Source organism: Cupriavidus sp. YR651 (genome assembly GCF_900101625.1).
Taxonomy (GTDB): domain Bacteria; phylum Pseudomonadota; class Gammaproteobacteria; order Burkholderiales; family Burkholderiaceae; genus Cupriavidus.
Genome location: NZ_FMYZ01000001.1, coordinates 1 through 57671 on the forward strand (window position 1 = coordinate 1; position 57671 = coordinate 57671).

50 protein-coding genes and 1 pseudogene are annotated in these 57671 nt (G+C 64.5%); 24 read left to right on the plus strand and 27 right to left on the minus strand.

The window, feature by feature from the left end:
• On the minus strand, positions 1-806 hold an 806-nt coding region (locus BLR29_RS00005; protein ID WP_092133568.1), incomplete at its 3' end, for a ferritin family protein.
• 292 nt (positions 807-1098) lie between these two features.
• On the opposite strand from BLR29_RS00005, the gene BLR29_RS00010 reads away from it, so the two are divergent.
• On the plus strand, positions 1099-2310 hold the full coding sequence (locus tag BLR29_RS00010) for an NAD(P)/FAD-dependent oxidoreductase (protein WP_092133570.1): 1212 nt from the start codon (positions 1099-1101) through the stop codon (positions 2308-2310).
• 97 nt (positions 2311-2407) lie between these two features.
• Here BLR29_RS00010 and BLR29_RS00015 read toward each other — a convergent pair whose 3' ends face one another.
• The 4 genes and pseudogenes from BLR29_RS00015 to BLR29_RS00030 form a co-directional block, all read right to left on the minus strand.
• Positions 2408-2965 carry an RrF2 family transcriptional regulator gene (locus BLR29_RS00015; RefSeq protein ID WP_092133572.1) on the minus strand — a complete coding sequence of 186 codons (558 nt, stop codon included), beginning with the start codon at positions 2963-2965 and terminating at the stop codon, positions 2408-2410.
• A gap of 65 nt (positions 2966-3030) precedes the next feature.
• Positions 3031-3378: pseudogene (locus BLR29_RS33180) on the minus strand (ISNCY family transposase); the annotation flags it as partial.
• 150 nt (positions 3379-3528) lie between these two features.
• Positions 3529-4521 carry a 2-hydroxyacid dehydrogenase gene (locus BLR29_RS00025; RefSeq protein ID WP_092133574.1) on the minus strand — a complete coding sequence of 331 codons (993 nt, stop codon included), beginning with the start codon at positions 4519-4521 and terminating at the stop codon, positions 3529-3531.
• A 60-nt stretch (positions 4522-4581) separates the two neighbouring features.
• Positions 4582-6174: an aspartate:alanine exchanger family transporter gene (locus BLR29_RS00030; protein ID WP_092135334.1), complete on the minus strand. Its 1593-nt coding sequence runs from the start codon at positions 6172-6174 to the stop codon at positions 4582-4584.
• A 514-nt stretch (positions 6175-6688) separates the two neighbouring features.
• Here BLR29_RS00030 and BLR29_RS00035 point away from each other — a divergent pair.
• Positions 6689-8452 carry a SulP family inorganic anion transporter gene (locus BLR29_RS00035; protein WP_092133576.1) on the plus strand — a complete coding sequence of 588 codons (1764 nt, stop codon included), beginning with the start codon at positions 6689-6691 and terminating at the stop codon, positions 8450-8452.
• A 32-nt stretch (positions 8453-8484) separates the two neighbouring features.
• Here BLR29_RS00035 and BLR29_RS00040 read toward each other — a convergent pair whose 3' ends face one another.
• Entirely contained in the window at positions 8485-9054 is a 570-nt protein-coding gene (locus BLR29_RS00040) for a GNAT family N-acetyltransferase (RefSeq protein ID WP_092133578.1), read from the minus strand.
• A 188-nt stretch (positions 9055-9242) separates the two neighbouring features.
• On the minus strand, positions 9243-10601 hold the full coding sequence (locus BLR29_RS00045) for an MFS transporter (protein WP_092133580.1): 1359 nt from the start codon (positions 10599-10601) through the stop codon (positions 9243-9245).
• 282 nt (positions 10602-10883) lie between these two features.
• Between BLR29_RS00045 and BLR29_RS32735 the strand changes: the two genes are divergently transcribed.
• A complete protein-coding gene (locus BLR29_RS32735) occupies positions 10884-11012 on the plus strand; it encodes a hypothetical protein (protein WP_255371051.1) in 129 nt (42 codons plus the stop codon).
• A gap of 49 nt (positions 11013-11061) precedes the next feature.
• Here BLR29_RS32735 and ppk2 read toward each other — a convergent pair whose 3' ends face one another.
• From ppk2 to BLR29_RS00065, 4 genes are all read right to left on the minus strand, one after another.
• Positions 11062-11907: a polyphosphate kinase 2 gene (gene ppk2, locus BLR29_RS00050; protein WP_092133582.1), complete on the minus strand. Its 846-nt coding sequence runs from the start codon at positions 11905-11907 to the stop codon at positions 11062-11064.
• A 66-nt stretch (positions 11908-11973) separates the two neighbouring features.
• Positions 11974-12360 (minus strand): hypothetical protein, encoded by a 387-nt coding sequence (locus tag BLR29_RS00055; RefSeq protein ID WP_092133584.1) that lies wholly within the window; start codon positions 12358-12360, stop codon positions 11974-11976.
• Positions 12361-12401: 41 nt separating this feature from the next.
• Positions 12402-12656, minus strand: a complete 255-nt coding sequence (locus BLR29_RS00060) for an RNA-binding protein (RefSeq protein WP_092133586.1) — start codon at positions 12654-12656, stop codon at positions 12402-12404.
• 282 nt (positions 12657-12938) lie between these two features.
• A complete protein-coding gene (locus BLR29_RS00065) occupies positions 12939-13934 on the minus strand; it encodes a LacI family DNA-binding transcriptional regulator (protein WP_092133588.1) in 996 nt (331 codons plus the stop codon).
• Between the two features lie 270 nt (positions 13935-14204).
• Between BLR29_RS00065 and BLR29_RS00070 the strand changes: the two genes are divergently transcribed.
• Both BLR29_RS00070 and BLR29_RS00075 read left to right on the plus strand, forming a co-directional pair.
• Complete coding sequence (locus BLR29_RS00070; RefSeq protein ID WP_092133590.1) at positions 14205-15356, plus strand: L-talarate/galactarate dehydratase; 1152 nt, start codon at positions 14205-14207, stop codon at positions 15354-15356.
• 71 nt (positions 15357-15427) lie between these two features.
• Positions 15428-16384 (plus strand): Bug family tripartite tricarboxylate transporter substrate binding protein, encoded by a 957-nt coding sequence (locus BLR29_RS00075; protein ID WP_092133592.1) that lies wholly within the window; start codon positions 15428-15430, stop codon positions 16382-16384.
• 153 nt (positions 16385-16537) lie between these two features.
• Here the strand turns inward: BLR29_RS00075 and BLR29_RS00080 are convergent, their stop codons facing one another.
• From BLR29_RS00080 to BLR29_RS00090, 3 genes are all read right to left on the minus strand, one after another.
• Positions 16538-16915 (minus strand): hypothetical protein, encoded by a 378-nt coding sequence (locus BLR29_RS00080; protein WP_143018401.1) that lies wholly within the window; start codon positions 16913-16915, stop codon positions 16538-16540.
• Positions 16916-17068: 153 nt separating this feature from the next.
• Positions 17069-18187 carry a succinylglutamate desuccinylase/aspartoacylase family protein gene (locus tag BLR29_RS00085; RefSeq protein ID WP_092133596.1) on the minus strand — a complete coding sequence of 373 codons (1119 nt, stop codon included), beginning with the start codon at positions 18185-18187 and terminating at the stop codon, positions 17069-17071.
• A gap of 39 nt (positions 18188-18226) precedes the next feature.
• Positions 18227-19294, minus strand: a complete 1068-nt coding sequence (locus BLR29_RS00090) for an ornithine cyclodeaminase (RefSeq protein ID WP_092133598.1) — start codon at positions 19292-19294, stop codon at positions 18227-18229.
• 135 nt (positions 19295-19429) lie between these two features.
• Here BLR29_RS00090 and BLR29_RS00095 point away from each other — a divergent pair, with 135 nt between their 5' ends.
• Complete coding sequence (locus BLR29_RS00095) at positions 19430-19855, plus strand: Lrp/AsnC family transcriptional regulator (protein ID WP_092133600.1); 426 nt, start codon at positions 19430-19432, stop codon at positions 19853-19855.
• A gap of 42 nt (positions 19856-19897) precedes the next feature.
• Here BLR29_RS00095 and BLR29_RS00100 read toward each other — a convergent pair whose 3' ends face one another.
• Positions 19898-20830: a GntR family transcriptional regulator gene (locus BLR29_RS00100; protein WP_092133602.1), complete on the minus strand. Its 933-nt coding sequence runs from the start codon at positions 20828-20830 to the stop codon at positions 19898-19900.
• A gap of 85 nt (positions 20831-20915) precedes the next feature.
• On the opposite strand from BLR29_RS00100, the gene BLR29_RS00105 reads away from it, so the two are divergent.
• From BLR29_RS00105 to BLR29_RS00130, 6 genes are all read left to right on the plus strand, one after another.
• Positions 20916-22103: a C45 family autoproteolytic acyltransferase/hydolase gene (locus tag BLR29_RS00105; protein WP_092133604.1), complete on the plus strand. Its 1188-nt coding sequence runs from the start codon at positions 20916-20918 to the stop codon at positions 22101-22103.
• 44 nt (positions 22104-22147) lie between these two features.
• Positions 22148-23773 carry an ABC transporter substrate-binding protein gene (locus tag BLR29_RS00110; protein ID WP_092133606.1) on the plus strand — a complete coding sequence of 542 codons (1626 nt, stop codon included), beginning with the start codon at positions 22148-22150 and terminating at the stop codon, positions 23771-23773.
• A gap of 20 nt (positions 23774-23793) precedes the next feature.
• Entirely contained in the window at positions 23794-24750 is a 957-nt protein-coding gene (locus BLR29_RS00115) for an ABC transporter permease (RefSeq protein ID WP_092133608.1), read from the plus strand.
• The gene (locus BLR29_RS00120) at positions 24747-25559 is read left to right on the plus strand and encodes an ABC transporter permease (protein WP_092133609.1); all 813 of its coding nucleotides are present in this window, start codon (positions 24747-24749) and stop codon (positions 25557-25559) included. The genes BLR29_RS00115 and BLR29_RS00120 overlap by 4 nt, the downstream gene beginning before the upstream one ends.
• Positions 25556-27220, plus strand: a complete 1665-nt coding sequence (locus BLR29_RS00125; protein ID WP_092133611.1) for a dipeptide ABC transporter ATP-binding protein — start codon at positions 25556-25558, stop codon at positions 27218-27220. The genes BLR29_RS00120 and BLR29_RS00125 overlap by 4 nt, the downstream gene beginning before the upstream one ends.
• Before the next feature lie 257 nt (positions 27221-27477).
• The gene (locus BLR29_RS00130; RefSeq protein ID WP_092133613.1) at positions 27478-31950 is read left to right on the plus strand and encodes a TIR domain-containing protein; all 4473 of its coding nucleotides are present in this window, start codon (positions 27478-27480) and stop codon (positions 31948-31950) included.
• Between the two features lie 136 nt (positions 31951-32086).
• On the opposite strand, the gene BLR29_RS00135 is transcribed toward BLR29_RS00130, so the two are convergent.
• Entirely contained in the window at positions 32087-33103 is a 1017-nt protein-coding gene (locus BLR29_RS00135) for a 1-aminocyclopropane-1-carboxylate deaminase (protein WP_092133615.1), read from the minus strand.
• Positions 33104-33317: 214 nt separating this feature from the next.
• Between BLR29_RS00135 and BLR29_RS00140 the strand changes: the two genes are divergently transcribed.
• The 3 genes from BLR29_RS00140 (at position 33318) to BLR29_RS00150 (ending at position 36357) form a co-directional block, all read left to right on the plus strand.
• Positions 33318-33827 carry an Lrp/AsnC family transcriptional regulator gene (locus BLR29_RS00140; RefSeq protein ID WP_092133617.1) on the plus strand — a complete coding sequence of 170 codons (510 nt, stop codon included), beginning with the start codon at positions 33318-33320 and terminating at the stop codon, positions 33825-33827.
• A gap of 173 nt (positions 33828-34000) precedes the next feature.
• Entirely contained in the window at positions 34001-34999 is a 999-nt protein-coding gene (locus BLR29_RS00145) for a Bug family tripartite tricarboxylate transporter substrate binding protein (RefSeq protein ID WP_092133619.1), read from the plus strand.
• Positions 34996-36357 (plus strand): MmgE/PrpD family protein, encoded by a 1362-nt coding sequence (locus tag BLR29_RS00150; protein WP_092133621.1) that lies wholly within the window; start codon positions 34996-34998, stop codon positions 36355-36357. Before BLR29_RS00145 ends, BLR29_RS00150 begins: the two co-directional genes overlap by 4 nt.
• A gap of 75 nt (positions 36358-36432) precedes the next feature.
• On the opposite strand, the gene purB is transcribed toward BLR29_RS00150, so the two are convergent.
• Genes purB through BLR29_RS00180 form a run of 6 tightly spaced genes read right to left on the minus strand, consistent with a single transcriptional unit; the run spans position 36433 to position 41791 of the window.
• Positions 36433-37782, minus strand: coding sequence for an adenylosuccinate lyase (purB, locus tag BLR29_RS00155; RefSeq protein ID WP_092133623.1), 1350 nt, complete (start codon positions 37780-37782; stop codon positions 36433-36435).
• A 38-nt stretch (positions 37783-37820) separates the two neighbouring features.
• Positions 37821-38177: a carboxymuconolactone decarboxylase family protein gene (locus BLR29_RS00160; RefSeq protein ID WP_092135336.1), complete on the minus strand. Its 357-nt coding sequence runs from the start codon at positions 38175-38177 to the stop codon at positions 37821-37823.
• Between the two features lie 50 nt (positions 38178-38227).
• Positions 38228-39214 (minus strand): tripartite tricarboxylate transporter substrate binding protein, encoded by a 987-nt coding sequence (locus BLR29_RS00165; RefSeq protein WP_092133625.1) that lies wholly within the window; start codon positions 39212-39214, stop codon positions 38228-38230.
• A 43-nt stretch (positions 39215-39257) separates the two neighbouring features.
• Positions 39258-40025, minus strand: coding sequence for an enoyl-CoA hydratase/isomerase family protein (locus BLR29_RS00170; protein ID WP_092133627.1), 768 nt, complete (start codon positions 40023-40025; stop codon positions 39258-39260).
• Positions 40022-40609, minus strand: coding sequence for a cysteine dioxygenase family protein (locus tag BLR29_RS00175; RefSeq protein ID WP_092133628.1), 588 nt, complete (start codon positions 40607-40609; stop codon positions 40022-40024). Before BLR29_RS00175 ends, BLR29_RS00170 begins: the two co-directional genes overlap by 4 nt.
• 3 nt (positions 40610-40612) lie before the next feature.
• On the minus strand, positions 40613-41791 hold the full coding sequence (locus tag BLR29_RS00180) for a CaiB/BaiF CoA transferase family protein (protein ID WP_092133630.1): 1179 nt from the start codon (positions 41789-41791) through the stop codon (positions 40613-40615).
• A 144-nt stretch (positions 41792-41935) separates the two neighbouring features.
• Between BLR29_RS00180 and BLR29_RS00185 the strand changes: the two genes are divergently transcribed.
• Positions 41936-42727 carry an IclR family transcriptional regulator gene (locus BLR29_RS00185; RefSeq protein ID WP_176860836.1) on the plus strand — a complete coding sequence of 264 codons (792 nt, stop codon included), beginning with the start codon at positions 41936-41938 and terminating at the stop codon, positions 42725-42727.
• Positions 42728-42884: 157 nt separating this feature from the next.
• On the opposite strand, the gene BLR29_RS00190 is transcribed toward BLR29_RS00185, so the two are convergent.
• Both BLR29_RS00190 and fusA read right to left on the minus strand, forming a co-directional pair.
• Complete coding sequence (locus BLR29_RS00190) at positions 42885-43316, minus strand: hypothetical protein (RefSeq protein WP_092133634.1); 432 nt, start codon at positions 43314-43316, stop codon at positions 42885-42887.
• 159 nt (positions 43317-43475) lie between these two features.
• A complete protein-coding gene (fusA, locus tag BLR29_RS00195) occupies positions 43476-45515 on the minus strand; it encodes an elongation factor G (protein ID WP_092133636.1) in 2040 nt (679 codons plus the stop codon).
• A 374-nt stretch (positions 45516-45889) separates the two neighbouring features.
• On the opposite strand from fusA, the gene BLR29_RS00200 reads away from it, so the two are divergent.
• The 7 genes from BLR29_RS00200 to BLR29_RS00230 all read left to right on the plus strand — a co-directional run bounded on the left by BLR29_RS00200 (position 45890) and on the right by BLR29_RS00230 (position 52714).
• Positions 45890-46369 carry a VOC family protein gene (locus BLR29_RS00200; RefSeq protein WP_092133637.1) on the plus strand — a complete coding sequence of 160 codons (480 nt, stop codon included), beginning with the start codon at positions 45890-45892 and terminating at the stop codon, positions 46367-46369.
• Positions 46366-47586 carry an FAD binding domain-containing protein gene (locus BLR29_RS00205; protein ID WP_092133639.1) on the plus strand — a complete coding sequence of 407 codons (1221 nt, stop codon included), beginning with the start codon at positions 46366-46368 and terminating at the stop codon, positions 47584-47586. The genes BLR29_RS00200 and BLR29_RS00205 overlap by 4 nt, the downstream gene beginning before the upstream one ends.
• Positions 47587-47618: 32 nt before the next feature.
• Positions 47619-48002 (plus strand): DUF485 domain-containing protein, encoded by a 384-nt coding sequence (locus tag BLR29_RS00210; protein ID WP_092133641.1) that lies wholly within the window; start codon positions 47619-47621, stop codon positions 48000-48002.
• Complete coding sequence (gene actP, locus BLR29_RS00215) at positions 47999-49636, plus strand: cation/acetate symporter ActP (RefSeq protein WP_092133643.1); 1638 nt, start codon at positions 47999-48001, stop codon at positions 49634-49636. Before BLR29_RS00210 ends, actP begins: the two co-directional genes overlap by 4 nt.
• Before the next feature lie 120 nt (positions 49637-49756).
• A complete protein-coding gene (locus BLR29_RS00220; RefSeq protein WP_255371052.1) occupies positions 49757-50485 on the plus strand; it encodes a TetR/AcrR family transcriptional regulator in 729 nt (242 codons plus the stop codon).
• A 228-nt stretch (positions 50486-50713) separates the two neighbouring features.
• Entirely contained in the window at positions 50714-51829 is a 1116-nt protein-coding gene (locus BLR29_RS00225; protein WP_092133645.1) for an alkene reductase, read from the plus strand.
• Between the two features lie 186 nt (positions 51830-52015).
• Positions 52016-52714 (plus strand): hydrolase, encoded by a 699-nt coding sequence (locus BLR29_RS00230; RefSeq protein WP_092133646.1) that lies wholly within the window; start codon positions 52016-52018, stop codon positions 52712-52714.
• Positions 52715-52875: 161 nt separating this feature from the next.
• Here the strand turns inward: BLR29_RS00230 and BLR29_RS00235 are convergent, their stop codons facing one another.
• The 3 genes from BLR29_RS00235 to BLR29_RS00245 form a co-directional block, all read right to left on the minus strand.
• Positions 52876-53496: a dienelactone hydrolase family protein gene (locus tag BLR29_RS00235; protein WP_255371053.1), complete on the minus strand. Its 621-nt coding sequence runs from the start codon at positions 53494-53496 to the stop codon at positions 52876-52878.
• Positions 53497-53654: 158 nt separating this feature from the next.
• A complete protein-coding gene (locus BLR29_RS00240) occupies positions 53655-54167 on the minus strand; it encodes a SixA phosphatase family protein (RefSeq protein ID WP_369804540.1) in 513 nt (170 codons plus the stop codon).
• Positions 54168-54319: 152 nt separating this feature from the next.
• On the minus strand, positions 54320-55492 hold the full coding sequence (locus BLR29_RS00245) for a S1 family peptidase (protein WP_176860837.1): 1173 nt from the start codon (positions 55490-55492) through the stop codon (positions 54320-54322).
• Positions 55493-56106: 614 nt separating this feature from the next.
• On the opposite strand from BLR29_RS00245, the gene BLR29_RS32335 reads away from it, so the two are divergent.
• Positions 56107-57573: a dipeptidase gene (locus BLR29_RS32335; RefSeq protein WP_176860838.1), complete on the plus strand. Its 1467-nt coding sequence runs from the start codon at positions 56107-56109 to the stop codon at positions 57571-57573.
• Positions 57574-57671: the final 98 nt, after the last annotated feature.

The following is a 57671-nucleotide window of genomic DNA, read 5'->3' on the forward strand; positions in this document are numbered from 1 at the left end:
CGGTAGCGGTTCAGGTCCTGGACCGTATCAAACGTGCGCTCGAACAGCAGCGACATGTTGTGCAGGATCCGTTCGATCACCTTCTTTTCCCAGCCTTCGTCAAAGCGGATCTGCTCGTCGAGCCAGTGCTCGAGCCAGTCCGGGTCCGGCAGGCGCGACTGCACCGTGTCGCGGGGGAACAACGCCTTGTTCACGTGCAGGTTGGTCGGGTGCAGCGGCTTTTCCGTGCGGCGGGCCGATGCCATCAGCACGCCGATTTTGGCAAACGCCGCGCGTGCCGAGTCGCCAAACTGGGCCAGGTACTTCTTCATGTAGCGCAGGTACGCGCCGCCGTGGCGGGCTTCGTCCTGGGACAGCGTGCGGTAGATGTGCTTGATCACCGGTTCCGAGTGCCATTCGGCGGCGCGGCGATACCAGTGGTTCAGGCGGATCTCGCCGCAGAAATGCAGCATCAGCGTTTCCAGCGGCGGGGCCGGGTCGAACTCGAAGCGCACGGCGTGCAGCTCCTCCTCGGTCGGCACCAGGTCGGGGCGGAAGCGGCGCAGGTACTCCATCAGCACCAGCGAGTGCTTCTGTTCCTCGAAGAACCAGATGCTCATGAACGCCGAAAAGTCGGAATCGTGGCGGTTGTCGCGCAGGAACATCTCCGTGGCCGGCAGGGCGGACCATTCGGTGATGGCATTCATGCGGATGGTTTTCGCCTGGTCATCGGTCAGCAGACTGGCGTCGAAGGAATCCCATGGGATGTCCTTGTCCATGTGCCAGCGGACCGATTCCAACGATTTGAACAGTTCGGGGTAGAGCATGTCAGTCACTCGAAATGATGGATGGGGCGCATAACTACGATTATGAAAGTCGCAGTAAAGATAATCGATCCGGGATCGAAGCGCAATCCGCATGACGGAGCGACCAATGGGGCGCATGAGAGCGCCACCACGAAGCCGTCTCGACAAAAAAACTTGCGCACCTTAACTACGACTCATACAATCGTAGTTAAGACGTGCGACCACAGGCTGCCGTCGAGCTGATCAGGTCGCGACGCAACGATGGAGTTCGGCCTGCCACATGAGACCGAGAATAGATTCAGGAGCACGAAACATGTCGAAACGCATTCTTGTTATTGGCGCCGGCTTTGCCGGCATGTGGAGCGCGCTGGCTTCGGCCCGCCTGCTGGACGAAGTAGGGCGCACGGATGTGGAGATCGCGCTCGTCGCGCCGGCGCCAGAGCTGCACATCCGTCCCCGCCTGTACGAAAAGAACCCCGGCGGGATGAGGGCGCCGTTGCAAGAAATTTTTGAGGCAGTGGGTGTCAAGTTCATCCAGGGCGTCGTGGAGCGCATCGATGTGGAGCGCCACGAGGTGGAACTTGTGGGCGTGGGTGCCGATACGTCGCGCCGCAAGCTCGGCTATGACCGCCTGGTCCTTGCCAGCGGCAGCCGCCTGTTCCGGCCACAAATCCCGGGCCTCGAGCAACACGCATTCAATGTGGACCAGGTGGCAGATGCCGCGCGGCTCGAATCCCATATCTTCAGCCTGGCCAGCCGTCCCGAAAGCACGGCGCGCAACACGGTGGTGGTCGCCGGTGCCGGCTTCACTGGTATCGAGACCGCCGCGGAAATGCCTGCGCGTCTGCGCGAGGTATTCGGCAAGGACGCAGCCGTGAACGTGATCATGGTCGAGCGCAACGCCGACATTGGTCCCGATCTGGGTGCCGGCCCGCGACCGGTGATCACGCAGGCGCTGACGGAACTCGGTGTGACATGGAAGGTCGGCTCCGGCGTCGCGGCTGTCGATGCGACGGGCGTTACGCTCGAGAACGGGGAACGGATTGAGGCAAGCACCGTCATTTGGACCGCGGGCGCTCGCGCCAGCGCCCTGACGTCGCAGATTCCGGCGAAGCGCGATAACTTCGGGCGACTTCATGTCGATCGCCACCTGAAGGTGGAGGGCATCGATACGATCTACGCGACCGGCGACGTTGCCTATGCGGCCACCGACGACGAAGGGAATTACGCCGCGATGTCCTGCCAGCACGCCATGAACCTGGGGCGGTCAGCCGGGCACAATGTCGCAGCGGACCTTCTGGGGGAGGTGCTGATTCCCTACAGCCAGCCGAAATATGTGACCTGCCTGGATCTGGGCCCGTGGGGCGCCGTCTACACGGAAGGTTGGGATCGCCAGGTGAAACTCGCGGGTGCGGAAGCCAAGGCGCTGAAGACCCAGATCAATACCGAGTGGATCTATCCGCCAAGCGCAGATCGTGCTGAAGTGCTGGCGTCCGCCGATCCCCGACGCATCGTCGTGGCCTGACCGCGCAAGCCATAGTGAAAGAGGGCGATCCTGGTGGATCGCCCTCTTGCTTTGGGTTACCTACGCGAAGGACTCGCGTCGATGGAACGAATGAGGTTCAGGCACGCTTGCGGGTTTTTGCGGGCGCGGATTCCGTCTTGTCGCCGCGTCGGTTGGCTGCGCGATCGGTCAACCACTGAATCACATGCGGACCGTAGCTGGCAGGTGCCTTGTCGATGGTGCGCTGGGCCAGGTCAGCCAGCGTATGCTGCTTGAGTTCTGCACGCATGGCCTTTTCCGCGATCTGCATCACAGAGTGGATCGAGCACACACCGCGCGTCGCCCACGTCGGCGTACCGTGATCGAACACAGCGCAGCGGCCGCGGATCTCGCGGCAGTCGAACAAGGGCTTGTCGCCGTCGATGGCGACGACCACGTCGTGCACCGTGATGCGGTCGGCAGGGCGAGCCAGCTTGAACCCGCCCTTGATGCCTTCCGTCGCCACCACGAGTTCCGCCTTGGCCAACTTGGTGAACAGCTTGGCCAGGAAGTCGGTGGGAATACCCTGCAGTTCAGCTAGGTCACGAACACTGGCTTCTTCCACTGCGGCCTGTGAACGCGTCAGGTACAGCAGACAATGCAGCCCGTACTCAACTCCGGTGCTGATGTGTGACATGTTTAACTCAGACTATTGATATCGTAGTTGTAAGCCTATACAAGTCTGACGGGGACCGCAAGGTTTCAGGCGGCCAGGGCGCTTCGACAAGGCAAGAGCGCCACTTTCAATCGGCGAGCGCGTTGCGCGAGGTGCCGCAAGCAGGGTTGCGATCGACGGTGACGGACGTGGGTCTTCGTCAGTTCGATTCGTACCAACGCTGCGAGTGGTTGACCATGGCAACGGCGAGCAGCGAAGTCAGCGTAGCGGTCGCGGATGAGGCCGCGGACACGGGATTCGATGCCGGGAGGAAGTTGCCGATTGTCGCTGCGACCGCGTTTGCGGGAACCGAGCCCAGAGGGACCATCCTCGCGATAACGGAGCGCAAATCGCTCGACCCGGCGCCTCGACAGGCCAAGCCCCTCAGCCGCGCGCCGAACTCGGACATTTGAGCTTAGCCGCTACAAGCAGTGCCCGCATAATGATTATTATGTTAAACGAACGATAACAGTAGAACCACCACACGCCGTCACCACTCGTTTGCAATCGCTCCTCCCACCCCTTCGTCCAAACCAGCCCCGACTTCAGGCCTTGATCTCATTGGTAAGCGGCTCGCCGGATGCGAATTCGCTGGCGTTGCGCAACGTCGTCTGGCAGATCGTCGTCATGGCTTCCCGCGTGAAAAAGGCCTGGTGCCCGGTCACGATGACGTTGGGGAAAGACACCAGACGCTGCAGTACCTCGTCGGTAATGATGGTGCCGGATAGATCGCGGAAAAACAGGTCTGCCTCCTGCTCGTACACGTCGAGGGCCAGCCCGCCCAGTTGGCCGCTCTTCAGTGCCTCGATCGCGGCCTCTGTGTCGACCAGGCCGCCTCGGCTGGTGTTGACCAGCAATGCGCCGCGCTTTGCGCGCGCCAGCGAATCGGCATTGATGATGTGATACGTCTGCGGCGTTAGCGGACAGTGAAGGGAGATAATATCGGCGCTGGTGCCGATTTCGCCGGGAACCGCATAGCGAGCCCCCAGGGCCTCGAATTCTGGCGACGGAAATGCGTCGTAGCCGATGACTTCGCATCCGAAGCCGACCATGATCCTGGCAAATACACGGCCGATCTTGCCGGTGCCGACCACGGCGACGGTCTTCCCGCAGAAATCGAATCCCATCAGCCCGTCGAGAGAGAAATTGAAGTCGCGGGTACGGTTATAGGCCCGATGAATCTTGCGATTGACCGCCAGCAGCAGCGCGACCGCATGCTCGGCAACCGCGTTGGGCGAGTAATTGACAACGCGTACTACCTTCGTGCCAAGGCGCTCCGCGGCTTTCAGGTCGACGTTGTTGAATCCGGTGCAGCGCAGCGCCACCAGGTTCGTGCCGCCACGTTTGAGCGCTTCGAGCACCGCGGCGTCTGCCTTGTCGTTGACGAAGATACAGACTGCGTCATGGCCTGCGGCAAGGCCGACGGTTTCTGCATCCAGCAGGTCATCGAAGTACCTGAGCTGATGCCCTTCTGCGACGTTGGCGGCATCGAGATACTCGCGGTCGTAGGGCTTGGCGCTGAATACGGCAATTTTCATGGCATGTCTCCCGGAAAGATGGAGGATGGCTCTTCCGAATATCCTGGCCGTCCGGCGCGGCTATCCGCCAGCCAATGCCACGGCGATCTGCGCAAACAGGATTTTTGCAATCGTCATCGAAGGAAAAATCATTGCATAGCCGAGATCCGGCTGGTCCGTCGGGGCAACACGATTGCCGAATGCCAGGATCGCCGGATTTCCCGTCGCGCCGGAGATAACGCCGACGGTGGTGTCGAACGGCAACTTAAAGACCCACAGGCAACACAACGCAGTTATCAGCACCAGCGCCAGCAGGATGACAACGCCATAAAGCAGGAACGAGGCGCCAGTCACGCTGATGGTGGCAAAGAACTTCGGCCCGGAGGCGATTCCGACTTGCGCAAGGAAAATGGTCAGGCCGAAATTGCGCAGGACCAGGTTGGCCGACAGGGGCATGGTCCAGACGAACGGCCCGGATCGGCGGATCTTGCCGAGATAGAGCGCCACCAGCAGTAGCGCGGCCAGCCCAAGGGTCAGCTTGCCGGTTCCCGGAATTGGCAACGGGATCATGCCGGCCAATAGCCCCAAGGCCGCGCCGATGCCGATCGAGATAAAACTCAGCTCGGCAGTCCCCTTGATGGAATCGCCGAAAAGTTTGCGCATCGCCTTTACGTGGGCGCGATTCACCAGCAGACCCACGCGGTCACCAAACTCCAGGATTTGCCCCGGGCCGGGCAGCATGTCCGCATCGCCCCTGCGTAATTGGACAATCGAGCATTCAACGCCCTCGGGAAATCGGACATCTCCCAGCGCCAGCCCGACCACCGCACGGCTCGACGCGAATACGCGGATATAGTCGAGATCTTCCCGGTGGCTGCTGATTCGTCCCGGTTGCAACTCTCCGATCAGCGTCTCCGCTTCCCGGAGCAATGCGGGGTCCGTCGCGGTAGCCAGCAGCACATCGTCTGCCTGCAGGATAAGGTCATCGGCGGGCAACTGGTTATGGTGTTCGCGGCGCAGCGCGGCAATGGCCACGCCTGCCGGCAGGCGCGTCTTCAGTTCGGACATCCGCTGCCCAATGACGTCACGGTTCCTCAGGCAGATTTCAGCCATCTCGATGGCCCTCTCCTGCGGGGCCTCGATTTTTGCGTTGAGCACTGCGCCGAGGATATAGAGGAATAGAATCGGACCGGCAACCCCGAAGGGATAGGCCACGCTGTAGCCAACCGCGGCGCCGTCGCCATGCATGGCCGCGATGATCGCCTGCAAGGTCGCAGTGCTGGTTCCCGAACCGGCAAACATCCCTAGCGATTCATCGAGCTTGACGCCGAATAGCGGGATTAGCGCCAGGGAAACGAAGCCGGCACCCACGACACCCAGCGCTGCGGCGGCGTTGGCCTTGAGCCCTTTGGCACTGGTCAGGCCTGCAAAAAACTGGCCGCCGTACTGGATACCAATGCCATAGAGAAACAGCAGCAGGCCGAGCGTGCCGACCAGTGCTGGTGGCCCCGCCTTGGGTGCGAATCCCCCGATCGCCAATCCGACAAACAATACGGCTCCCGATCCGAGCGAGACCCCTTTTATGCTGAGTTCGCCGACGATATAGCCGAGGGAAACGGTAAGGAACAGCGTGAACAACGGCTGGGCTTCGAGCAACGCCTTGACTGCATCCATACCCGGCTCCTTCTGATCGGAAAGGAGGATGCGCGCATCGACGCGCATCCGGCTCAACCCAGGTTATTGCGCCCGCCCGGCCTGCTCAATCGGATGAGCCTTGCTCGAAAGGCTTCCATCTTCCGGAGCCACCTGCATCCATCACGCCTCTCCTGATCAACTACGGGATTATCTGGAGTTCCGCTTTTCCCGAACGATTAACAAGTCGGGCATCGTTGGCCGATCTGGCGCGGGGGTGATCCGAGAGCCCTACCCTTGGCTCCTACTGCTAGGAGAGTAGACGAAATACCCGGAGCGTCAAATGACGCGCGAGTATCGTGAAAGCCCGGATATACCCCGCCCGCCCGCAACGACGACGCGCCAGCCCGCGGTCAGGACCAAAGTCCAATATCCCCGCCCTGCCAGCCGCCCTACCCTGAGGCAATACGAACGAACATCAACGTGAACGCGTCTCCCTGATTGTTACGTCCGGACCCGATCCCTGGTTGGATCGGCACTCACGGAGGATGCGACCATGACCGAGGAACACGGCAGCGCCGATCAGGCCCCCAGCCAGGGGGAACCGTCGCGCTGGCGTACGATCTTCCCTCCCGCGCAATGGCTGGCCACTTATCAGCCACAGTGGCTGGCGCATGACGTCGTGGCCGGTGTGACACTGGCCGCCTACGGCATTCCCGTGTCGCTCGCCTACGCGTTGCTCGCCGGCCTGCCACCACAAAGCGGCATCTACTGCTATCTGGCTGGTGGCATTTTCTACGCCCTGTTCGGGTCGTCACGCCAGCTTGCGATCGGCCCCACCTCGGCGATATCGATGCTTGTCGGCGCCACGGTGGCGGGCATGGCGGACGGCGATCCCGCGCGATGGGCATCCATCGCGGCGCTGACGGCGATGCTCGTTGCCGGTATGTGCCTGCTGGCGTGGCTGCTGCGATTGAGCTCGCTCGTCAACTTCATCAGCGAAACCATATTGCTCGGCTTCAAGGCTGGCGCGGCGCTGACCATCGCCCTGACGCAGTTGCCCAAGCTGTTCGGGGTCAAGGGGGGCGGCGAATTCTTCTTTGAGCGTGTCGGCATACTGATCGGCCAGATACCGCATACCAACCTCGCCGTATTCACGTTTGGCGTTGCCGCGCTCGTGGTGCTTCTGCTGGGGGAAAAATTCCTGCCAGGGCGTCCGGTTGCGCTGTTCGTGGTGGTGATCTCCATCGTCGTGATGTCCGTCACGCCGCTGGGTCAATCCGGCTTCAGCGTCGTCGGCGCATTGCCACAAGGCTTGCCCGAGTACCACATTCCCGGGCTGCGCGCGCGCGACGTGGATGGCGTTGTTGCCCTGGCGTTCGCGTGCCTGCTGCTGTCTTATGTCGAGAGTGTCTCCGCGGCGCGCGCGCTGGCGCAGGCGAACGGCTACGAGGTCGATCCGCGTCAGGAATTCCTCGGACTGGGGGCGGCAAACCTGGCCGCAGGTCTTTTTCAGGGCTACCCCGTCGCCGGCGGACTGTCCCAGTCCTCTGTGAATGACAAGGCCGGCGCCAGGACGCCGCTTGCGCTGGTGTTCGCTTCGATCACAATCGGTCTCTGCCTGATGTTCCTGACTGGCTTGCTGGCCAATCTGCCGAACGTGGTTCTCGCGGCCATCGTGCTGGTTGCGGTCAAGGGATTGATCAACATCCCGGAACTGCGCCACGTTTGGCGCGTAAGCCGTTTCGAGTTCGTCGTATCGATGGCGGCGTTCGTTGCCGTGCTGCTGCTCGGCATTCTCAAGGGCGTGATCGTGGCGGTGCTGGTCTCGATGCTGTTGCTCATTCGCCGCGCCGCGCACCCGCACGTGGCCTTTCTCGGCCGGGTCCCCGGCACCCGCCTCTACTCCGACATCGAGCGCAGCCCCGACAATGAGTCCGTTCCCGGCGTACTGATATTCCGTGTCGAGGCGTCGCTGCTTTACTTCAATACCGAGCACGTGCGCGCCGCGGTCAGGCAGCGAACCCGCGAAATCACCAGGCCGATCGCGCTGGTGATTTGCGATCTGTCCAACTCGCCTATTGTCGATCTAGCGGGCGCTCGCATGCTGGCGACGCTGCACGCAGATCTGAAGATCCATCAGATCGATCTGCGCGTGGTGGCCGCGCACGCGACCGTACGGGACATGCTGCGCGCCAATCAGTTGGAAAAGCTCGTTGGCGACTTCGAACACCGCGCTTCCGTGGCCGATATGATCGACGAGTATCTGGGCAGCCCTGACAAGGGCGTCCCGAAGGAAAGCGGGCCGCAGTCGGTCTGAAAGACCCGGCTCGGCCGCGTGGATTGCACAGGCTACGGAAGGCTGCTTGTCGAGCCCTCCTCCATCAGATGCAACGTGACCACCCGCAAGGTGGCGTCGTCGGGGCATTGCGTGTCGGCGAAACCGAGCCTGTGAGCCAGACCCCGCATCGAGCTGTTCGAGGCAAGCACGTAACCCTCCATGGTCCGATACCCCCGCGCCCGGGCAGCACCGATCAGCACCTGCAACAGGCTTCGCGCGAGCCCGATTCCGTGCCAGTCATCGCCGACCGTCACGCCAAACTCGCAGATATCGCTACCAGCCGCCGCTGCGTAGCGAGCGCTGCCGACAATGCGCTCTGCCTCGGCGTCCCCAGTGACCGCAACCAGCGCGAACGCACGATCCGGCGCCGGATGCGTCGCCGACTCAAGCATCGCCTCCGGAAGATCGCGCATGGACGCCATGAAACGCGTATATCGGGAATCCGCGGAAAGCCGATGGAAGGCCGCCTGCAGCGCGGCCTTGTCCTCCGCCTGGATATTGCGCAGCACGACCTGCCTTCCATCGCGCAAAGTCACGCGGGCCGGCAAGTCGTCGGCGTCGGCAAATGGGTCGTTCGGCATGGTGGCCTCCCTTGTGCAGCGACGGGGCATCGGGCGATCAGGGCAGCCCGGATGCGATCCTGGGATCGGAGGACGACAGTCCGTCAGCACCGTTCCTGGATGTATCGGTAAGGATAGACCGGCTGCCGGTAACCACCCGCCTTCGGCTGCTCCGGCAGCTTCACCTTCTTGCCAGGCATCCGAACCTGTCACACGGGCTGATCTCCCAATTCAAGGCCTGTTTTTCTCCGACCCTTTTCCCGCATCACCACATATACGCTGGCCAACGCACCGAAAATGCTGGTTGCAATGCCCAGATACCAGATCCCCAGGAATTCCGTCTCATAACTTCCGCCAGAAACAGAAAATTTCACCGCCATAAAACCGCTGACGGACAAGGCCATGGCCCCGGCGAACTGCCCCACTGTGTTGATAATACCCATCGTAAAGCCCGCCGAGCGAACCGACCAGATTTCCGCTGCCGATGCGCTGATCAATGGGAAGATATTGATTGCAACGCCGCTGACAAAGGACAACACCATCAACAGGAACGGCGTCGGGATGCGGAGAGTAAACAGGAAGAACAGCGCTGCAATCATCAGCAAACCTATGCCGATGACGACTGAGCGCGGGATATTGCGCTTGAGCAGCCGATCCGAGATTTTTCCGACGACCGGCGTACCGAATACACGACCCAGGACATAAAGCGTTGCCATGAAGCCGCCGGCAATGATGGCCGACTCTTTCGACATCCCCTCTTGCTGGATATAGAAATCGGTCGCATAGAGCGGTAGCCATCCGGGGACCAGACGCGTCGCCACCATATAACATGACCAGACGATGGACATGATCCACAAAGCGGGGTCTTTCGCGATTTTGCGAACGCCTGCTTTATAGTCTTCCGAATCGTCTGATTTGGTTTTATCTTCTTCCGCTTGTATGGAGGGTAGGTCGATATCGGTGGGAGAAGATTTCAGCATCAAGGCGCTGGATATGGCGATGATAAGAATCACGATTCCCATTGCAGCCGTGGAGCCTCTCCAGCCATCCAGTCCGAAGATCCCTCCTTGCGCCATGACCACGGCCAGGATCGGTATCAACAGGAAGGTCAACGCCTCACCCAGACCTCCGCCGACTCCCGAGTACATTTCCATGGCGAAGCCACGTTCTTTCAGGCCGAACCATTTCGCCAACACTGAAGTAATGGGTACATAGCCTGCGGCCGCGACAACGCCCATCAGTGCGCGCCATATGATTGCCTGAGTAAACGTCGCGCTCAATGCGAATCCCATCAGGAAGAAGGCCAGGATGGCAATGCCGATGGGAATCACGCGGCGCCCGCCGAACATGTCAGTTGCAACGCCCCAGGGAATTTGAGCTACCGCATACGAATAAAAGAAAGCCGATCCCAACAAACCGAGCTCCGGCTTGCCGATATTCAGATCAGTCATCAGGTATTTGGTGATGCTGGCATAGTTCCAGCGGACCAGCTGCGACGTACAGTACACCAACATGCAAGTCAAAAGAATTATCCAGCGATAAGACGCCTTGCCTCGCCAAAAACTCATGATTTTGTCCTTCGTGTCATGCTCACTACATTACGGGCGCAAAAAGAATTGTCTTTTTATATGATCTTCGTTACGCCACGTGCACTATGCAAGCCGATGCGGCAAGCGAAGCGCCTGCAGAAGGAACGATCTTTTGACTCATATTGCTTGCCGTGCTTCCAGCGGTGCAATATCGATAATTATCGTTTTGTGCGATATTCGAGCAAATATGCTGCCGTACCGTTTCGGGTTGACGGAAGTCATTCGTCAAACATAGGGGGATTTCTAATTAGAGAAATAACGATGGCATCGACCGCTCGCCGCGCCATTGATCGCGCGGCGCGACGCTTCGACATGCAGGTGGCGGCACAAGCGTGGGAGCTGAAAGTGGATGCACGCCGAGCTGTGCTCGACGTGCCAATTTACGGATGAGTGGTCAGGGTCGCCCGGATGCGACCCTGGGATCGACGGACGATTGTCGTCAGTAGCGTTCCGGGATGTACCGGTAAGGATAGTCCGGCTGCCGGTAGCCGCCCGCCTTCTGCCGCTCCGGTAGCTTCACCTTCTTGCGAGGCATGTGCTCGTAGGGAATTCTGTCCAGAAAATCACGAATGATGTTGAGGCGGGCCCGGCGTTTGTTGTTCGAGTTGACCACGGACCACGGCGCATAGTCGGTGTCGGACGCGGTGAACATGTCGTCGCGCGCACGCGAATAGTCATACCAGCGGCTGTAGGACTTCAGGTCCATGTCGGTCAGCTTCCAGATCTTGCGGCCATCGTTGATGCGGGATTCAAGGCGCCGCGTCTGCTCTTCCGCGCTGACTTCCAGCCAGTATTTGATCAGGATGATGCCGGACCCGACGATGGCTCTCTCCACCAGCGGCACCGCATGCAGGAAGGACTCGGCCTGATCCTCCGTGCAGAAGCCCATGACCCGCTCCACGCCGGCGCGGTTGTACCAGCTGCGATCAAAGATGACCACTTCGCCGGCCGCGGGGAGGTGTGGCAGGTAACGCTGCACATACATCTGCGTCTTCTCGCGATTGGTCGGTGCCGGCAAGGCAACCACCCGGAAGACGCGCGGACTCACGCGTTCGGTGATGGCCTTGATGGCGCCGCCCTTGCCCGCGCCATCGCGCCCTTCAAAGACGATGCAGATCTTGCAACCGGTTGCGATCACCCATTCCTGGAGCGCCACCAGTTCCGCATGCAGGCGGGAGAGCTCCTCTTCATATGACTTCCTGCTCAGCTTCTGGTCGTCATCGGGCTGCGCAGTGGACTCCACGACCAATTCCGCTTCCGCGCCACGCTTCTTGGCTTTTGCCATGCTTTTTCTCCCACGGTGCCACCAGCACGCTGCAATGGATTGCGTAGCGTAGTCCCACTGGCCGAGTCAGTCCTTGATCAACCTCTTCTGCCAGTCCCCTTCCTTCTGCTGGCAGTACCAGCCTGTCCAGCGTTCGGATTTCCCGGTTTGCCTGAGATCGCTGCGAATCTTGCGGCAACGGTCGCCCTTGTCGGTCTTGGTCTTCAACGGCGTGAACGTGCCCTCGGTGGCCTTCCCGCCCGCAGTGGCCGGCAGGCTGAAGGGCACGCTGCGGCCATCTTCGGTATCGGAGAGCGTGGAATTGAACGTTTGCTTCAGTGCCGCGAACTGTTCCTTGTTCAGGGTGCCGATGATGGTGCCGTTCAGGAAGTGATCGAAGTATGCAAACGCAGGCCAGGCCAGGGCGGCCAGCACGGTGGCGCATCCCAGGCGTTTCATGCAGATGGATGACATGGCCGACTCCTACGAATATTGCCGGTGCCCTCCCCGTTTCACTAATTGAATCGTTCCGCGAGCACCAGCGCGTTGATCTGATGGCCCTTCCAGAACATGCCGTGAATGCGCGGTGCCAGCTTCCGCAGGGTCTCCGGATCCAGCGCATGAAACGTCAGCGTCGCGGCAGGCCGCGTGCCATCGCCTTCCGCACGCTCGATCTCGTCGAATGCCGGCAGGCCATACTTCAGGAGGAATTCCCGGATGTCCTCGTCCGTGGCCCCGGGATCAATGTTTGAGAGCATCAGCAAAGCCATGATTGATCTCCGCTACCTGTCAATCAGCGATCGCGTGTGCCTGGCGATCATCAGTTCGTCGCGGGCTGGATGATCCACAGTCTGGATCACACCCGTGGTTGCGGCCTCGACCGCACTTTTCTGGGAGCCAGTCATGCCGCAGGCATGGGCACCACCTTGCGGGACGCGTGGGCTCCTTCCAAGGGTGTATCCCGGGGCAGGTGATGACAATTGGACCAAAGTCCAACCCGTCGGCAACGCCAGCCGCAACATCGTGTCGCCGGACGCATTCCGGTAAAACGGTCAGGTCGACGCGCGCTCCACGATTCGGAATCCCACGTCGATCACCGGCTGCGCAATGGCTTCCCCACGGCACCTGTCCAGCAACAGCCGTGCCGCGAGCGTGCCGATGGACGCACCGTCAACCTGCACGGTGGTCAGGGACGGATCCGTATGCGCGGCAAAATCCGCATCGCCAAATCCGCAAATGGCAAGATCCTCGGGAATACGCAGGCCCCGCGCGCGCGCTTCCACCATGACGCCCTGCGCAAGCTGGTCGGAGCTGCAGAAGATCGCTTCGATGTGCGGGTCCTTTGCCAGCAGGTCGGCCAGCGCCTGCCGCCCCAGCGCCAGGCTGCTCGGTGCCGGCACCACCGCCGTCGGCACGTCATGGCCCACCGTCGTGAGAAATCCCTCGCGACGCACCGAAGCACGCTGATCGTCGCCGGTGGCAATCCCCAGCCGCCGCCATCCCTTGCCCAGGAAAAATCCTGCGACGGCGCTGCCCACTTTCACATGCGAGAAGCCCACCGCCATGTCGACGGGTCGATCGCTCAGGTCCCAGGTTTCCACCACCGGAATGCCGGACCGGCGCAGGCGGTCGCGCGATACCTGCGAATGGATCAGCCCCGTGACGACGATGCCGTCCGGACGGCGGCTGATCATCGTGCCGAGCAGCGCCTCCTCGCGCGCGTGGTCATAGCCGGTCTGCCCCAGGATCAACTGATAGCCGGCGGCGTCCAGCGCGTCCGTCAGCGCCTTGACCGTCGGCAGAAACTGCGCGACGGCGATATTCGGCACGAGTGCAGCCACCATCAGGCTCTTGCGCGATTTCAGACCACCGGCCAGGAGATTCGGAATGTAGCCCGTCGCCTCCACGGCCAGGCGGACGCGCGCGATAGTCTTCTCGGACACCATCCCCGGGTTGCTGATCGCGCGGGATGCAGTGATCAACGAGACGCCCGCCTCGCGCGCCACGTCATGCAGCGTCACGGATTTCGGTGCATTGGTATCAGTCATGCCGGTTCGGACTCAGGGTAAATCTCTAGGGATGCAGGCCATCGCAGCGGTTGACCGGCGAAAATGACAACGTTAGCATTCACCCATTCCACCGAGGTCCGGACCGGGCCATCACGGTGAAATGACAGCCCTCCTCCCGCCAAAACAGCCCGGGGTATGGGGTGGACCGGATTATATCAGCGCTTTTCGCCTCGACATGACAACGTTGTCATATGCAACGCTGTCGGCAGCAGGGATCGGGGTGATTGGCCTGCACGCATCGCAACGACCATGACGACATCCTCACCCCAGCCCGCCGCCGACACGATTGCGTGGGTTCGACTCTCCTCCTGCTACCTGCCGCTGGCCACGCCGATCAGCGACGCGAAAGTCCTGACGGGGCGCCAGAAGCCCATGACCGAGGTGGCGATCCTGTTTGCGGAGATTCGCACCGCGAACGGCCACGAGGGCCTGGGCTTCAGCTATTCCAAGCGCGCCGGCGGACCCGGCCAGTTCGCGCACGCCAGCGAGATCGCCCCCACGCTGATTGGCGAGGACCCGAATGACATCGCGCGGCTGTGGGACAAGCTTTGCTGGGCCGGGGCCTCGGTCGGACGCAGCGGCCTGTCGACGCAGGCGATTGGCGCCTTCGACGTTGCGCTCTGGGATCTCAAGGCCAAGCGCGCCGGCCTGTCGCTGGCCAAGCTTCTCGGCGCGCACCGTGATTCCGTTCGCTGCTACAACACCTCGGGCGGATTCCTGCATACCCCGCTGGACCAGTTGCTGGTGAACGCCGCGATCTCGGTGGAACGAGGCATCGGCGGCATCAAGCTGAAAGTCGGCCAGCCGGACCGCGCGATCGACATCCAGCGCGTCGCCGCCGTGCGCGAACATCTTGGGGACGCGGTACCGCTGATGGTGGATGCCAATCAGCAATGGGATCGCCCGACCGCGCAGCGCATGTGCCGCACCTTCGAGTCGTTCAACCTGGTCTGGATCGAAGAGCCGCTCGACGCCTACGACCACGAGGGGCACGCCGCCCTGGCGACGCAGTTCGACACGCCGATTGCCACCGGGGAAATGCTGACCAGCGCCGCCGAGCACTGGGACCTGATTCGCCATCGCGCGGCCGACTACCTGATGCCCGATGCGCCGCGCGTCGGCGGCATCACACCGTTTCTCAAGGTGGCCACCCTCGCGGACCATGCCGGTCTGATGATCGCGCCGCACTTTGCGATGGAACTGCACGTCCACCTGGCTGCCGCCTACCCGCGTGAGCCGTGGGTCGAGCATTTCGACTGGCTTGAGCCGCTGTTCAACGAGCGCCTCGAGATCCGCAACGGGCGCATCACCGTGCCCACCTTGCCCGGCCTGGGCGTCACGATCAGCGAGCAGGCCCGCGCCTGGACCCGCCACCGCGCGGAGTTCGGCACGCAGCCTTAAACCTGGGCCAAGGGACCGCATCTCACTACAAATCGCCCGCACGGGCACATACAAAAACCAGGAGACAACCGATGAAGAAGCTGATGGCATCCCTGCTGCTCGGCGCAGCGATGACGGCCGCCCAGGCCGCGTGGCCCGAAAAGCCCGTTACCCTGATCGTTCCCTTCCCCGCCGGCGGATCGACCGATAACGTCGCGCGGATCCTGAGCGCCAAGTTCCAGTCGCAGTTTGGCGGCAGCTTCGTCATCGACAACCGTCCGGGCGCAGCCGGCATGATCGGCGCCACCACGGCCAAACGCGCGCCGGCCGACGGCTACACGCTATTCGTCTCGTCGCTGGGCCCGTTCGTTATCGGGCCGCATCTTGTGAAGAGCCCCGGCTACGATCCGCTGAAGGACTTTGACTACATCAGCGTCGCGGTGCAGGCGCCGAATGTGCTGGCGGTGCCGGCCAATTCCCCCTACAAGACGCTGCAGGACGTCATCGCCTTCGCCAAGGCGAACCCCAACAAGATGACGTTCGCTTCCGCCGGCAACGGCACGAGCGATCACCTCACGGCCGCGCTGTTCTGGCAGCAGACCGGCACCACCGGCATCCACGTGCCATACAAGGGTGGCGCGCCCGCGATGAATGACCTGATCGGCGGGCAGGTCGACGCCACGTTCATGAATATCAACACCGCCGTGCCGCATATCCGCGCTGGCAAGCTGCGCGCGCTGGCGATCACCAGCACCAAGCGCTCGCCGATCCTGTCGGACGTGCCGACGATGGAAGAGTCCGGCGTCAAGGGCGTGACGGTATATTCGTGGCAGGCCATCGCCGCGCCGAAGGGGCTGCCGCCGGAGCTCAAGGCGAAGCTGCACACGGCCGTGGTCGCCGCGCTCAACGATCCGTCGGTGAAGCCCAAGCTGCTTGACGTCGGCTTTGAAATCGTCGCCAGCACACCCGAGCAGTTCACGGCGTTCCAGGCGTCGGAGTATGCGCGCTGGAAGAAGGTCATCGAGGTCGGAAACATCACGGCCGACTGAACCCCCACGCCGGCCTGCCGGCGTGAATCGCTACACGTGTTTCCGTTTTCGGGTCCGAGCCTGTGTAGGCCGCTGACGCGCCGGGCCAGCACGATCGTGCCCGGCTGAGGATTGAGGTTTCACAGGAGTGACCAGGGGGGCGACGCCCCCCTGCTACTTCGCTGCAATCGTCGGCAAGTCGCTACGGGAGTAGCAAATCCCGGCGAGAAATACGCCGAGATGCGCGCTGCCTTCCTTGCTGCCAGCGGCGCGCGCCTGTTGCGCACTCGCCGCGAACTCCGTCAGGGCGATCAACCCCGGACTGATGGGATTGCCGCTTGCAACCAGCGCGCTCTTTGCCGACACGCCGCGTGCCTGCATGTCGGCGGCGGCCAGCAAGGCAACGCCCGCGTAGGCGCCGCAAGACACGTATCGCTCCTGGCTGAAGACCACCGGCGGCGTCGCCGGCGTGGCGGCAGGCTTGGCGGGCGCCGCACAGGCAAGCATCGGCATGGCAGCGGCGATGCCTGCCAGCATTTTTGTGAGCGTCATCGTTCCTCCCGGTTTCCCGTGTATCCGCCCAGGATCGGCTGGTATGTCCGCCGTGGGTTGGCCATGGATTGGCCCCTGCATCGGACGGTTAACGGCCACTTTCCCTGAAGCTTGATACGAGGCGGTTTGCGCGCCGGCGATGGGAAGGATCAGTCAGGGCCCCAACAGGTTGCCAACCCGGAAGGCCCGCGCGCCGGATACGCGGCCAATCTGGTCGCCCGGTTTTACCATGCGCACGTCGCGGCCCATATAGAAGATGCCCTCGGACTTGCTGGACATCGTCGTGCGCGCGCCCGTGATCGGATCGACGATATCGAACAGCGCCTGGCCCGGCCTGACCACACCACCCACCTCGGTCCGATACACCAGCATGCCGGCCACCGGCGCCACCAGTTGCTCGCTGCCGGCCAGCGGCGTGGCCGGCCAGCGCAATGCGGGCAGCGGCGGAGCCTTGCCCTCGATCACGCCGATGTGCGTGAGGTAGTCGAGCAGCGCCTGCGTGTCCTGCTGGGCCAGCGGGTCTGACACGTCACGCTGGCCGCGATGCTCCACGGTGACGGCGATGCTGCCCGACAGGATCGGATACCGTTCGCCGAAGGTCTGCTGGAGCTGATACCACGTGTAGCTGTGGGCTTCATCGAAGGAATTCGCGCCGGAATCCAGCGCGAGCAAGCTGGCCGTCGCGCCCAGATAGCGCGCCAGCGGCTCCACCTCGCGCCAGATGGCATCGCCCGTATAGAGGTGCATCGCCGCCTCGCGCGAGCAATGCAGGTCGAGCACGTAGTCGGCATCGTGCGCCAGCAGCATCAGCGTCTGCTGCAGCGACGCGAACGCCGAGGCCGGCACGCGGGCGAGTAGCGCCTCGCGCCAGGCCGCACGGATCACGCGCAGGTTTTCCTGCGCATCGGACGTGAGCTTGTCGGCGATGCCCGCAGCGATCTGGCTGGCAAGCATCGGGAAGTCACGGTTGAAATTCTTGCCGCTTGCCAGCTCGAACCGCCCCACGAAGTTGCCAAGCACGCCCTGGGCGAGCCCGATGGGGTTGGCCGCCGACACCACCACCACTTCCGCGCGCAGGCGCCCTTCGGCTTCCAGCAGCGCCAGGCGCTCCTGGAGCGTGACGGCCACCAGCATCGCGGGAATCTCGTCCGCATGCAGGCCGGCCTGGACATAGACCTTGCGGCCGGACGCGGCATCGCCGAAATGATGGCTGACAATCTGGAAAGCGACGCCCGGCGAGGGTGACTTCAGGGGATGGATCTGGCTTTTCATGGAGAGGCTGGAGAAAGGGTCACGATCGTGTCATGACGATCAGTGGACGGGGTGGACAGGCGCGGCCGCGCGCACCGATGCCTGGGGCGTGGCGAGCGACAACTGCGAAAACAGGTTCTTCGGATCGTCCAGCGCCGGAATCAGCGCCGTACGGTCACCAATCCGGAGCGCCTCGGCCTGATCCCGCAGGTACCGCAGCGCGGAGAAATCCTCCAGCGCGAAGCCGACCGAATCGAACACCGTGATCTCGCCGGCATCGCGACGGCCCGGCACCTGGCCCGCGAGCACGCGCCAGAACTCGGTTACGGCGAAGTCCGCAGGCATCTGCTGTACGTCGCCTTCGATACGGCTTTGCGGCTCGTATTCGACGAAAACGCTGGCGCGGCGCAGGACATCGGGATGCAGCTCGGTCTTGCCCGGGCAATCGCCGCCCACGGCATTCAGGTGCATGCCGGGCTCGAGCATCTCCGGCGTGATGATCGTGGCGTAGGCCTTGTCGGCAGTCACCGTGGTGACGATGTCCGCGCCGCGCACGGCCTCGGCCGTACTCGCGCACACGCGGAATTCGAGCCCGGGCACATCGGCGAGATTGCGGCGCAGCTTGGCGGTGGCGGCCGGATCGACGTCGTAGGCCTGGATGCGGCGGATGCCGAGCAAGTGATAGAACGCCAGCGCCTGGAATTCGCTCTGGGCACCATTGCCGACCAGCGCCATCGTGGTGGCATCGGCCCGCGCCAGCCGGCGTGCCGCCATGACGGACGTGGCCGCCGTGCGCAGCGCCGTGGTCAGCGTCAGTTCGCTCAGCAGCAGCGGCATGCCCGTCTCCACCGAGGCCAGCACGCCGAACGCCATGACGGTAGGCAGGCCGATGCGGGTGTTGCCCGGATGCCCGTTCACATACTTGAAGCTGTAGAGGCTGGCGTCGGCCGTCGGCATCAGCTCGATCACGCCCACCGGCGAATGGCTGGCCGAACGCGCGGACTTGTCGAATTCCTGCCAGCGGCGAAAGTCATCCTCGATATAGCCGGCCATGCCGCGCAGCGCATGCGCGATCCCGCGCGAGGCGATGATGCGGGAAACATCGAGGGTGGAAAGAAACTGTGTCATCGGCGGCTCCGGTGATGAGGGTCTGGAAAGTTGCGGACCATTCTCACCGCCGTCTCACTCAAATTGAAGTGGTTATTGTGTGAACAAAATACTATCATCGCGTCAAACTGCGCACAATAACTTTCATTTCGACACATGGACGACTTCGACCACAAACTGCTGGGGCTGCTGCGCGCCGATGCGCGGGCGAGCGTTGCCCTGCTGGCGCATCGCCTCGGCGTCGCGCGCACCACCATCACCAATCGGATGGCTCGCCTGGAAAAAGAGGGGGTTATCGTCGGCTACACGGTGCAACTGCGCCCGGAGGCACAGCGCGACGGGATCGCCGCATGGATGAGTATTGCCGTGGAGGGAAACCAGGCGCGGGAGGTCATCGCCAGATTGCTTGGCGAGCCCGGCGTGGCGGCATTGCATGACACCAACGGGCGTTGGGATTTGCTGGCGGAGGTGCACGCCGCCACGCTGGACGGGCTGGCCTCCGTCCTGGAGCGCGTGCGGCTGATTCGCGGCATCAGCGCGACGGAGACCAGCATCCATCTGACCAGCTACAAGCTGTCCTGAGGGCATCGCGCGCTACGCGCGCCGATGCCCGCTGGCCCGTCGTCAGACGCCACCCTCGGCGGACGTCGGCGCCTGCTGGCCGGACTCGCCCGGGGCCGGGCTCCGCAAGCGGCTGGCCACGTCGAGGTGCCGACGCATCAGCTCCGCCGCGCCCTCGCGATTGCCCGACTCCAGCGCCGCGAGGATACCCAGATGCTCGTGGCAGCTGACTTCCATGCGTTCCCGGCCGTGCTTCCAGTCATAGTTCGACAGCCGCCGCATGCGGTTCAGGCGGCGGATCGCGTCCACATAGAAGCGGTTACCGGACGCGATCGCCAGCCCCTCGTGAAATGCCGCGTTGGTCTCGAAAAACGCCACCGCGGATGCCTCCGTCCACGGCTGCGTCAGGAACGCCGAGTGTTGAATCCGCATATGCGCGGCCCACTCCGGCGCAAGCTGGAAGGTCGGCTCCAGGATCGCCGCGGGCTCGATTACCAGGCGGAACCGATAGCTCTCGACACGCGCCTCGCTGTACCAGACCGCATCCTGGAATTTCCAGCGATATCCAAGCCGCCGCTCGACAATGCCCAGATCCGCAAGTCGCACGAGTGCCTGCTTGATCGTGGCACGCGTCTCGCCGTAGGTCTCCATCAGGTCGCGCTCGGACACCTCATCGGCCAGCGCCCGGCGCTGCCGGTCGTGGGCGATGCGCGTCAGCAACTGGTCTTCTTCGGCGGGCGCCGTGTCATCGGGGTCCGACACCGGAGGCGGCAACAGCAGCGCCACGCCCTTGTTGCGGCGGCGCTCCACATACCCCTGCGCCTCCAGCTCATCCAGCGCTGCCCGGATCGGCGTGCGCGACACTCCCAGTGACTCCGCAAGCTTCTGCTCGTTGAGACGATCGCCGGCTGCCAATGCCTCGCTGCGGATCCATTGGGCAATACGATCCCGCAGCGCCAGGCGCGGGCGACCCACCGACTCGTTCGGAATAGTCATTGATTTTTTTGTGTTGCCAAAATACACTGAGAATTATACGCAACCGCCAGACACACGCCTGACTCACAGCCGTAGTACCAAATTCATGACCAGCCAACAATCCTTTCCCACGACTGCCCCGGAATTGCCGTTGATCGAAGTCAGCGGTGCGCCGCGCGAGCGCGGCCGCCAGTATGGCGAGCAAGCCGCGCCCTGGATCAAGCGCGGCATCGCACACTACTCGCGCCAGCTGGAAACCAGCAAGCTTAGCTGGAAAGAACTCCAGAAGATCGTGGCGACGTTCGAGCCGACGATCGCCGCGTTCGATCCGACCTATATCGACGAAATGCATGGTATCGCCGAAGGCGCCGGCGTCGAGTACGCGGCCGTGGTGATGCTCAATGCGCGCACCGAGGTGCTCAAGCTGGCTGACCGCATGCGCCAGCAGCAGCCCGTGCCGATCGATCCGGATGGCTGCACAGGCGTGATCGCGCTGCCCGAGGCCACCGCCAGCGGCCGCGTCATCCACGCCCAGAACTGGGACTGGAAAGCGGAATGCGCCGAATCGTCGGTGGTGCTCAAGGTGCATCGCGAGGATGGTCCCGACTACCTGACCTTCACCGAAGCCGGCGCCCTGGCACGCTCCGGGATGAATGCCGCGGGCATCTCGATCACGGCCAACTATCTGGAATGCGAGCGCGACTACCGTACGCTCGGCGTACCGCTCGCCCTCATCCGCCGCAAGGTCCTCGAACAGGAGCGCCTCGCCTTTGCCATGCAGGCGGTCTATGTCACGGCAAAATCGGCGGCCAACAATATCATGGTGGCCCACGCCGGTGGCGTCGGCATCGACTTCGAATGCGCGCCCGACGAGACCTTCCAGTTGCTGGCCGAGCAAGGCGTCATCGTGCATGCCAACCACTGGAAAAGCCCGGTGGCACTTGGCAAGCTCCGTGAACTGGGCATCCAGAAGATGCCGGATTCCCTGTACCGTGACGAGCGCGTGCGCCAGCTCGTGCTTCCGCATGCGGGCCAGATCACGGTGGACACCATCAAGAACGCCCTGTTCGACGACTTCGAGACGCCGTGGTCCGTCTGCCGTCCGCCGCGCCCGAACTCGAGCAACAACCTGTCCGCCACCGTTGCCATGATCGTGATGGAACCCGAACAAGGCGTCATGGAGGTCTCGATGCTGCCGGCCCTGTTCCCCACGTTCAGCACCTTCCGCCTCGATATGGAGATCGCGCGGCCAAAGTCCGCCGGAGCTGGCGCCCGCCGCGCGGTGGCGGCCTGACGCCGGGGAGGAGCGCGATGGAGACACGGGATACCACGACAACAATGAAGACAATAACCAGCGCCCTCGCCACGGCGGCATCGATCGCCTTGGTGGCTGCCGCCACGCCGGCCCAGGCCCAGCCAACGCAAGACACATTGCGCGTGCGCCTGAACGCCGACATCCGATCGACAGACCCCGGCGTCAATCGCGACGTGAACACCGATGCCGTGGTGGCCCACGTCCTCGAAGGGCTGGTGGCATTCCGGGAAGACACCTCGGTAGGTCCGCTGCTGGCGCAATCGGTAACGATGTCGCCGGACGGGCTCACCTACACGTTCACGCTGCGCCCTGGCCTGAAGTTCCAGAACGGCGCGCCGGTCACGGCCGACGACGTCGTCTATGACTGGAACCGCTACATGACGCCCGCCAACAACTGGCGCTGCCTCTCCGAATTCGACGGCCGCGGGCTGGCCAAGGTGAACGCGGTGGAGGCGAAGAATCCGGCCACGGTCGTCTTCACGCTCGACAAACCGTCCGCGCTGTTCCTGAAAACCCTCGCGCGGCCCGATTGCGGCGGCACGGGGATCTACCATCGCAGCTCCGTCGGCCCCGACGGCAAGTGGCGCGAACCCGTTGGCACCGGCCCCTACCGGATTACCGACTGGAAACGCGGCCAGTACATCGAACTGGTGCGCAACCCCCACTACCAGGCATTGCCCGGCACGCGGGATGGCAACACGGGCAACAAGACGCCGGAGATCGCGAAGATCCGGTTCCTGGTCATCCCCGATCCCTCCTCCGCCAAGGCGGCACTGCTGTCCGGCAATATCGACGTGATTCCGGACGTCGAGGACAACGACCTGCCCGATTACCGTGCGCGCAAGGACGTGCTGCTGGACAGCACGCCGACGATGAGCCAGAACGGCCTGCTGTTCCAGACCCGCGACCCGGCGCTCAAGGATCCTCGCATCCGCCGCGCCATCGCGCTGACGCTGGATGTGCCCGAGCTTGTCGATGCCATCACCAACGGGGGATCGACGCCGAGCCGATCCGTCATTCCCCGCCCGAGTCCGTTCTACGGCAAGCCACAGGCGGCCATGCCCGGCCGTGACATCGCGGCCGCCCGCAAGCTGCTGGCCGAAGCCGGCTATCGCGGCCAGACCATCAAGATCCTGACCACCAAGCGCTACAACTCGCTCTTCGATATCGCCGTGCTCACGCAGGCGATGGCGGCAGAAGCCGGGTTGCGGATCGACGTGGAGGTCCTCGACTGGGCCACGCTGCTTGATCGCTACAACCGCGGCGACTACCAGGCGATGGCGTTCAGCTACTCGGCCCGGCTGGACCCGTCGCTGTCGTACGACATGATCGTTGGCCCCAAGGACAAGCAGCCGCGCAAGGTATGGGAGGCCCCCGATGCCATCCGACTGCTCGCGGACAGCATGACGGAGACGGACCCGGCACGCCGCCAGGCCGTGTTCGACACGCTGGAAGCGCGCCTGCGCGAAGACGTGCCCGCCATCTTCATCTACTCGGAAACGCGCACCAGCGCCGCGCGCAACTACGTGAAGAACTTCACCGGCTGGCCACTGGGGCAGCCGCGCGCGTGGAATGTCACCTTTGCCGCCCCGGCGGCAGCCCCGTCGGCCTCGGCCAGGCTGCCAGCCACCGCAAGCGCCGCCAGGTAAGCCCTCTTCGGACCGATCCCATGTCATCTTCCTTCCCTCTCTACCTGCTGCGGCGTGCGCTATGGACCCTGCCCACGCTGCTGCTGGTGGCGGTGCTGGTCTTCGTGCTGATGCGCCTGATCCCGGGCGACCCCGCGCAAATGATCCTCGGCGACACCGGCACCGCCGCGCAGATCGCCGACCTGCGCGCGCAATTCGGCCTCGACAAGCCCATCTTCGTGCAGTTCTGGCTCTGGCTTTCGCATATGGCCAGTGGTGACTTCGGCCACTCGATCTCCAGCGGCGAGGCCGTGCTGCCGCTGCTGATCGAGCGCTTCCAGGTCAGCGCCACGATCGTGCTCGTGGCCGTGGCCGCGGCAGCCGCCATCGCCGTGCCGGCAGGCCTGTTCGCCGCCTGGAAGCAGAACTCGCTGACCGATACGGTCATCGTGGCCGGCGCCACGTTCTTCCTGTCGATCCCGAGCTTCTGGCTGGGGCTGTTGCTGCTGCTCGTGGTGGGCCTCAAGCTGGGCTGGGTGCCTGTGGTGGGCTACGTGGCGTTCAGCGAAGACTGGCGCGCCGCGGCCAGCTACCTGGCGCTGCCCATCATCACGCTGACACTGATCGAAATGGGCGTGCTGACCCGCATGGCGCGCGCCAGCGCCATCGAGACGCTGCGGCTTGAATACGTGACCCATGCCCGGGCCAAGGGCCTGTCGGAGCGCCGCGTGCTGCTGCGCCACGTGCTGCCCAACGCCTTTGCGCCCACGTGGACCATGATCGGGCTGGTGCTGGGCAACCTGCTCGGCGGCATCGCCGTGCTGGAGACCGTGTTCACGCTGCCGGGGCTCGGCCGCCTGCTCGTCGACGCCATCTTTGCGCGCGACTACCCCGTGGTGCAGGGCTGCCTGCTGTTCACGGCGGCGATCTACGTGCTGGTCAACCTGGTGGTCGACCTGTTCTATCCCTTCTTCGATCCGCGCATCGCCACATCATGAAATTCCGAACCAACGCCGTTATCGGCGGCACGCTCGTGGGTAGCGTCGTGATCATGGCGCTGCTCTCCACGGTCTGGACGCCGTTCAGTCCGCTCAAGCTCAACCTGCGCATGCGGCTCAAGCCGCCTACCAGCCTGCACTGGCTCGGCACCGACGAGTTCGGGCGCGACATCCTCTCGCGCCTGCTGGCCGGCGCCGGCGCCAGCCTGCTGGTGGCCGCGCTGACGGTGCTGGTGGCCCTGTTGCTCGGCACGCTGCTCGGGCTCGTCGCCGGGTATTTTCGCGGCAAGACCGATCGCGTGATGATGGTGCTCAACGACGCGCTGCTGGCCTTCCCGGGCATCCTCCTGGCGCTTGGCATCATGGTGGTCACCGGCGCCAACCAGTACGGCATCGTGCTGGCGCTGGGCCTGGCCTACACGCCCACCGTGGTGCGGCTGGTGCGCGGCACCGTGCTGTCGCTGCGCGAGAAGGAGTTCGTGGAAGCCTCGCGCGTGATCGGCAACAGCGAACTCGTCACCATGCTGCGCCATATCCTGCCCAACTGCGCCGCGCCGCTGATGGTGCTGGGCACGTCGATGTTCGGCTGGGTAGTGCTGGCCGAAAGCGCACTGAGCTTCCTGGGCCTTGGCGTGCCGCCGCCCGCGCCAACATGGGGAAACATGTTGTCATCCGGCCGCCCTTACATGGAATCCGCCGCGTGGCTGGGCATCGCGCCCGGCCTGTGTATCGCCATGACGCTGCTGGGCATCAACCTGCTCGGTGATGCCCTGCGCGACTGGCTCGACCCCCGCATGGAACAACGATGAACGCCAAAACCCGACAGGAGTGCCAGGCGATGGCCGATGCAACCCCGTTGCTCTCCGTGCGTGATCTCACCTTGCACGGCACCAGCGGCAACCCGATCCTCAACGGTATTTCGTTCGACATGGCCCCCGGCGAGGTGCTGGCGCTGGTCGGCGAGTCCGGCAGTGGCAAGACGATGGCCGGCCGCGCGGTGATGCGCCTGCTGCCCTCGCAGGTGAAGCACACCGGCGGCACCATCATGCTGGACGGCAGCGACGTCGCCGTGCTGTCCGAGCGAGCCATGCGCGGCCTGCGCGGCCAGGTGGCCGGCATGGTGTTCCAGGAGCCGATGGTCTCGCTGAACCCGGCCATCACGGTCGGCGCGCAACTTTGCGAAGGCCTGATGCTGCACGAGCGAATCAGCGCCGCCGCCGCACGCGAGCGGGCGCTGGAGATGCTGCGGCGCGTGCAGATCGCCGATCCCGAGGGCTGCATGACCTCGTTTCCGCATGCGTTTTCGGGCGGCATGCGCCAGCGCATCATGCTGGCCTCGGTGATGCTGCTCAAGCCCCGCCTGCTGATCGCCGACGAACCCACCACGGCGCTCGACGCCCTGAGCCAGCGCGAGGTCATGGAAATCATGGTCGATCTCACGCGCAAGAGCGGCACCGCGGTGCTGCTCGTCACGCACGACCTGCAGCTCGTGGCGCACTACGCCGATAGCGTGCTGGTGCTGCGGCGTGGCGATCAGGTGGAGTACGGCCCCGCCGCCAGCGTGCTCAGCCGGCCCGCCGCCGACTACACGCGCAGCCTGATCGACGCGCTGCCCCAACGCGCGGAAGACCGCCAGCCGATTCCCGACGTGGCGCCCGTGATCGAGGCGCGCAATGTCTCGGTGGCCTATCCCGGCAGCCACCGGCTGTTCTCGCGCCAGGCCGACAAGCGGGTCGTCGACAACGTCTCGCTGGCGATCCGGCCCGGCGAGGTGGTGGCGGTGGTCGGCGGCTCCGGATCGGGCAAGACCACGCTCGGGCGCGCGATGATCGGCCTGCTGCCACTGGCGGGCGGCGAGCTGCGTTTTCGCGGGCAACCGCTGGGCGCCGGCGGCAAGGCGGCGCAGCGCGATTTCCGGCTGGCGTGCCAGATGGTCTTCCAGGACCCCTACTCCTCGCTCGATCCGCGCCAGCGCATCGCCGACATCGTCGCCGAGCCGCTCAATCATGGCGAGCCGCTCACAGCGGCCGAACGCCGGGCGCGCGTGGCGGAGATGCTGGCCGAGGTCGGACTCACCGGACTGGGCGAGCGATACCCGCATGCGCTTTCCGGCGGCCAGCGCCAGCGCGTGGCCATCGCCCGCGCATTGATTCGTCGTCCGGCGCTGGTGGTGGCGGACGAACCGGTGTCCGCCCTCGACATGACGATCCAGAAGCAGGTGCTGACGCTGTTCCGGCAACTGCAGACGCAGCATGGCTTTGCCTGCTTCTTCGTCTCGCACAACCTGGCCGCCGTGTCCGAAGTGGCGGATCGGATCGTCGTGATGCATCAGGGCCGCATCGTCGAGGAAGGCAGCGTCGCGGACATCTTCGACCACCGGCGTCACCCGTACACGCAGGCGCTGCTGGAAGCCGCCTACGTGGCACCAGGCCAGCAAACGCCGTTGTCGGCGCGCATGGCGGCGGCCTGACCCGCCTCCCTCGCCAGCCCCGCCACACGGGGCTGGCCCCTTCCCGCCCTCACCCGCCCTCACCCGCCAGCCACGCTCCGGGCCCGCTGCAAGCGGAACTTAGGGCAGAAGTTAGTGCCGCTTACTTTGTAAGGCTGGTGAAACACCACGGGCCAGTGGCGACGGCACGCTTGCATCCCGCATCACATGGCCTATCTTTGCAGGCGACACCTGTCAGCAGCCGGGACATCACAGTGGTGGGGTGAAGGGAGTTCACCATGGCAACGGATACGGGCGGCGACCGCTATGACGCCTTCATCTCGTACAAGCGCACCGACATCGCCTTTGCGCGGCTGCTGGAAAAGGCCCTGAACGCCTATGCTCCCCCTAAGGCGCTGGCGGTGCCGCAGCGCCGGCTGCGCATCTTTCGCGACGAAGGCGACCTCACCGGCACCGAGTACTACAAGTCGATCGACGGCTACCTCGCACGCGCCGACAAGCTGATCGTCATCTGCTCGCCAGCGGCCCGCCAGAGCACGTTCGTCGACGATGAAATCCGGCGCTATATCGCCCATCACGGCCCCGAGACGCTCATCCCGATCCTGCTGGCCGGTGTGCCGAACAACGAGGCGACCCCCGGGCAGGCTGCGGAGCAGGCCTTTCCCCAGGCGCTGACCGAGGCGCTGGAGATGCCGCTCGCCGTCAACTATCACAGCTTCGATCCGGCGCACGACAAGGTCGACCGGGGCAAGTTCGAAGGCAGCTGGTACACGCTGCTGGCCAATCTTTACGGGCTCCCCCGCGACGAGATCGAGCAGCGCGACCGCGTGCGTCGGCAGCGTCGGCGCAATCTGCTGATCGGCGTCATGGGGTCCGTCACGCTGGTCGTCAGCGCGCTGGCGGTCACGGCCTGGATGCAGAAACTGGCGGCCGACGAGCAACGCAACGTCGCCCTGCGCGGCCTGGCGAACTACCTTGCCGGCGTGTCCGGACAGGCCCGCGTGGATGCGCCGCAAACCGGACTCCTGCTGGCCGTGGAAGCCGTGCGCGCCACGCGCGATGCAGACGGCAGCGTCACCCCGCAGGCACAGGGCGCGCTGCGCGAAGCGCTGGCGGGTGCGTCCGGCCAGCCGCTCGGCACCCGCGCCGGCCGCGTTTCATCGGCCATGTTCAGCGCCGATGGCGGACGCGTGGCCACGCTCGACCGCGACGGCCGGGTGGATGTGTGGGACCTCGCCACGCCCGACGAGCCGCCGCGCTCGCTGCAACTGGCACCGGGCAAACCATCGCTGCGAGGCTTCAGCGCGGACGGCCGCCTGCTGCTGATGACGCAGGGCGACCAGGGCGAGCCGTTGCTGTGGAACCTGGCCGTGCCGGGGAACACGCCGATCGCGGTTGGCCAGCGCATGTCCGGCGAACGGCTGCTGGGGCTGGCCAGCAATGGTCACTGGCTGGCCAGCGTCGACAACGATGCGCGCGTGCACCTGCGCCGCCCCGACGACCTTGCCACGCCGCCGCTGGTGCTGGCGAAACACCAGCCGCGCCGCGACTATCGGGGCCAGCCCACCACGCTGCAAAGCGTCGCGTTCGATCCCACCGCGCAATGGATGTTCAGCGCGGGGTACGACAAGACGGTGTTCATGTGGGACCTCGGCGCGCGCCCGCCGGCGCCGCAGCCGCTGGCAGGCGGCAACCCTGACGCCACGGCGGTATTCAGCGCGGACGGCCTGTGGCTGGCGCAGATCGTCCGCGATGGCAACGCCAGCGACAAATCGCGGCTGGGCGTGTGGCGGCTCGATCAAGGCCAGTGGCGCCCCGTTCCGCTTGCCTGGGACGCCGCCGCCAGTGCCACAAGTGCCGCCAGCGCAGCCGAAGCGCCAGCGGCGGGCGGCACCGTGCAAATCATCGGCTTCTTGCCCGGCGCAGGCGGCATCGCCGCGCTGGTACGCGACGAGGTACGGATATGGCAGCTCGACGCCAGCGCGAGCGCGGCGCCGGCCGCGTACCGCGCGTGGCCGGCCACGGCCGCGGCGATTTCCCCCGATGGCGCCTGGCTTGCCACCGTCGTGCCCGGCCGGGGCGCGGGAGATCCCGCCTATTGGGTGCGCGTCCAGGCGCTGACGCATCAGGAGGACGCCGGAAACGTGGCAAAACTCGACGCTCGCGTGGCGCAGCTTGCTTTCGATGCGCACGGCCGGCGCCTTGCCATCGTGACCGAAGACGGCCGCGTGCGGATCGCCACGCCGGGGAGCGAAGACGGTGCGGAAACGCTGCGCGGACCGGACGTCAAGATTGGCGAGGTGCGCTTCAGCGCCAATGGCCGCTGGTTGTTTGCGACGCCAAAGTATGGGGGCGCCGGCCCGTATTCGTGGCCCGTCCGCAAGGGCGGCGCCGATCCGCTGCAAATCCCTGCGGCGGCATTGCCGGAACTGGAATACAAGACGCCGAATGGCGGTGGCGGCGGCGTGCCCACGGGCGGCCTGCCCAATGCCGTCGCGATAGACCCCCAGGGTCGCTGGATCGCCATGCCGGGGCGGGAACATGGCACCGCGCAATGGGTGGATCTGGCCGACCCCGCTGCATCGCCACGCATCCTGCCGGGCCATTCGCACGATGTCACCGCGCTGGCGTTCGGGCCTGACGGCAAATGGCTGGCCACCGCCGACTGGAACCACACCGTGCGCATCTGGCGCCCGCCCGACCTGCGCCAGCCCGTTACCACGCTGGCCCGCGCGCCGGCGGAGCGCGAATCCAGTGTTTCCGCGCTGGCCGTCAGCCCGGATGGCAGCCTGATTGCCACCGGCGGCGAACAGGGCGAAGTCCTGCTGTGGAAGCCGGGCGATGCCCGCGCCGCGCCGCGCGTGCTGACCGGCCATGACGGCTGGATCACCAACCTCGACTTCAGCCCCGACGGCCGTCAGCTGCTCAGCGCCGGCGTGGATGGCAAGGTCCAGATGTGGACGCTCGATGCCCCCGCCACGGCCAGGCCGCTGCGGCTTGACGCCCATCAGGGCGTGATCTTCGAGGCAAGGTTCTTCGATGGCGGGCGCCGCTTCATGACAGCGGGCGAGGACTCGCTGATACGGATCTGGACGCCCTCGGCCAGCGGCGCATCGGCCGTCACGCTGCGCGGCCATGAAAGCGCGATTTCCAGCGTCGGACTGGATACGGGTGGCCGCTGGCTGGTGACCGGCAGCGAGGACGGCACCGTGCGCCTGTGGGACCTGCAGGCGCCGGACGCCGTGCCGCTGACCCTCGGCCAGCGCGGCGCCACGGTCAACGTCGTGAGCATCAGCCCGGACGGTGCATCGATTGCGGCAGGCTACCTCAACGGTTATGTCAGGGTCTGGCGGCGCGCCGAGCTTGTCGCCGGTACGCTGACCGACCCCACCCCGCTACCCGCCACGTCGGACCCCGATGCGGGCAAACGCGGTGCGGCCTGGGCCCTGCGCTTTTCGCCGGACGGGCGCTGGCTGGCCGCGCTGGCCGGTGGCGATCTGCGCCTGTGGCGCATGCGTATGGAGGAACAGCTCGCGCTGGCTTGCCGCATCGCCGGCCGCAACCTCGGGGAAGCCATCTGGCAGCGCCATCTCGAACGCGTGCCGTACCGGCTCTCCTGCCCGCCCAACGGCCTGCCTCCCGAGTGGATGGCCGACGCCGACCGCATTGCCGGCAACGGTGACGTCGCGCGGGCCACGGCGCTTTATGAAGCGGCGCGCAAGATCGACCCGTCCCTCAAGATCGATCCGAAGGCGCGCGCGACCCAACAGGCGGTGGAGGCCGAATTATCGGAAGCGCGCTCGCTCGCGCGCCGGGGCGAGAAGGACGCGGCGCTCGCGGCCTATGCCGCCGCACGGCGCTTTGACCCGGCCGCGGCATCGGACCCCGCGGCGGAGATGGCGCGGCTGGCCAAGGCGCAGGCGCTGGTCGCGGAAGCCGGCAAGGCCGCCGCTGCCGGCAACGTGGAGCCCGCGGTCGCCCTGTACCTGCAGGCTCGCGCGCTGGACGACAGCCTCGACATCGATCCCGTCGTCACCGCCAGGAAGCTGGCGGCGCCGCGCTTCGTCAAGCAGGGCGACGCCCTCGCGCAGGAGGGCCGTTTGGAGGAAGCCGTGGCCGCTTTCCAGCGCGCCGTCGCCTTCGGCGTGGAGAGCGATCTCGATCCGCAGGGCCGCGCCAACAACCTGCGCGCGCACGTACTGGCCGCCCAGGCAGAAAAACTGGGCGGCCAGGGCGATCAGCAAGGCGCCACCCGCATGTATGAGGAAGCGATGGCGCTCGACCCTTCCCTGCGCATCGACCCGGTGGCCGCGGGCCGCAAGAGCGTTGTGGCGTACTACATCGAGCAAGCCGGGCAACTGGCCGGCAAGCGGGAGATTGCCGAGGCGGCCGCGATGTATCGCCATGTGCGGGAGCTGGACCCGGCCGCGACGCTGCCCGCGTATCAACTGAACGAACTGTGCTGGCAGGGCGGGCAGCAAAACCTGGCGCGCGAGGTGCTCGATATGTGCGATCTGGCTGTGCTGGCCCAGCCCGGCGACGGCGGCTACCGCGACAGCCGAGGCGTGGTGCGCGCGCTGCTGAACGATCGGCGCGGGGCGATCGATGATTTCACCGCCTATCTTGGCTGGGCGTCGTCCGGTGGCCGGCCCGGCGCGGAGGTGGAGTCGCGGCGGCGCTGGATCGCGTTCCTGCAGCGCGGCGGACAGGTGAAGAACTTCCAGCAGCTCGAAGCCATGGGGGCGAAGTAGCCGGGTGCCGGTGCCGTGGCGCACTGGCGACCGTAACAAGCGCCCTGCGATGGCAACGCGAGCGCCCGTTCGCCCGGCGGCCCGCGACGACGACGTCTATCGCGGAATGCCGGGCCGCCGCTCGCGGCAATCCGCTTCAGCCGTTGCGGAACAGGAAGCTATAGGCGTTCAGCGCCGGCGCGCCGCCAAGGTGGGCGTAGAGCACCTTGGAGCCCGCCGGAAACTCGCCCCGGCGCACCATATCGATCATCCCGTGCATCGATTTACCCTCGTATACGGGGTCCGTCATCATGCCTTCGTACCGGGCGCTGAGGCGGATGGCTTCGAGCGTTCCCTCCGACGGCAAGCCGTATTCGGGCCCGCCGTAACGCGTATCCAGCACCACGTCGGCATCGGTAATGTTGCGGCCGAGGTCCACCAGCTCGGCCGTGTTCTTGGCGATGCGCAGGATCTGCGCGCGCGTCTGCTCCGGCTTGGCCGATGCATCGATGCCGATCACGCGATCCGCGCGGCCATCCGCGGCAAATCCCACCACCATACCGGCCTGCGTGCTGCCGGTCACCGAGCACACCACGATGTAGTCGAAGCGGAAGCCGAGTTCAGCCTCCTGCGCGCGGACTTCCTCGGCAAAGCCGACGAAACCGAGCCCGCCGAGCGGATGCTCCGAGCAACCGGCGGGGATCGGATAGGGTTTGCCGCCCTCCTTTCGCACGCTTTCCATCGCCTCTTCCCAGCTCTTGCGGATGCCGATGTCAAAGCCGTCGCTGACCAGGCGCACATCGGCGCCCATCATGCGCGACATCTGGATATTGCCGACGCGGTCGTACACCGCATCGGAGTAGTTCACCCAGTTTTCCTGCACCAGCACGCACTTCAGGCCGAGATGCGCAGCCACGGCGGCCACCTGGCGCGTCTGGTTGGACTGGATGCCGCCGATGGAGACCAGCGTGTCGCAGCCCTGCGCCAGGGCATCAGGAATGAGGTATTCGAGCTTGCGGGTCTTGTTCCCGCCGAAGGCCAGGCCGCTGTTGCAGTCTTCGCGCTTGGCGTAGAGCTCGACCTTGCCGCCCAGATGTGCGGAGAGGCGCTTCAGCGGCTGGATGGGCGTGGGCCCGAAGGTCAGGGCATGGCGGGAAAAGCGCTTGAGGTTCATGTCGGCGACTCCAGGGTTGGGGCGGGGGTTTCAGGCATCCAGACATCGAGGGGGGCGAAGCACACGGGCATCCGGTGCATCCCTTTCATCCACGCTGTGATGGCCTCAATCGTATGAAAAAACGCACGAAACGTGCTTGCAAAAAGCTCGGCTTTTACACAGCATTAGAAAGTTTCAACGCGATTTCTACGATCTATATTTTCCAAGATTCATCATGGACGAAACAAAATTAGGCACCAAAACGGAGCACGCGGCACCAGCAGCGGAAGCCCTCGATCGCACCGACAAGGCGATCCTGCGCGCGCTCCAGCAAGATGCCTCGATCTCGAACGTGGCGCTGGCCGCGAAAGTCAACCTGAGCCCGCCCGCCTGCCTGCGGCGGGTGGAAAGGCTGAAGGAAATGGGCCTGATCCGCGGCATCGTGGCACTGCTGAATCCCGCCGCGCTCGATGCCGGCATGCTGGTGATGATCGGCGTGGTGCTGGACCGTTCCACGCCGGAGTCTTTCGCCCAGTTCGAGAAAGCCGCTCAGCAGGTATCGGGCTGCATGGAGTGCCACGTGGTGACGGGCGAATTCGACTATTTCATGTTGCTGCGCACCAAGGACAGCGAGAGCTTCAATCGCCTCCATGCCGAGCAACTGCTGTATCTGCCGGGTGTGCGGCAGATACGCTCGTTCATGGTCCTCAAGCAGGTCTTGTCGACCACGCAATTTCCGATCTGAGTCGCGCATCGACGCCCGCGCGTGATTGCGATGCAAGCCTGACGATCCACCGGGTCTGGCATCTGCCTGAACCCGGGCCGTTCCAGTTCGCGGAACATCCATGAAGATCCCGTCCCCTCGCCCAGAATCGATGCAGGCCACCCGGCCTGTCTGACGATAGCGAGGAGACAACAATGACGGAGCACATGCGAAGCGCGGCCACACGCGCATGGCGGGGCGTGTATTGGCTGCTATGCATCCTGGTATGCGCAGCGGCCACGGCTGCCCACGCCGAGTACCCGGACCGGCCCATCCGGCTGGTGGTGGGATTTCCGCCCGGCGGTGGTGGCGACCTCTACGGCCGGCTGATCGCCGAACAACTTTCGCGCAAGCTGGGCCAGCCAGTGGTCGTGGAAAACAAGGGTGGTGCCGGGGGCATGATGGCGGCCGAACAGGTGGCGCGCAGCAAGCCTGATGGCTACACGCTGCTGATGGGCATGAGCAGCAACATGTCGCTGGCGGCGGCCATCCGCGGCAAGGACTTGCCTTACAAGGTGCCCGAGGACTTCGTCGCCGTCGGCATGCTGGTTCAGGCGCCGCACGGGCTGTTCGCGGCGGCGGATAGCTACCCGAACGCGGCGGCCGCGTTCACCGCCGCCCGAGCGCGTCAACTCAGCTATGGCTCGTCGGGGCCCGGCAGCGTCGGCTACGTGACCATGGAAATGGTCAAGGCGAAGGCTGGCGTCGACATCTCGCCGATCCCCTATCGCGGCTCCGGCCCCGCCATCACGGACCTCCTCGGCGGCCACACCGACCTGTTCTTTGCCACGGCACCTCCGATCATGGGCCAGGTGAAGGCCGGCAAGCTCAGGCTGCTGGCATTGACCGGAGAACAGCGCACGCCTGCCTTTCCTGAAGTGCCGACCTTTCGCGAGATCGGCATCGACGTGACCGTGACGCAGTGGTACGGCCTGGTGGCGCCGGCAGGCACCCCCGACGCGATCGTGCAGCGCCTGTCGCGCGCCGTGTCCGAAGGGCTGCGCAATGCCGACCTGCGCCGCATCGTCCGGCAGGATGGCGCGCTCGAAGTCGACATGCCGACCGACAAGTTCCGCCAGTACATCGTCGATGACATCGCGCGCTATCGCGCCGGCATCAGCGACAAGCTGCTGAAGACGATGGAGGTGAAATGAACGCCGCCCCCAAAACGCACACGCAACTCCCGGCGCTGACCCGTGAACTGGTTGCCCACAGCCTGGGCATCGCGGCCCGCCCGCTGCCGCCGGATCTTGCGCGGATCGCCCGGCACAGCCTGCTCGACTGGTTTGCGGTGGCGCATGCCGCGTGGCAGGAGCCGCCCGTCCGCATCCTGCTGGCCGAAGTGCGCGAGGAAGGCGCGCTGCCATGCGCCACGCTGCTCGACGGATCGAAGGTCAGCGCGGTGCAGGCCGCGCTGGTCAACGGCACGGCGTCACACGTGCTCGATTTCGATGATGCGCATCTGCAGTCGCGCGTGCATCCCTCCGTGCCGCTGTGGCCAGCCATCCTGGCGCAGGCGGAATCCGGCCGGCACAGCCGCCGCGAAGCGCTGGCAGCCTTTGCGGCAGGGGTCGAGTTGCAGAGTCGCGTGGCGTCATGGATGGGCGAGGATCACTACCGGCGCGGCTGGCACAACACCGCCACGCTCGGCATGTTGGGCGCCACCGTCGCCGTGGCGTCGCTGCTCCGTCTCGACGTCAGCCAGACCGCGCATGCGCTGGGCATCGCGGCCACGCAGGCCGGCGGCATGCGCGCGCTGTTCGGCACCATGTGCAAGCCGTTGCACGCCGGGCAGGCGGCCGCGATGGGCCTGCGCGCCGCCCGGCTGGCCGCGCGCGGATTCACGGCGGTGCCTGACATTCTCGAACGCGAACAGGGCTTCGGGGCGCTGTATGCGGGCGTCCGGGATACCGCGAGCATCTGGCATGACGCGTCGATTTCGCGCTTGCACGGCATCGTCTACAAGTACCACGCCTCGTGCTACGGCACGCAGGCGCCCATCGAGGCCTGCGTGCAGCTACGCCACGAACACGGATTCGCCGCCGCCGACATCGCCACCGTGGAGGTGGTGATCGAGCAGCAGTACCTCGATGTCTGCTGCATTCCCGAGCCGCGGACGCCGTCGGAAGCCAAATTCAGCATCGCGCATATGGCTGCGCTGGCGCTGTCGGGCCGCAGCACTGTCGCGGCGGAGAGTTTTACCGCCGCGCTCGATGATCCCGCGCTTGCCGCGCTGCGCGGCCGCATCCGCGTGCATGGCGATGCCGCAATGCCACGCGCCAATGCGCAGGTGACGGTGACCCTGGCTAACGGTGTCGCCCATGTCAGTCACAGCGACGCCAGCCGACCCGAGACCGATCTCGGCCGGCAGGAGGCGCGCATCGCCAACAAGGCCCGCGCGCTGCTGCTGCCGGGCCTGGGTGCGGAACGTACCGAAGCCTTGATTGCGACCGTACTGGCGTCTGACGGCATCGATGACGTGGCCAGCTACTTCGCGCCGCTTCGCCAATAAGGAGTCAATACGAAAAAAGCGGGTGCCGGAATCTTCCCCGGCACCCGCAGAACACCAACAACGTAGGCTGCGAAATCAACCCCTCGCGCCCTTCACTACCCGATCGACGAACACCCCGGCCATTCCCGTATAGGCGTGCGGGTCGAGCATCCGGTCGATCGTTTGCGCGTCGATCTCCCCCGCGACCTTCGGATTGGCAAGCAACGCCTCGCGGAAATCCCCGCCGCGCTCGAACACGTCCATGCACACCTCGTAGACGATCTCGTGCGCTTCCTGGCGTCCCAGACGATCGCCAAGGCCCATCATGACGGCCTCCGACATCAGCAGCCCGCGCTGGATGAACAGGTTCCTTTCCATATTGGCGGGGCGCACGGTCAGATTGGCGCATACGTAGCCCAGCTTGACGGCCGCCGCATCGCACATGCAGCACAGGCGCGAGATAAATTCGCGTTCCGTCTGCAGCACGATCTTGTCGCGCTCGTGTTCGGCCATGATCGATTCCAGCGCCATCGGCGCCGTATTCCGCACCAGACGAGCCAGCGCAACCACGGTCTCGCAGGTCGGCGGATTGCGCTTGTGGGGCATGGTGCTGCTGCCCACCTTGCCCATCGCGAACGGCTCTTCCAGCTCGGCGGTCTCAGTCTTCTGCAAGCTGTACACCTCGTGCGCGATCTTGCCGATGGTGCCGGTGCAGATTGCCAGCACACAGGCCAGCTCGGCGATGCTATCGCGCGAGACGTGCCAGTGAATGCGCGGGCAACCCAGCCCGAGGTCCTCGAACAGCGCCTCCTGCACCGCGATGCCCTTATCGCCGAGCGCCGCCAGCGTGCCGACGGCGCCGGAGAACTGCCCCACCAGCACGCGACGCTTCATTTCCGCGAAGCGCTCCATGTTCCGGCGCATTTCCTCCACCCACACCGCGGCCTTGAAGCCGAACGTGATCGGCAATGCCTGCTGGCCGTGGCTGCGTGCGACCATGGTCAGGTCGCGATGCGTCTCCGCCAGGTTGACGAGGTGCGTCTGGAGATCCGCATAGCGCTTGCCGATGACGTCGAGCGCGTCGCGCACCTGGAGCATGGTGCCGGTGTCGATGATGTCCTGCGTGGTGGCGCCCCAGTGGATGTATTCGGCGGCGTCACCGCTGCATACCTTCTTCATCGCGCGCAGCAGCGGCACGATCGGATGGCTGGTGCGGTCCATCTCGCGCTTCAGGTCGGGCAGGTCGATCAGTTCCGCCCGCGCCTTGGCACAGATCTCGTCGGCGGCGTGCTGGGGAATGATGCCAAGGCGCGCCTGCACCCTGGCAAGCGCGGCTTCCACATCGAGCCACCGTTGCACCGTTTGTTCATCGCTGAAAATCTCGCGCATCTGCGCAGTACTGAACTGGTCGCGGAACAGGGCGCTGTCGACCACATAGGCTGCCATGATTGTCTCCTCCTTGTTGATGCCGGCAGTCCGCCGGGTCAGGCTGCTTTGGCGGCTTCCTTGAGCTGGCCGACGGCTTCCATCGCCCGCAGCGAATAGACGTAGGCCGCGCCGGCGTTCAGTGCGATGGCGGTGCCGAGCGCATCGCTGATCTCGCTCTCCGTGGCGCCGGCCTTGACCGCCGCCGCCGCATGCGACGAGATGCAGCCGTCGCAGCGCGTGGTGACGGCCACGGCCAGCGCGATCAGTTCGCGCGTCTTGGCATCGAGCGCCCCGTTCGAGCCCTGTGCCGCAGCGAGGTTGCGGTAGGCTTCGAGCATCTTCGGATTGGTGTTGCCGAGGCGGTTGTAGGAACGCTTCAACGTGTTCAGCAGATCGGGCCAGTTCATGAACATGGACATGCGGGTTCTCCTTGGTGATGGCGGAAAGGTGGATGCGTGGATGCTTATTCGACCTTGACGTTGCCGGTCTTCACGACCTGGCGCCAGCGAGCGATGTCGTCGGCCAGGAAGCGCTTGAAGTAATCGGGTGAATCCGCCATCGTTTCCGCGCCTTCCGTCTGCATGCGTTCGCGGAACGCCGGATCGGCCACGGCCTTGTTGATGGCGGCATTGAGCCGGTTGACGATCTGCGGCGGCGTACCGGCCGGGGCCAGGACACCGTACCAGGCCGCCATGGTCATGTGGGGCATGCCGGCCTCCGCCATGGTCGGCACGTTGGGCATCAATGGCGAGCGCTTCGCGCTGGTAATGGCCAGCACACGCATACGGTTGTTGGATTTCACGGCCATTACCGACGGGATGTTGATGAAGGTGTACTGCACCTCACCGCTCAGGATGGCGACGATCGACGGGGCCGATCCCTTGTAGGGCACGTGGCTGGCCTGGATACCAGTCTCCTGCCTGAACAGCTCCCCGCCGAGATGCTGGGAACTGCCGGCACCCGATGACGAGAAATTCACGCCCTGGGCACCCTTCTTCGCGTAGGCCACGAATTCGTCGACGGTGCTCACGCCGAGCGACGCCGGCACCACCATCAGGTTCGGACTCTGCGCGAACACCGCCACGGGCGCAAAGCTCTTCACCGGGTCGTAGTCGAGCTTGTTGTAGAGACTGATATTCACCGCCAGCGCGCTGGAACTCAGGAACAGCGTATAGCCGTCCGCCGGGGATCGCGCCACATAGCTCGCCGCGATGTTCTGGCCCGCGCCCGGCTTGTTTTCCACGACGACGGGTTGACCCAGTGCCACGCCGATATGCTGGCCGATCAGACGCGCCATGATGTCCGTGCCGCCACCGGGCGCGTAACCCACCACGAGGTGAATCGGCTTGGATGGATAGGCGGCCTCGCCTTGTGCGCGGGCGCCCGTCGCGGCCCAACCGGACATGACGATGGCCGCGGCAGCTGCCATACACGGGATGCTGTGGTTCATCTTGTGTCTCCTCCTTTTTTTGTCGCGCCGGCTGCGCCGGACGCTAGCGGGTGCCTGTGGACCGTCGCGCCTGCGCTTGCCGTTGCACGTAGGCCGTCAGCCGCTGCTGCAAGCCGACTCGCGCGGCCGACCGCACCAGCGCCGCCAGGTCGCGTGCGTCATCGACGTCGGCATTGCCATCGATGGCGTCCTCGATGGCGTGCGCAGTGAAGTCATCAAGCAGGCTGCTTGTGCCATTGGCAGCAGGCTCCGGCAACACAGCCTGCACGGCTTCCACGCGCGCCGTGGCCAGCCCGGCCGCGATGGCCTCGGTATCGCTGATCACGCACGCGCTTTCGATCCATGACCGCGCACGCTGTGCGCCGACACATGCGGCAAGCCTGCGGCTGCCCAACACCAGCCCGAAGCCGCGCGCGCCCGGAAAGGCGAAGCTTGCCCCGGCTACCGCGATCCGTTGCGCACACGCGGTAAAGAGATCGGCGCCGGCACCCATGACACGGCCCTGCGCCACGGCCATCGTGGGGAACGGTGCGCGCGCCACGCGCTGCAACAGCAGTTCAATGCGCGTGAAGCGCATCAGCAGGCTGTCGTCGGTTTCGGCCTCCAGGCCGGATAGGTCGAATCCCGTGCAGAAGTGGCGTCCGGCACCGTCGATGACGACCCGGGCCGGCATGCGTGCCGCGCAGGCGTCCAGTGCCACGTCGAGCGCGTCCACCAGTTCGCGGGACAGCGCGTTGCCCTGTTCCGGCCGGTTCAGGGTCAGGTGGCACACCTCCCCTTCCCAGCGCTGCAACAATGGGGACGCGTTCATGCGGGGGCCTTCTCCACGTTGGCGTAGCCGGAGATGAACGTCTTGATGGCGCCAGTCACCGGATCGAACACATGCCGCGACTGCTTGCCAATATCCGTGCCGTACACATGAATGCTGATCGACACGCGGTCCTCATACGCATTGCGCACCACGTGGATATCGCCAATCGTTGGCGAGACGAACGCCACATCGCCCGGCTCGAGCCGTTCGGGCTCGCCTGCCTCGATCATTCCCGCCTCCCCTTGCCGGTAGGCCTGCCCCACTTCGGCGCCGCGCAACATGCCGATGGCTCCCCAGGTGCAATGGTCGTGAATCGGCGTCTTCTGGCCCGGACCCCACACAAAGCTCACCACGCTGTAACGGTCCCGCGGGTCCGCGTGCAGCAGGTATTGCCGGTAGTACTCCGGATGCGGCACGGTGAATTGCGGCGCCAGCCAGTCGTCCCGCGCCACCAGTTCGCCCAGCGCTTGCCCCACCCTTTCAAGCGTTGCAGCTTCGGCTTGATGGGTATCGGCGACGATGGCGTCCATCCTGGAGATGAAGCGCGCCAGGGCCTGACTATCCGCAGTGGATACGTTTTTCATGGTTTACCCCAGGTGATTGACTTGAGCGGCGTTGCCGACGGCTTCACGCACGGATTCCGAATGCGCGCCCAGCGCAGGCGGTGCGCTGCGCACCGGCACCCCTTGCCCATCGATGCGCACGGGCGACGAGAACGTGCGCGTCTGCGTGCCGCCCGGCAGTTCGATATCGCGAATCCAGCCCATGTGATCGACTTGTGGATCTTCCAGCGCGCGGGCGTAGTCGTTGATGCGCGAGTGAGGCACGCCGGCTTCGCGAAACACGGCGATCCAGTGATCGACCGGCTGGTGAACAAAGACCTCCTCCAGCAGCGCCTTCAGTTCTACCTGATGGCGCGCGCGCAGCGTCGGCGACAGAAAGCGGGGGTCGTCGGCCAGCGGCGCCATCCCCACCGCGCCCAGCACGGCGCGCCAGAGGCTGTCGTTGCCGGCGGCAATGGCGAAGTAGCCGTCCGCGGCCCGATACGCCTGGTATGGCGCATTGCGCGGATGCGCGGAACCGAGCTTGCCCGGGCTGCGGCCCGTGCCAAAGTATTCGCTGGTTTGCAGCGCGCCGATCGCCAGCGTGCAACCGAACATCGGCACGTCGAGATGGACGCCGCGCCCACGCGCGCGGGCCTGCAGCAGCGCACTGGCAATCGAGAACGCCCCATAAAGGCCCGACGCGAAATCCGACACCGGCACGCCACACTTGACGGGGGCATCGGAGTCGCCCGTGACGCTCATCACGCCTGCGGCCGCCTGGATCGTCAGGTCGAAACCGCCCTCCCCGGCACGCGGTCCGGACTGGCCGTAGGCGGAGATCGAGCAATACACCAGCGCCGGGTGTAGCGCGCGCAGCTGTTCGTACCCCAGGCCCAGCCGATCCATCACGCCAGGGCGGTTGTTCTCGATCACCACGTCCGACTGCGCGCACAGCGCGAGGGCCACGTCGAGGTCCTCCGGGCGCTTGAGGTCCAGCACGACCGAGCGCTTGTTCCGGTTCAGCGATGCGAAGTTCTCGCTGAATCCCGCCGTGATCGGCGGCCAGCTGCGCAGCGTATCGCCACCGGGTGGTTCGATCTTGATCACGTCGGCGCCCATGTCGGCCAGCAGCATGGCGCAGAACGGGCCTGCAGCCACCGTGCAGAACTCCAGCACGCGGATGCCGGCGAGGGGCAAGTCTTCGGTTCGGATATCGGTCATTGTGGTGTCGTGTGTCGTCGACTGGATGCGTGACTGGATGCGTGACTTCAGGACCGAGTCTAGGACCGTTCCTCATTTCGACGGGGGTGTTCTAAACTGTGGAACAGTTGCCCGGGCCATCCCGGGCGTCAGATGCTCCGAGCCATGAACAACACGCTGATCAAAGGTCTCCACCTGCTCGACATCATGGCGCGCCATGGCAAGCCGATTGGCGTGAGCGAGCTGGCAAACATGGCGAGCATGCCCAAGAGCGGCGCGCATCGGCTGCTGCAGGCGCTGGTGGACGAGCACTACGTGGTACGTGTGCCGCCGGCGAGCTACACCGTATCGATCAAGCTGTGGGAACTGGGGTCGGCGGCGCTGTGGAGCTTCGACTTGCGCCGCCACGCGGATGCACTGATGGAGGCGCTGATGCAGTCCACCGGGGAGTCAGTGCACCTTTCCGTGCTGGATGGGCGGGAAGTCGTCTACGTGCACAAGGTGGAATGCCCGAATCCGATTCGCGCCTACAGCCAGATTGGTGGCCGCGCGCAGGCGCATTGCGTGGCCACCGGCAAGGCCATGCTGGCCTTCAGGAATCCGCAATGGCTGGCCGAGATCGCCCAGGATCTCAGCGCCGCCACGGCCCGCACGATCACGGACCCTGAAGCGTTCCTGCATGAAATGCAACGTATCCGCCGCATGGGCCATGCCATCAACCGTGGCGAATGGCGCCCCGCCGTCAATGGCCTGGCGGCACCCATCTTCGACGGCACGGGCGCCGTCATCGCCGCACTCGGTATTTCGGGCCCGGACACCCGGCTGCGGCCGGCACGCCTGCGCGACCTGGCCGGCCCCGTCCGCGAAGCGGCCGAGCAGCTTTCGACCGGCCTCGGCGAGATCGGCCCGCACGCATCGCTGCTACGCGTCACCAATCACTGGGGCGCGTTGCGGTAGGGGGAGATTGGGGGGCTGCATTTGGGGCGTGAAGGCACGCATCGGGCAGGATTCGGTGACGTAAACCGGGATCTCGCCAGTGCAAGGAACGGAGTTTTGCAGATTGATTGCGATAAGGCCGGATATCGCAAATCCGCCCTATCGAACCTCCGCCAGATCACTCGCGCATCCGCAACAGATCCGCGTAAGAGACCAGCTTATGTTTCTCATTGGCAAGCGTCTTTCGCTTGGACGCCGAGCGGGTTGGTTGGCCGTGCTCGAACTTGGCGGCGGCGCGTGCGTCCTCCCGCGCGTGGGCCTGCGCGGCCCTGGCTTCCGCCTTCAGGCGTTCAGCTTCCAGCCGCGCAGCAGCGCGTTCCTCTCGGGCAACATCCTGCGCGACCGACATGATTTCGGCTCTTAGTAGATCGCGCCTTTGCCTGGCAGCGGCACGGGCAGCCTGCAGTTGCTCTTTCCTCTGGCGCAGCCAGTCTTTGCCGTTGACCGGCGCAGGCCTGGCCTCCGGCGGCACGCTCAGGCGCAAAGCCCTGCTGATTGAAACTCTCTCGGTCCGCAGCGTGCGCCGCGTTTCCTGCTCCGCATCAGTCACGTTGCATCACTTTCCCAGAACTGCATAGGTGCGCCCCATGCATCACCCGTTGAAGTCCATGAATTCATCTCGCCAACCTTACCATGGGACTCCATCTCGGGCTTGAGTGAAGGCGGCCAGACACCGGCATACTCGTTGACCGGTTGAATCCGCAGCCCATCATCGCCCTGATTCCTTATGTTTCGACGCCATCCGCTCCTGCTGGTTGGGGGGCATCGGATCGTAGTGGCTGATCTGGATGCTGTAGTTGCCGTGTCCGCCAGCGATCGCGTTCAAACGCGATTGATAGTCGTTGAGTTCGGACAATGGGACCTTTCCAACAATGACCACGGCGTTGCCGGCGGCCGTGCGTGTGCCGTGAACCTGCCCGCGCTTGGCGGACAGGTCGCCGATGATGTCACCCATTGATGCTTCAGGCGTCATCACCTCAATGTCGACGATAGGCTCAAGCAGGATGGGTTGGGCTTTGAGCACCGCATCGATGAAGGCCTTGCGCCCGGCGGAGACGAATGCCACTTCCTTGGAGTCGACTGGGTGGCTCTTGCCGTCGAAGATGGTGACGCGTACGTCCTGCATCGGGAAGCCAGCCAGCGGTCCGCTGTCGATGACCTGCAGGATGCCCTTTTCGACGGCGGGCATGAACTGGCCTGGGATGGCGCCGCCCTTGACGGCATCGACGAACTCGAAACCTGTGCCTCGCGGCAATGGCTCGACGCGCAGCATCACTTCGCCGAATTGCCCGGCGCCCCCGGTTTGCTTCTTGTGGCGACAATGCCCCTCGGCCCTGGCGCCGATGGTTTCCCGATAGGCGATCGTCGGCGGCCGTGTCACGACCTCTAGCTTGTACTGGTCGGAGAGTCGCTCCAGCATGAGGCGCAGGTGCAACTCGCCCAGGCCCCGAACCACCGTCTCGTTGGTGCCGGGCGGGTGTTCGATGCGCAGGCACGGATCTTCCGCACTCAGCTTTTGCAGAGTCTCCCAGAGGCGCTGCTCGTTGCCTCGGCGCGCAGGCTCGATCGCCAAACCATAGATGGGCGTGGGGAAGTGGAGCGGAGTCAGGTGGATGTTGCCGTCCTCGGGGGCGTCGTGCAGCACGGCGTCAAAACCGATCTCGTCGACCTTGGCCGTGGCGCAGATATCGCCGGGCCCGGCTTGCGGGACGTCCACATGCTCCTTGCCCTGCAGCATCATGAGATGAGCGACCCGGAATGGCTGGCGCCGGTCACCGATATAAAGCTGGCTATCGCGCTTGATAGTGCCCTGATGGATGCGAAACACGGCCATCTTGCCGATGTAAGGGTCCATGACAATCTTGAAGGCATGGGCCAGTACATGCCCGTCCGCAACCGGTTCGGCGCGCACGACTTCCTTGCGGCCGCCAGCGTCCCGATAGAAGAGCGGCGGATTGCCCTCCAACGGAGTGGGCAGGAGCCGGACGAACACGTCGAGCAATTCCGCGATGCCGGTGCCATTGACCGCTGACGTGAAGCAGATCGGCACCAGATGACCTTCGCGCAGCGCCCGTTCGAAGGGCTCGTGCAACTGCTCGGGGTTGATGGCCTCGCCTTGCTCCAGGTAAAGCTCCATCAGGGCGGGGTCGATCTCGACCACTTGATCGACCAGCGCATTGTGCGCGGCCGCAACAGACAGGAAATCGGCGTCGCCAACAGGGTTGAAAAAGCAATCCACCACCTCGCGGCTGCCTTGCGCCGGCAGATTGATGGGAAGGCATCCCTTGCCGAAGGTCGCCTGGATTTGCGTCAGAAGCCCCGGAAGGTCGACCTTTTCGCCATCAATACCGTTCACGATGATCATTCTGCAGAGCTTGCGTTCCTCCGCCCACGCCATCATGCGCCGGGTGGTCATTTCGATGCCGGTCTGTGCATTGATGACGATGGCGGCCGTCTCTACAGCGGGCAGAGCACTGATCGACAGCCCTGAAAAATCCGGATACCCGGGCGTATCCAGCAGGTAGATACGCGTGTCCCTATAGTGCAGATGGGCGACGGCAGAGTTCAGCGAGTGGTGATACTTGCGCTCGAACGGGTCGAAATCGCAGACCGTGGTGCCGCGCTCCACGCTGCCGGGCGCGTGTATCGCGCCGCCCTGGTGCAGCAGCGCTTCGACAAGCGATGTCTTGCCGCATCCGGCATGCCCGACCAGGGCGACGGTGCGGATGGCGTCGGGACTGTACCGCATGGTCACCCTCGTCCAGTGGTGGATGTTGGGCCATTATTGGCGAAAACGGACCTGTGTGCCATACGGGGTGATCGTCCCATTGGTCGTTACGCCTCCCCCTGCGTTGGACGACGCACTGAACTCTCGGCAGGTTAAGGGGCGACGCACGCGTCCGGCAGGGACCGGGCGATAGTGTTGAAAACTCACTGGCAGCCGGCCGGACAGCTGCTCCGCTCGCTGGCACCACGCCCGCTGGCAGGGACTTCGTGCGTGCCTTTCATCACACCAGCACGTCAGGGTAAATACTGACTCCATCGGACTTGGCCTGCATACGCTGTTCGCTCTACTATTTATCAACCGATCATTGATCAATCGATAATTTGAAGGAGGCAGCGATGGCGATCACCAAGCTCGCACACTATTCGATCCGCACGACGGATCTCGAACGGTCGTGCGCATTCTATGAACGCATTCTGGGTTTCCGGCGGGGATACCGCCCGCCTTTCGACTTCCCGGGGGTGTGGCTCTATATGGGCGACGACGAGAGGGACTTCGGCACCGTGCACATCATTGGCATCGATCCGAACACTTCCGCGGGCCTCGCCGCTTATCTGGGCGACAAGGCGCTGCCGCAGACCGGAACGGGCACGGTCGACCATATCGCCTTCCTGGCGACGGGCGTCGCCGAGATGTGGGAAACGCTGCGTGCCGAAGGCATTGCCTGGCGCGATCGCACCGTACCCAGCCTGGGCTTGCACCAGGTGTTCATCGAAGATCCGTCCGGCGTCACCATCGAACTCAACTACCCCGCTGAAGAAGTGGCAGGCCTGACGCTGCCGCAACGCTCACAAGCCAAGTCGGGAGCCATGGCATGAGTCCCGCACAACCCTCTGCACGCAAGGCAATCATCATCGGCGGCTCCGTCGGCGGGCTGTTTGCCGCGAACCTCCTCTCTCGCAGCGGCTGGGAGGTCGAGATCTTCGAGCGCACGCCTGAAGCACTCACCGGGCGAGGCGCCGGCATTGTCACGCATCCGGAACTGTTCGAGGCGCTCGCCGCCGCGGGCGTGACCGTGGACGACAGCATCGGCGTCTCCGTCAATACCCGGGTCACGCTGGCCCGCGACGGCAGTGCTGATTCCGATCGCGAACTGCCGCAGACCCTAACCGCCTGGGGAAAAATGTACGAGGTGCTGGGCAACGCATTTCCTGGTGGCTATCGCACCGGCGCTCACGTGACAGCAGTCGCTTCGTACGGTGACCATGCCGAGATCACGCTTCAGGACGGCTCGATACACTCTGCTGACATGATGATTGCTGCCGACGGTTTCCGATCCGCCGTGCGGGAACAGTTGCTACCGTCAGCACAGCTCGAGTACGCGGGCTATATCGCCTGGCGCGGCCTGGTCGATGAAGCCGACCTCACGTCAGCCACGCACGCCGCGGTTTTCGACAAGTTCGCGTTCTGCCTGCCACCGCGCGAGCAGATTCTCGGCTACCCGGTCGCGGGCGACCGCAACAGCACAGCGCCCGGCCATCGGCGCTTCAATTTCGTCTGGTATCGCGCGACGGGCGAGCGCGAACTCGCCAACCTGCTGACCGATGCGAATGGCAAATGCTGGTCCACTGGCATTCCTCCGGGGTTGATCCGCCCTGACGTCATTGCCGACATGGAGAGTGCGGCTGCCGACCTGTTGGCGCCGCAATTCGCTGAAATCGTGGCCCGTACAGCCCAGCCCTTGTTCCAACCGATCTACGACCTGACCGTCTCGCGTATGGCGTTTGGCCGGATTGCGCTGCTTGGCGACGCCGCCTTTGTGGCACGACCGCATTGCGGCATGGGCGTAACCAAAGCCGCCGGTGACGCCATGGCACTAGTGCGAGCGCTGTCGGCATCCCCCGCCATTGAAGCCGGGCTGGAAGCATATAGCGCCGAGCGTGTGCAGGTTGGCCAGGCCATTGTCGAGCATGCCCGCCATCTGGGTGCCTATATGCAGGCGCAGCTGAAAAGCGACGAAGACCGCGCGATGGCCGAGCGCTATCGCACGCCGGAAGCTGTCATGCGGGAAACCGCCGTGTCGCGCCGGTTCTGAAATTCCTGGATCAGAACACTAGGAGACAACCCATGCCTCAAGCCGCCCCCCAACCTGTACCGGACGCCGTGTCATACGGCGCTCATATCGATGTCGAAGGTATCGATGCACCGTTGGTACCGCACCCTATGCTTTGCCGCTCCGACTTCGAGCAACTGCACCGCACACGCCGGCGGTTCTCGTGGTCGCTGACTGCCGCCATGCTGCTGGTCTACTTCGGGTTCATCCTGACGCTGGCCTTCCGTCCCGACCTGCTCGCCCTGCGACTTGTGGCAGGCCAGCCTATGAGCGTTGGCATTCCAATCGGCTTCGGCATGTTCGCGTTTACCTTCGCGCTTGTAGCCGTCTATGTGTATCGCACCAACACGGTCTACGACCGGATGATCGCGGACATCCGCAACGGAGAACCATCATGAGCCGCATCCTGGCAGCTATCGCCGTGCTTGCGGCAACTTCTCCCGCCATGGCCGCCACGCCTCCCGTGGGCCAGGGATTGAATGGCATCGCGATTGCGATGTTCGTGGTCTTCGTGATCGCTACCCTGGCCATCACGCGATGGGCGGCACGTCGCAACAACAGCGTGGCCGATCACTACGCCGCCGGCGGCAAGATCACGGCCATGCAAAATGGCTGGGCCATCGCCGGCGACTATATGTCCGCGGCATCCTTGCTGGGCATCTCGGCGCTGGTGTTTACGAGCGGCTATGACGGCCTGATCTACTCGATCGGCTTCCTGGCAAGCTGGCCCATCATCCTGTTCCTGATTGCCGAGCCGTTGCGCAACCTTGGACGCTACACGCTGGCCGATGTGCTGTCGTACCGGCTGCGGCAGCGGCCGATCCGCGCCTTCTCCGCGTCGAGTTCCATCGTCATCGTGCTGCTGTACCTGGTCTCGCAGATGGTCGGCGCGGGCAAGCTCGTGGAACTGCTGTTCGGGTTCAACTACACCTCGGCCGTGGTGCTCGTGGGCGTGCTGATGGTGGTGTACGTGTTCTTTGGCGGCATGCTGGCCACGACGTGGATCCAGATCATCAAGGCCGTCATGCTGCTGGCGGGCTGTGCGTTCATGGCCTTCATGGTGCTGAGTCGCTTCGGTTTCAGCCTGAACAGCCTGTTCGAGCACGCCATCGCGGCACACGGCAAGCAGGAAGCGATCATGCGCCCGGGTGGCCTCGTGTCCGACCCGGTCTCGGCGGTCTCGCTCGGGCTCGCGCTGATCTTTGGCACGGCCGGTCTGCCTCACATCCTGATGCGCTTCTTCACGGTCAGCAACGTCAAGGCCGCGCGCAAGAGCGTGCTGTACGCAACGGGCATCGTAGGCATTGGATACGCCCTCATTATCGTGATCGGCTTCGGCACGATTGCGCTGGTGGCAAAGGATCCGCTGTACCACAACAGCGCGGGCGCCGTCATTGGTGGGGTCAACATGGTGGCCGTGCATCTTGCCCATGCTGTGGGCGGGAATATCTTCCTGGGTTTCATCTGCGCAGTGGCTTTCTCGACGATCCTGGCCGTGGTTGCGGGACTGACGCTGGCGGGCTCGTCCGCCATCTCCCATGACCTCTATGCCACGGTCATCCGCAAGGGCAAGGCATCGGACATGGACGAGATGCGCGTGTCACGCGTGACCACGCTGGTTCTCGGCGTGCTGTCGATCCTGCTCGGCATCCTGTTCGAGAAGCAAACCATTGCCTTCATCGTGAGTCTCACGTTCTCGATCGCGGCGAGCTCCAACTTCCCCGTGCTCCTGTTGTCGATCTACTGGCGCGGCCTGACCACTCGCGGCGCTGTGATCGGCGGCACGATGGGGCTGGTCACGGCCGTGGTGCTGACAATCCTGAGTCCGACGGTCTGGGTGCAAGTGTTGGGTCATGCCACCGCGATCTACCCATACGAGTATCCGGCCCTGTTCTCGATGCTTGTGGCGTTTGCGGGAATCTATGTCTTCTCGGTAACCGACCGATCGGCCCGCGGCGCCTGGGAGCGCGTTGCCTATCAGAACCAGCGCGTTGACTGTGAGCTTGGTATCGCCGGCAAGATTGGTGGCTAACCGAACCTATTGATATCGCGCGGGCAGGCGGCACGCCACAGTGGCATGCCGCCTGTTCTCATTTATCGATCGATTGGTAGAATACGGGCAGCCTCCGAACAGCAACGGCGAGAGAGAATCATGGACCCACGCGCAGCCGCAACGCCCGACGAACCTCCCACCCTTCCATCCCGGCGGCTGCTGCCCGAGGAGCGGGAGCAGCAAATCGTCGAGAAGGCCATCGAACACTTCACCCGCAACGGGTTCGGTGGCAGCACGCGCGAATTGGCGCGACAGATTGGCGTCACGCAGCCGCTGCTCTATCGCTATTTCGCAAGCAAGGAGGCGCTGATCGAACGCGTCTACAACGAGGTCTTTCAATGGCGCCCGGACTGGGACCGGCAGATCATCGACCGCTCACTCCCGTTGCCGGAGCGACTCCATGCCTTCTACCTCGACTATTCATCGGTCATTCTCAAAGAGGAATGGATCAGACTCTTCATCTTTTCCGGCCTGGCGCACGAAGGCATCAATAACAAGTACCTCAGCAAGCTGCGCACCAGGGTGTTCCTGCCGGTGCTGGCGGAGGTGCGAGAAGCCTACGGGATTGCCGCACCGCGCAGTGCCGCTGAGACAGATGCCGAGATCGAGATGATCTGGAGTCTTCACGCCGCGATTTTCTACATCGGTGTGCGCAAGTGGGTCTACGGACTCAAGGTCCCGACTGACCTGGATGCGGTCATTCGCCAGAAGGTTGACATGTTCCTGAATGGCGCACCAGCCGCCATGAAAAAGATACGTGACAACGGAAACACCGTTGGCCACGTCGCTCAAGGCAGCAGCAACGGCCGGAAAGCTCGAAACCAGTAAGCCACGGCCGACTCCGCTCTACCTGCCCAATCAGCGCGGCTCGCGCTCGCATTGGGGCGTTCCTGAAGTTCCTGAAGTTCCTGTCCGGACTGCCACGCCCGACGCATCGCTCGTAGTGCGGTGTGGCGTCCGCTTTGTCCTCCACGCAACGCTGTGTTGCGGCACTGTCCTATTCCCCGCGGCGCGGCGCGTCCTTAAGCTGACTCACTTCATCTGAAAGGACGCATCATGCAGACCCGACTTTTCGCGGACATCAAGGTAGGCCCGTTCACGTTGCGCAATCGCATCGCCATGGCCCCACTCACCCGCTCACGTGCCGGCCAGCCGGGGAACGTGCCCACTGCGATGAATGCTGAGTACTATCGCCAGCGGGCCTCCGCCGGGCTCATCATCTCCGAAGCCGCGCAGGTTTCGCAGCAGGGCCAAGGCTATGCCTGGACGCCGGGGATCCACTCCGCGGAGCAGATCGAAGGCTGGCGTCATGTAGCCGATGCCGTGCATGGCGCGGGTGGCACGATGTTCCTGCAGCTGTGGCATGTGGGCCGTGTTTCGCATCCGGTATTCCAGCCCGCCGGCGCCCTGCCCGTCGCGCCGAGCGCCCTGCCCGTGCCGGGCAAGACGTTTATCGTCGATGACGAGGGCAAGGGCGTGTGGAGCGAGATCCCTGTGCCGCAGGCACTGAGCGTCAACGGCATCGCGGCGATCATCGCCGACTACCGCCAGGCCGCGCGCAACGCCATCGCCGCCGGCATGGACGGCGTGGAGATCCATGCCGGCAATGGCTACCTGCTCGACCAGTTCATCGACTCGCAAAGCAACCATCGTGACGACGACTATGGCGGCACCATCGCCAAACGTGCCCGGCTGCTGCTGGAAGTCGTAGCGGCAGTCACTGACGAGATCGGCGCGGAGCGCGTTGCGGTGCGGTTGACGCCGATGGGCCGCTTCATGGGCATGGGAGATGCCACGCCGGAAGCGACGTTCACCTATATCGCGCAGCGGCTCAACGACTGGCCACTGGCCTATCTGCATCTGGTCGAACCGGCGATGGTCGGCACTGTCAAGGACGAGGCGGCCGATCCGCGCTGGGACGCGATGATCCGCGTCATGCGGGAGAGCTACCACGGCGTGCTGATGCTGGCCGGTGGCTACGAAGGCGCTACGGCCGAACAGGCCTTGGCCGATGGCCGCGCCGACATCATTGCATTCGGCCGTCCTTTCATCGCCAACCCGGACCTGCCGGCCCGGCTCAAGGCGTCGCTGCCGCTCAACAGGCCCGACCCGGCGACGTTCTTCGGCGGCGACGCGGCGGGCTATATCGACTACCCCGCGCTGACGGCGTAGCCACCGCATCCCGTCGAGTCCTGTCGATATTCAATTTTTTTGATGAATAGTTTCAGGATTCGGATGAGTAGCGCGGAAGGCGCACCCGTATAGTTCGTTCCCATCAGCAACGGCACAACGAGGACGACTCAATAGCCGCCTGCTGAACAACATCAAACAATCTGAATTAACGTACCGGAGAAAATCATGTCGAATGCCAAGCTGCAAGTCCTGACCCCGCGCAACAGCCAGCTGATCTTCATCGACCACCAGCCCCAGATGGCCTTCGGTGTCCAGTCGATGGACCGCCAGACCATGAAGAACAACGTTGTCGGGCTGGCCAAGGCGGCCAAGATCTTCGACGTGCCGACCACCATCACCACCGTCGAGTCCGACTCGTTTTCCGGCTACACCTACCCCGAACTGCTTGACGTCTTCCCCGGAAAGGAAACGCTCGAGCGCACTTCGATGAATTCCTGGGACGACCAGAAGGTACGCGACGCGCTGGCTGCCAACGGCCGCAAGAAGATCGTCGTGGCCGGCCTGTGGACCGAAGTCTGCAACACCACGTTTGCCCTGAGCGCGATGCTCGAAGGCGACTACGAGATTTACATGGTGGCGGACGCCTCGGGCGGCACCACCAAGGAAGCGCACGACTACGCGATGCAGCGCATGATTCAGGCCGGCGTGGTGCCGGTGACCTGGCAGCAGGTGCTGCTCGAATGGCAACGAGACTGGAAGAATCGCGAAACGTATGACGCGGTGACGGCGCTGGCCAAGGAACACTCGGGTGCCTACGGCATGGGCATCGACTACGCCTACACGATGGTGCACAAGGCTGCGCAACGTACGGCAACCACGCACGAATCGATCGCACCCGTGCACGCACCGGTCATCGAGCGCTAAAGCCCCTCCGGCGAGAGCCGCCGTGCGCGGCTTTCGCCGAACAAGTCAGACGTCGATGCCTGCAGGTCTCCCCGGGGGCTTGAAAGCGGACTGCGAGGAAGTCTCGAATGGGTGAGGGAGATGCGGCTTGTGCGCCTTGGTGACGGCGAGTGAAAGCGGACTCATGCACTGCCAAGATAACGCTTGAACCATTGTGCGGCCAGTTGCGCGACCGACTCCAGCGCGCCGGGCTCCTCGAACAAGTGCGTGGCGCCAGGCACAATCGCCAATTCCTTCGCGCATGCAAGCATCGCAAACGCAAACTCGTTGCGTTCGATGACGCTGGTGTCCAATCCGCCAACAATCAGCAAGGTCGGTGCCGGCAACTTCGTCAGAGCATCGGGGCCGGCCAGATCGACCCTGCCACCGCGCGAGACAATCGCGCCGATGCGGATGGGAGACAGGCTCGCGGCGCGGATCGACGCGGCAGCGCCAATGCTGGCGCCAAAGTAGCCTAATGGCAGCGGTGTGGCCAACTGGCGCGTTACCCACTCTGTTGCCTGCAAGAGCCGTCCGGCCAGCAGGCCGACGTCGAAGCGAATGGCCTGCACGCTGTCCTCCTCGGGCGTGAGCAGGTCCATCAGCAGCGTCCCTATGCCGCTTCGATTGAGCTCGGCGGCCACGAACTTGTTGCGCGGGCTGTGTCGGGAGCTGCCGCTGCCATGCGCGAACAATACAAAGGCGCTTGCGCCTGGCGGCAGCGCGAGAATGCCGTGCAGACCCAGGCTGCCGGCCGGCAGCACAACTTCCCTTGTGTCGGAGCGAATTCCCACGCCAGTTTCTCCGGTTGATCAGTTCCTCCGTCTGATCGCACTCCCCCCGCGTTCACCCTTCCCTGCCACTCCACTATCGTGTAGCAGTCAAACCAGTGGATCGCACCGACTCACCCTATGTCTTTGGCCTATGTCTTCGGCGTGTCCAGCGTTACCTTGGCCGGAGCGATTGCCCCGACATCGCCCCACGACTTCGTCTCGTAGCGGAATTCAGCGACCGCGCAAGTCGGCATTTCCAGGTTGCCGTCCGATAATCCGCTCGCGAGTTCGCTCATCCCGGGATTGTGACCAAACAGCATGGCACTGCCCAGTTTGTTGTCGAGTGTGCGAACCACCGCTAGCAGGCTCTCGGCGCTGCTGGCGTACAACCTTTCGTCGACGGCTATGTCCTGCGTTGCGTAGCCGATCTCGCCGGCGACCAGTTGCGCGGTCTTCAGTGCACGTAGCGCCGGGCTGGAGAGGATCACGTCGGGCTTCACGTTGCGGCCGGCCAGGCGCCTGCCCATTTCTGGCGCCTGCCGCAAGCCGCGCTCGTTCAAGGGACGATCGTGGTCCGACAACCCGGGGTCGTCGCGGCTCGATTTGGCGTGCCGGAATAGATACAGTGTTTTCATGGCGAGTGGTGGGTGGACCGCAAACATTCCGGTCGTGAGGCAGGGTTATGTCACGATGACAACGGCTTCAATTCAGCCCTGCCAGGATCCACTCTAGGTCAGCTTGCTGACACTGGGGGGTGCATCAGAGTTCGGAAGAAGTCGCTCGTTCGCGACGGCCGTCACCACCAGCTCGCCCCTCATTCCAACCGATGCGCTGCCAACTCCAGCGTTTCCGTGACTTGCGCGGTGCTGGCCTCGAACCGTACGACGCGGCCGATGTCGGGGGCATACCAGGCGACCGCCTTGTACTGTTGGGTGAAGCGGGCCCCCGATATCGGTTGCAGCCTGTAGCCACGATACGCGATGCGGATGGCGCGGTACGTTCCGCCCGGTACCGTGATATCCGATTCGCCCGTGGCGATACCCTCAAGGTCAGTCTGGGCACCACTGCCGTGCTGTCGATACGAATACTTCCAGCGGGCACCAACCTTGACACCGGCAGGTACCCATCCCGATGGCGGTGATGCCACATCGAATTCGCCGGCGCTCGGCGTATTGATACGCTCGAGCGTACCGTCGGCACGTTCGATCCGGGCGCCCTGGTTGAAGATCACGCGCTCATTCTCGATGCGATCGACCCGGTAGGTCACATCCGTGCGCTTGCGGGTGAGATTGTCGGTCAGAACGTATTGCCAGACTTCTCCGACGCGTGGCGAGTCACCGCTCGCCCTGGCATCTGAAGCGGTTGTCCCGGCAGCCACCGCGGCGGTGTTGTTTGCAGCGGGACGGTAGCTTGCCAAAGCTGCCGCACCACGTGCACTGATGTCTCGTACCCATGCGGCCGGCACGGCGCGTTGCCGCCCATTCGCCGAGGTATTGTCACTGACGAGGATGCCGACAAGGCGGCCGCCGTCGTCGAACAGGGCGCCGCCGTTGGCGCCAGCTTCGGGCGTGCCGGACAGTTCGATTGCCGACAGCCTGCCGTCGTCTCCTGCCTGCAGGCCAACAACCGTGGACTCGCGCACGGCAACCGCCTGGCCCAACAGCGCCGCGATCACCATCTTCTGCCCCAGCGCCGGTACGGCCGGGGTCGCCGACAGCGTCTCGCCGTTTCCAGGCAGATTCGGTACGTTGACCAAGCACAGGTTGCGCTCGGTGTCCGGCGCCGCCAGCGCGGCTTCGTAGGTCACTTTGTCGCGTACCACCGCAATCGATCGCGCGCCGGCCAGCAGGCTGCATGCCGTGACTACCTGATTCGGACCTACCGCCACGCCAGAACCGGTGCGTGCCTGCGTTGCCTGCGCGCCTTGGGCGCGCACCGCGTATACGTTTGCAGTGAATTGCCCAAGCCCGACTGCTCCGGCGGGCATGACTGAAGCGACAAGGAGGCTGAACAGTAGGGATCGGCAGGAAAGGAGCATGGTCTGAAAAAACGAGAGTGATCAGGCGGACGTCCGGGCACGCCGACGTCCTACATCATGAAGTTGCTGCAGGGCTTCAGCGCGATGGCAACAGGTAATGGACGCGCAGCCACCCGCCAGGCTGACGCTGGCGGCGACCAGACACACAGATACCCGCATGTTTCCCTGAGAACTTACTGTGAGTTGTTGTTGGTTTTTCTTACCCAGCGTGTCGCGGGTGGCAAGTAATGTAGCAAGAGCGCCAACCCCGCCATCCCCCGCTAACGAGGGGTGGCGATCGGTGGCTTGCCGCAGCCGGGTCGCGGCGTCGGTAAGCGCGGGACACACCGGCAACGCCGCGTAGCAATGCGCATACACAACGGTGCTTGGCAGCGTGGAGAATGGTGGCCCTCCACCGACGCAGGCAACCCAACCTGCATCAATAAGCGGGGAATGACGATCGGTGCTGCGACGGTCTGGCGCACGGCGACCAGCATGCTCAATTGCCCGCGAGAACAGGTCGGAACCAACCACAAGCGGCCGATCGGGCGATAATCGCGACGGTTCCGCTCTCCGTCAACAACATGAAAATCGAGTTCCAGCAAGCGCCGTTGCAGTTGGATTGGGCCGAAATTCGCAGCGATGCTGCGGTCGCGTGGCACTCGACGGAAGTGGAGATCGTCGGCTGGATGATTCCACTCGATCCGGGCTCGAACGCGGCCGACTATTTCGTGCTCGCCGCGTCGGAGCCTTGCTGTGGCAGTTGCCCCCCGTGCGATCCACTAACCAGCCTGGAAGTCTTCGCAAGCGGCAGCGTCGCGTTGCACGCGGGGCCGCTTCGTCTGCGTGGCCGGCTTCTGCGCCTGCAGGATGATCCGGCCGGTTGGCGATATCGACTGGAGGGAGCGGAGCTCGCGCAGGAACCCGGCGCTATCACGACGTCGACCCTCAGGCCGAACCGACGTGCGTTTCTTGCCTTGGGGGCTGCGCTAGGGCTCGCTGCATGCGCGCCCGGACGTTCCGCCGGCCAGGCCGAGCCGCGCGAAGGCGAGTCGGCTCCGTGGCGTGCGTCCGCAGGTGTCGTGACAATTGACATGCACAGCCATGCCGGTCGCGTGACGATGTCGCGCGACCCGGCGATTGGCGCGCATCGTCCGTTCACGCCCTTGAGCGCACCAATGGTCGCAGGTGGCATGAACGTGATTTGCATTGCGATTGTGACGGATACCCTCGTCACGCGCGTCTCCGCCGATCGCAGGCGCTTCGAGGCGTGGCGCAAGCCGGAGCCGGGCGAGCTCTATCGGCTGTCCCAGGACGCATTCGAGCGCGCGAAGGCGCTCGTCGAGCACGAAAGGATCAGCGTCGTCACGCATGCGGACGCGCTTGCGTCAGCCGAGGCAGCCGGGCCTCGCGCGATCATTTCGGCGGAAGGTGCGGATTTTCTCGAAGGCAGACTTGAGCGTGTCGACGAAGCCTTTACGCAGCATCAGCTGCGACACCTGCAGTTGACCCACTATCGCGTCAACGAACTCGGTGACATCCAGACGGAAGCCCCGGTTCACGGCGGCCTGACTGATTTCGGCGCCGACGTGGTACGCCGCTGCAACGCGCTGGGCATCGTGGTCGACGTGGCGCACGGCACCTTCGATCTCGTGAAGCGTGCGGCCGCCGTGACGACGAAGCCGCTGGTCCTGTCGCATACCGCGCTGGCCACGCGTCCGACTGGGCGAGGCCGATTGATCTCAGCCGATCATGCGCGCGCGGTCGCGGAAACGGGCGGCGTGATCGGCGTGTGGCCGAGTTCCAGTTCGTTCCACAACCTGCAGGACATGGCACATGGCTTCAGGCGCATGGCCGACGTGGTGGGCGTCGACCACGTAGGGCTTGGCACGGACATGCTCGGCTTCATTTCCCCACCTGTGTTCACCAGCTACGCGCAGTTGCCATCCCTCGGCAGCGCCTTGCTCGCTGCCGGGTTCTCGCAATCTGAAACCGAGCAGATCCTGGGTGGCAACTATCGACGCGTCTTCGCGGCTTCGGTAGCGAACTAGGACACATTGGGGGGCGTCGCGAAGGCGGACATTGGTGTCCGGTACATTGAGCGTAGAATCGAGACAGCTCGGAAAGAACTTGCCGTGAAAACAAGAGC

Excerpts from the sequence above, each read along its gene's own strand:
- BLR29_RS00225 (WP_092133645.1), top strand. The coding sequence starts at position 50,714 with ATGCAGACCCGACTTTTCGCGGACATCAAGGTAGGCCCGTTCACGTTG.
- BLR29_RS00135 (WP_092133615.1), bottom strand. The coding sequence starts at position 33,103 with ATGAACCTCAAGCGCTTTTCCCGCCATGCCCTGACCTTCGGGCCCACG.
- BLR29_RS00030 (WP_092135334.1), bottom strand. The coding sequence starts at position 6,174 with ATGGATGCAGTCAAGGCGTTGCTCGAAGCCCAGCCGTTGTTCACGCTG.
- BLR29_RS32335 (WP_176860838.1), top strand. The coding sequence starts at position 56,107 with ATGAAAATCGAGTTCCAGCAAGCGCCGTTGCAGTTGGATTGGGCCGAA.
- BLR29_RS00240 (WP_369804540.1), bottom strand. The coding sequence starts at position 54,167 with ATGTTTGCGGTCCACCCACCACTCGCCATGAAAACACTGTATCTATTC.
- BLR29_RS00065 (WP_092133588.1), bottom strand. The coding sequence starts at position 13,934 with ATGACTGATACCAATGCACCGAAATCCGTGACGCTGCATGACGTGGCG.
- BLR29_RS00105 (WP_092133604.1), top strand. The coding sequence starts at position 20,916 with ATGACCAGCCAACAATCCTTTCCCACGACTGCCCCGGAATTGCCGTTG.
- BLR29_RS00060 (WP_092133586.1), bottom strand. The coding sequence starts at position 12,656 with ATGGCTTTGCTGATGCTCTCAAACATTGATCCCGGGGCCACGGACGAG.
- BLR29_RS00165 (WP_092133625.1), bottom strand. The coding sequence starts at position 39,214 with ATGAACCACAGCATCCCGTGTATGGCAGCTGCCGCGGCCATCGTCATG.
- BLR29_RS00095 (WP_092133600.1), top strand. The coding sequence starts at position 19,430 with ATGGACGACTTCGACCACAAACTGCTGGGGCTGCTGCGCGCCGATGCG.
- BLR29_RS00180 (WP_092133630.1), bottom strand. The coding sequence starts at position 41,791 with ATGACCGATATCCGAACCGAAGACTTGCCCCTCGCCGGCATCCGCGTG.
- BLR29_RS00025 (WP_092133574.1), bottom strand. The coding sequence starts at position 4,521 with ATGAAAATTGCCGTATTCAGCGCCAAGCCCTACGACCGCGAGTATCTC.
- purB (WP_092133623.1), bottom strand. The coding sequence starts at position 37,782 with ATGGCAGCCTATGTGGTCGACAGCGCCCTGTTCCGCGACCAGTTCAGT.
- BLR29_RS00075 (WP_092133592.1), top strand. The coding sequence starts at position 15,428 with ATGAAGAAGCTGATGGCATCCCTGCTGCTCGGCGCAGCGATGACGGCC.
- BLR29_RS00230 (WP_092133646.1), top strand. The coding sequence starts at position 52,016 with ATGTCGAATGCCAAGCTGCAAGTCCTGACCCCGCGCAACAGCCAGCTG.
- actP (WP_092133643.1), top strand. The coding sequence starts at position 47,999 with ATGAGCCGCATCCTGGCAGCTATCGCCGTGCTTGCGGCAACTTCTCCC.
- BLR29_RS00200 (WP_092133637.1), top strand. The coding sequence starts at position 45,890 with ATGGCGATCACCAAGCTCGCACACTATTCGATCCGCACGACGGATCTC.
- BLR29_RS00145 (WP_092133619.1), top strand. The coding sequence starts at position 34,001 with ATGACGGAGCACATGCGAAGCGCGGCCACACGCGCATGGCGGGGCGTG.
- ppk2 (WP_092133582.1), bottom strand. The coding sequence starts at position 11,907 with ATGGCAAAAGCCAAGAAGCGTGGCGCGGAAGCGGAATTGGTCGTGGAG.
- BLR29_RS00125 (WP_092133611.1), top strand. The coding sequence starts at position 25,556 with ATGAACGCCAAAACCCGACAGGAGTGCCAGGCGATGGCCGATGCAACC.
- fusA (WP_092133636.1), bottom strand. The coding sequence starts at position 45,515 with ATGCGGTACAGTCCCGACGCCATCCGCACCGTCGCCCTGGTCGGGCAT.
- BLR29_RS00055 (WP_092133584.1), bottom strand. The coding sequence starts at position 12,360 with ATGTCATCCATCTGCATGAAACGCCTGGGATGCGCCACCGTGCTGGCC.
- BLR29_RS00080 (WP_143018401.1), bottom strand. The coding sequence starts at position 16,915 with ATGACGCTCACAAAAATGCTGGCAGGCATCGCCGCTGCCATGCCGATG.
- BLR29_RS00035 (WP_092133576.1), top strand. The coding sequence starts at position 6,689 with ATGACCGAGGAACACGGCAGCGCCGATCAGGCCCCCAGCCAGGGGGAA.
- BLR29_RS00185 (WP_176860836.1), top strand. The coding sequence starts at position 41,936 with ATGAACAACACGCTGATCAAAGGTCTCCACCTGCTCGACATCATGGCG.
- BLR29_RS00220 (WP_255371052.1), top strand. The coding sequence starts at position 49,757 with ATGGACCCACGCGCAGCCGCAACGCCCGACGAACCTCCCACCCTTCCA.
- BLR29_RS00170 (WP_092133627.1), bottom strand. The coding sequence starts at position 40,025 with ATGAACGCGTCCCCATTGTTGCAGCGCTGGGAAGGGGAGGTGTGCCAC.
- BLR29_RS00090 (WP_092133598.1), bottom strand. The coding sequence starts at position 19,294 with ATGACACAGTTTCTTTCCACCCTCGATGTTTCCCGCATCATCGCCTCG.
- BLR29_RS00100 (WP_092133602.1), bottom strand. The coding sequence starts at position 20,830 with ATGACTATTCCGAACGAGTCGGTGGGTCGCCCGCGCCTGGCGCTGCGG.
- BLR29_RS00045 (WP_092133580.1), bottom strand. The coding sequence starts at position 10,601 with ATGAGTTTTTGGCGAGGCAAGGCGTCTTATCGCTGGATAATTCTTTTG.
- BLR29_RS00110 (WP_092133606.1), top strand. The coding sequence starts at position 22,148 with ATGAAGACAATAACCAGCGCCCTCGCCACGGCGGCATCGATCGCCTTG.
- BLR29_RS00070 (WP_092133590.1), top strand. The coding sequence starts at position 14,205 with ATGACGACATCCTCACCCCAGCCCGCCGCCGACACGATTGCGTGGGTT.
- BLR29_RS00085 (WP_092133596.1), bottom strand. The coding sequence starts at position 18,187 with ATGAAAAGCCAGATCCATCCCCTGAAGTCACCCTCGCCGGGCGTCGCT.
- BLR29_RS00205 (WP_092133639.1), top strand. The coding sequence starts at position 46,366 with ATGAGTCCCGCACAACCCTCTGCACGCAAGGCAATCATCATCGGCGGC.
- BLR29_RS00245 (WP_176860837.1), bottom strand. The coding sequence starts at position 55,492 with ATGCCCGCCGGAGCAGTCGGGCTTGGGCAATTCACTGCAAACGTATAC.
- BLR29_RS00160 (WP_092135336.1), bottom strand. The coding sequence starts at position 38,177 with ATGTTCATGAACTGGCCCGATCTGCTGAACACGTTGAAGCGTTCCTAC.
- BLR29_RS00175 (WP_092133628.1), bottom strand. The coding sequence starts at position 40,609 with ATGAAAAACGTATCCACTGCGGATAGTCAGGCCCTGGCGCGCTTCATC.
- BLR29_RS00115 (WP_092133608.1), top strand. The coding sequence starts at position 23,794 with ATGTCATCTTCCTTCCCTCTCTACCTGCTGCGGCGTGCGCTATGGACC.
- BLR29_RS32735 (WP_255371051.1), top strand. The coding sequence starts at position 10,884 with ATGGCATCGACCGCTCGCCGCGCCATTGATCGCGCGGCGCGACGCTTC.
- BLR29_RS00010 (WP_092133570.1), top strand. The coding sequence starts at position 1,099 with ATGTCGAAACGCATTCTTGTTATTGGCGCCGGCTTTGCCGGCATGTGG.
- BLR29_RS00120 (WP_092133609.1), top strand. The coding sequence starts at position 24,747 with ATGAAATTCCGAACCAACGCCGTTATCGGCGGCACGCTCGTGGGTAGC.
- BLR29_RS00130 (WP_092133613.1), top strand. The coding sequence starts at position 27,478 with ATGGCAACGGATACGGGCGGCGACCGCTATGACGCCTTCATCTCGTAC.
- BLR29_RS00015 (WP_092133572.1), bottom strand. The coding sequence starts at position 2,965 with ATGTCACACATCAGCACCGGAGTTGAGTACGGGCTGCATTGTCTGCTG.
- BLR29_RS00150 (WP_092133621.1), top strand. The coding sequence starts at position 34,996 with ATGAACGCCGCCCCCAAAACGCACACGCAACTCCCGGCGCTGACCCGT.
- BLR29_RS00040 (WP_092133578.1), bottom strand. The coding sequence starts at position 9,054 with ATGCCGAACGACCCATTTGCCGACGCCGACGACTTGCCGGCCCGCGTG.
- BLR29_RS00210 (WP_092133641.1), top strand. The coding sequence starts at position 47,619 with ATGCCTCAAGCCGCCCCCCAACCTGTACCGGACGCCGTGTCATACGGC.
- BLR29_RS00140 (WP_092133617.1), top strand. The coding sequence starts at position 33,318 with ATGGACGAAACAAAATTAGGCACCAAAACGGAGCACGCGGCACCAGCA.